Annotated in this window: 53 protein-coding genes, 1 tRNA gene and 2 pseudogenes (1 of these 56 only partly in view); 25 read left to right on the plus strand and 31 right to left on the minus strand. The window is 74.2% G+C overall.

The features are described from left to right. The 3 genes and pseudogenes from C8D89_RS15985 to C8D89_RS15995 form a co-directional block, all read left to right on the plus strand. Positions 1 to 128, plus strand: a pseudogene (locus tag C8D89_RS15985) (IS630 family transposase); the annotation flags it as partial. 32 nt (positions 129 to 160) lie between these two features. Beyond that, complete coding sequence (locus tag C8D89_RS29305; protein WP_165825741.1) at positions 161 to 379, plus strand: hypothetical protein; 219 nt, start codon at positions 161 to 163, stop codon at positions 377 to 379. Next, positions 376 to 1,635, plus strand: coding sequence for a cytochrome P450 (locus C8D89_RS15995; protein ID WP_243418149.1), 1,260 nt, complete (start codon positions 376 to 378; stop codon positions 1,633 to 1,635). The genes C8D89_RS29305 and C8D89_RS15995 overlap by 4 nt, the downstream gene beginning before the upstream one ends. A 10-nt stretch (positions 1,636 to 1,645) precedes the next feature. Here the strand turns inward: C8D89_RS15995 and C8D89_RS16000 are convergent, their stop codons facing one another. The 4 genes from C8D89_RS16000 to fdxA form a co-directional block, all read right to left on the minus strand. Continuing rightward, entirely contained in the window at positions 1,646 to 2,086 is a 441-nt protein-coding gene (locus C8D89_RS16000) for an ANTAR domain-containing protein (RefSeq protein WP_116709139.1), read from the minus strand. Between the two features lie 440 nt (positions 2,087 to 2,526). Then, positions 2,527 to 4,188 (minus strand): acetolactate synthase large subunit, encoded by a 1,662-nt coding sequence (locus C8D89_RS16010; protein ID WP_116709141.1) that lies wholly within the window; start codon positions 4,186 to 4,188, stop codon positions 2,527 to 2,529. A gap of 113 nt (positions 4,189 to 4,301) precedes the next feature. Continuing rightward, on the minus strand, positions 4,302 to 4,994 hold the full coding sequence (locus C8D89_RS16015) for a helix-turn-helix transcriptional regulator (protein WP_116709142.1): 693 nt from the start codon (positions 4,992 to 4,994) through the stop codon (positions 4,302 to 4,304). A gap of 3 nt (positions 4,995 to 4,997) precedes the next feature. Beyond that, positions 4,998 to 5,342, minus strand: a complete 345-nt coding sequence (gene fdxA, locus C8D89_RS16020) for a ferredoxin (RefSeq protein ID WP_116709143.1) — start codon at positions 5,340 to 5,342, stop codon at positions 4,998 to 5,000. A gap of 92 nt (positions 5,343 to 5,434) precedes the next feature. Here fdxA and C8D89_RS16025 point away from each other — a divergent pair, with 92 nt between their 5' ends. From C8D89_RS16025 to C8D89_RS16055, 7 genes are all read left to right on the plus strand, one after another. Then, complete coding sequence (locus C8D89_RS16025) at positions 5,435 to 5,932, plus strand: pyridoxamine 5'-phosphate oxidase family protein (RefSeq protein WP_116709144.1); 498 nt, start codon at positions 5,435 to 5,437, stop codon at positions 5,930 to 5,932. A 108-nt stretch (positions 5,933 to 6,040) separates the two neighbouring features. Continuing rightward, the gene (locus tag C8D89_RS16030; RefSeq protein WP_116709145.1) at positions 6,041 to 9,766 is read left to right on the plus strand and encodes a nitrate reductase subunit alpha; all 3,726 of its coding nucleotides are present in this window, start codon (positions 6,041 to 6,043) and stop codon (positions 9,764 to 9,766) included. A gap of 14 nt (positions 9,767 to 9,780) precedes the next feature. Further along, positions 9,781 to 11,526, plus strand: a complete 1,746-nt coding sequence (gene narH, locus C8D89_RS16035; RefSeq protein ID WP_116709146.1) for a nitrate reductase subunit beta — start codon at positions 9,781 to 9,783, stop codon at positions 11,524 to 11,526. Between the two features lie 26 nt (positions 11,527 to 11,552). Then, entirely contained in the window at positions 11,553 to 12,239 is a 687-nt protein-coding gene (gene narJ / locus C8D89_RS16040; RefSeq protein ID WP_116709147.1) for a nitrate reductase molybdenum cofactor assembly chaperone, read from the plus strand. Then, positions 12,236 to 12,979 (plus strand): respiratory nitrate reductase subunit gamma, encoded by a 744-nt coding sequence (narI, locus tag C8D89_RS16045; protein ID WP_116709148.1) that lies wholly within the window; start codon positions 12,236 to 12,238, stop codon positions 12,977 to 12,979. Before narJ ends, narI begins: the two co-directional genes overlap by 4 nt. Beyond that, positions 12,976 to 14,217, plus strand: coding sequence for an MFS transporter (locus C8D89_RS16050; RefSeq protein WP_243418150.1), 1,242 nt, complete (start codon positions 12,976 to 12,978; stop codon positions 14,215 to 14,217). The genes narI and C8D89_RS16050 overlap by 4 nt, the downstream gene beginning before the upstream one ends. A gap of 49 nt (positions 14,218 to 14,266) precedes the next feature. Further along, positions 14,267 to 14,608: a cupin domain-containing protein gene (locus tag C8D89_RS16055; RefSeq protein ID WP_243418184.1), complete on the plus strand. Its 342-nt coding sequence runs from the start codon at positions 14,267 to 14,269 to the stop codon at positions 14,606 to 14,608. 3 nt (positions 14,609 to 14,611) lie between these two features. Here C8D89_RS16055 and C8D89_RS16060 read toward each other — a convergent pair whose 3' ends face one another. Beyond that, entirely contained in the window at positions 14,612 to 17,089 is a 2,478-nt protein-coding gene (locus C8D89_RS16060) for a heparin lyase I family protein (protein ID WP_116709151.1), read from the minus strand. Positions 17,090 to 17,257: 168 nt separating this feature from the next. Continuing rightward, positions 17,258 to 19,390, minus strand: a complete 2,133-nt coding sequence (locus tag C8D89_RS16065) for a S9 family peptidase (RefSeq protein WP_116709152.1) — start codon at positions 19,388 to 19,390, stop codon at positions 17,258 to 17,260. A 71-nt stretch (positions 19,391 to 19,461) separates the two neighbouring features. Here C8D89_RS16065 and C8D89_RS16070 point away from each other — a divergent pair, with 71 nt between their 5' ends. Then, a complete protein-coding gene (locus C8D89_RS16070; RefSeq protein ID WP_116709153.1) occupies positions 19,462 to 20,490 on the plus strand; it encodes a tryptophan--tRNA ligase in 1,029 nt (342 codons plus the stop codon). Positions 20,491 to 20,503: 13 nt separating this feature from the next. Here C8D89_RS16070 and C8D89_RS16075 read toward each other — a convergent pair whose 3' ends face one another. Both C8D89_RS16075 and C8D89_RS16080 read right to left on the minus strand, forming a co-directional pair. Then, positions 20,504 to 20,812 carry a hypothetical protein gene (locus C8D89_RS16075; RefSeq protein WP_133251929.1) on the minus strand — a complete coding sequence of 103 codons (309 nt, stop codon included), beginning with the start codon at positions 20,810 to 20,812 and terminating at the stop codon, positions 20,504 to 20,506. Between the two features lie 181 nt (positions 20,813 to 20,993). Further along, positions 20,994 to 21,473, minus strand: a complete 480-nt coding sequence (locus C8D89_RS16080; protein ID WP_116709155.1) for an HIT family protein — start codon at positions 21,471 to 21,473, stop codon at positions 20,994 to 20,996. A gap of 66 nt (positions 21,474 to 21,539) precedes the next feature. Between C8D89_RS16080 and C8D89_RS16085 the strand changes: the two genes are divergently transcribed. Beyond that, positions 21,540 to 22,274 (plus strand): type 1 glutamine amidotransferase, encoded by a 735-nt coding sequence (locus tag C8D89_RS16085; RefSeq protein WP_165825742.1) that lies wholly within the window; start codon positions 21,540 to 21,542, stop codon positions 22,272 to 22,274. 11 nt (positions 22,275 to 22,285) lie between these two features. Continuing rightward, positions 22,286 to 23,206: pseudogene (locus C8D89_RS30315) on the plus strand (TIGR03854 family LLM class F420-dependent oxidoreductase); the annotation flags it as partial. Positions 23,207 to 23,242: 36 nt separating this feature from the next. Here the strand turns inward: C8D89_RS30315 and C8D89_RS16095 are convergent. Together C8D89_RS16095 and C8D89_RS16100 are read right to left on the minus strand one after the other, a co-directional pair. Continuing rightward, a complete protein-coding gene (locus tag C8D89_RS16095; RefSeq protein ID WP_116709326.1) occupies positions 23,243 to 23,653 on the minus strand; it encodes a pyridoxamine 5'-phosphate oxidase family protein in 411 nt (136 codons plus the stop codon). A 35-nt stretch (positions 23,654 to 23,688) separates the two neighbouring features. After that, positions 23,689 to 25,569, minus strand: a complete 1,881-nt coding sequence (locus C8D89_RS16100) for a hypothetical protein (protein ID WP_116709157.1) — start codon at positions 25,567 to 25,569, stop codon at positions 23,689 to 23,691. A gap of 132 nt (positions 25,570 to 25,701) precedes the next feature. On the opposite strand from C8D89_RS16100, the gene C8D89_RS16105 reads away from it, so the two are divergent. The 3 genes from C8D89_RS16105 (at position 25,702) to C8D89_RS16115 (ending at position 29,968) form a co-directional block, all read left to right on the plus strand. Continuing rightward, the gene (locus C8D89_RS16105) at positions 25,702 to 26,910 is read left to right on the plus strand and encodes a type III PLP-dependent enzyme (protein WP_116709158.1); all 1,209 of its coding nucleotides are present in this window, start codon (positions 25,702 to 25,704) and stop codon (positions 26,908 to 26,910) included. Beyond that, positions 26,888 to 28,153 carry an adenosylmethionine decarboxylase gene (gene speD, locus C8D89_RS16110; RefSeq protein ID WP_165825743.1) on the plus strand — a complete coding sequence of 422 codons (1,266 nt, stop codon included), beginning with the start codon at positions 26,888 to 26,890 and terminating at the stop codon, positions 28,151 to 28,153. Before C8D89_RS16105 ends, speD begins: the two co-directional genes overlap by 23 nt. A gap of 156 nt (positions 28,154 to 28,309) precedes the next feature. Beyond that, positions 28,310 to 29,968, plus strand: coding sequence for an Acg family FMN-binding oxidoreductase (locus C8D89_RS16115; RefSeq protein WP_116709160.1), 1,659 nt, complete (start codon positions 28,310 to 28,312; stop codon positions 29,966 to 29,968). A gap of 37 nt (positions 29,969 to 30,005) precedes the next feature. Here the strand turns inward: C8D89_RS16115 and C8D89_RS16120 are convergent, their stop codons facing one another. From C8D89_RS16120 to C8D89_RS16130, 3 genes are all read right to left on the minus strand, one after another. Continuing rightward, complete coding sequence (locus C8D89_RS16120) at positions 30,006 to 30,410, minus strand: acyl-CoA thioesterase (protein ID WP_207787256.1); 405 nt, start codon at positions 30,408 to 30,410, stop codon at positions 30,006 to 30,008. Then, the gene (locus C8D89_RS16125; protein ID WP_207787274.1) at positions 30,403 to 32,058 is read right to left on the minus strand and encodes an AMP-binding protein; all 1,656 of its coding nucleotides are present in this window, start codon (positions 32,056 to 32,058) and stop codon (positions 30,403 to 30,405) included. Before C8D89_RS16125 ends, C8D89_RS16120 begins: the two co-directional genes overlap by 8 nt. A 164-nt stretch (positions 32,059 to 32,222) precedes the next feature. Next, positions 32,223 to 32,444 (minus strand): DUF3618 domain-containing protein, encoded by a 222-nt coding sequence (locus tag C8D89_RS16130; protein WP_116709163.1) that lies wholly within the window; start codon positions 32,442 to 32,444, stop codon positions 32,223 to 32,225. Between the two features lie 82 nt (positions 32,445 to 32,526). On the opposite strand from C8D89_RS16130, the gene bcp reads away from it, so the two are divergent. After that, positions 32,527 to 33,000 (plus strand): thioredoxin-dependent thiol peroxidase, encoded by a 474-nt coding sequence (gene bcp, locus C8D89_RS16135; protein ID WP_243418152.1) that lies wholly within the window; start codon positions 32,527 to 32,529, stop codon positions 32,998 to 33,000. 4 nt (positions 33,001 to 33,004) lie between these two features. Here the strand turns inward: bcp and C8D89_RS16140 are convergent. The 5 genes from C8D89_RS16140 to rph all read right to left on the minus strand — a co-directional run bounded on the left by C8D89_RS16140 (position 33,005) and on the right by rph (position 36,003). Next, positions 33,005 to 33,078: transfer RNA gene (locus C8D89_RS16140), tRNA-Leu, on the minus strand. 150 nt (positions 33,079 to 33,228) lie between these two features. Further along, the gene (locus C8D89_RS16145) at positions 33,229 to 34,068 is read right to left on the minus strand and encodes an alpha/beta fold hydrolase (RefSeq protein WP_243418153.1); all 840 of its coding nucleotides are present in this window, start codon (positions 34,066 to 34,068) and stop codon (positions 33,229 to 33,231) included. After that, on the minus strand, positions 34,065 to 34,664 hold the full coding sequence (locus C8D89_RS16150; RefSeq protein WP_116709165.1) for a class I SAM-dependent methyltransferase: 600 nt from the start codon (positions 34,662 to 34,664) through the stop codon (positions 34,065 to 34,067). Before C8D89_RS16150 ends, C8D89_RS16145 begins: the two co-directional genes overlap by 4 nt. After that, complete coding sequence (gene rdgB, locus C8D89_RS16155; protein ID WP_116709166.1) at positions 34,661 to 35,263, minus strand: RdgB/HAM1 family non-canonical purine NTP pyrophosphatase; 603 nt, start codon at positions 35,261 to 35,263, stop codon at positions 34,661 to 34,663. Before rdgB ends, C8D89_RS16150 begins: the two co-directional genes overlap by 4 nt. Continuing rightward, entirely contained in the window at positions 35,260 to 36,003 is a 744-nt protein-coding gene (rph, locus tag C8D89_RS16160; RefSeq protein WP_116709167.1) for a ribonuclease PH, read from the minus strand. The genes rdgB and rph overlap by 4 nt, the downstream gene beginning before the upstream one ends. 60 nt (positions 36,004 to 36,063) lie before the next feature. Between rph and C8D89_RS16165 the strand changes: the two genes are divergently transcribed. Further along, positions 36,064 to 37,482: a DHA2 family efflux MFS transporter permease subunit gene (locus tag C8D89_RS16165; RefSeq protein ID WP_243418154.1), complete on the plus strand. Its 1,419-nt coding sequence runs from the start codon at positions 36,064 to 36,066 to the stop codon at positions 37,480 to 37,482. 6 nt (positions 37,483 to 37,488) lie between these two features. On the opposite strand, the gene C8D89_RS16170 is transcribed toward C8D89_RS16165, so the two are convergent. The 7 genes from C8D89_RS16170 to clpS form a co-directional block, all read right to left on the minus strand. Continuing rightward, complete coding sequence (locus C8D89_RS16170; RefSeq protein WP_116709168.1) at positions 37,489 to 38,247, minus strand: MBL fold metallo-hydrolase; 759 nt, start codon at positions 38,245 to 38,247, stop codon at positions 37,489 to 37,491. Between the two features lie 95 nt (positions 38,248 to 38,342). Beyond that, the gene (locus tag C8D89_RS16175) at positions 38,343 to 38,984 is read right to left on the minus strand and encodes a rhomboid family intramembrane serine protease (protein WP_243418155.1); all 642 of its coding nucleotides are present in this window, start codon (positions 38,982 to 38,984) and stop codon (positions 38,343 to 38,345) included. A gap of 67 nt (positions 38,985 to 39,051) precedes the next feature. Then, positions 39,052 to 40,002, minus strand: coding sequence for a PLP-dependent cysteine synthase family protein (locus C8D89_RS16180; RefSeq protein ID WP_116709169.1), 951 nt, complete (start codon positions 40,000 to 40,002; stop codon positions 39,052 to 39,054). Positions 40,003 to 40,037: 35 nt separating this feature from the next. Continuing rightward, positions 40,038 to 40,316 carry a MoaD/ThiS family protein gene (locus C8D89_RS16185; RefSeq protein WP_116709170.1) on the minus strand — a complete coding sequence of 93 codons (279 nt, stop codon included), beginning with the start codon at positions 40,314 to 40,316 and terminating at the stop codon, positions 40,038 to 40,040. Between the two features lie 118 nt (positions 40,317 to 40,434). After that, positions 40,435 to 40,914, minus strand: coding sequence for a M67 family metallopeptidase (locus C8D89_RS16190; protein ID WP_116709171.1), 480 nt, complete (start codon positions 40,912 to 40,914; stop codon positions 40,435 to 40,437). Positions 40,915 to 40,960: 46 nt separating this feature from the next. After that, positions 40,961 to 41,518 (minus strand): DUF2017 domain-containing protein, encoded by a 558-nt coding sequence (locus C8D89_RS16195; RefSeq protein WP_116709172.1) that lies wholly within the window; start codon positions 41,516 to 41,518, stop codon positions 40,961 to 40,963. A gap of 5 nt (positions 41,519 to 41,523) precedes the next feature. Continuing rightward, positions 41,524 to 41,883 (minus strand): ATP-dependent Clp protease adapter ClpS, encoded by a 360-nt coding sequence (gene clpS / locus C8D89_RS16200; RefSeq protein ID WP_116709173.1) that lies wholly within the window; start codon positions 41,881 to 41,883, stop codon positions 41,524 to 41,526. A 158-nt stretch (positions 41,884 to 42,041) separates the two neighbouring features. Here clpS and C8D89_RS16205 point away from each other — a divergent pair, with 158 nt between their 5' ends. Then, positions 42,042 to 43,277 carry a nicotinate phosphoribosyltransferase gene (locus tag C8D89_RS16205; RefSeq protein ID WP_116709174.1) on the plus strand — a complete coding sequence of 412 codons (1,236 nt, stop codon included), beginning with the start codon at positions 42,042 to 42,044 and terminating at the stop codon, positions 43,275 to 43,277. 155 nt (positions 43,278 to 43,432) lie between these two features. Continuing rightward, positions 43,433 to 45,493, plus strand: coding sequence for an ATP-dependent DNA helicase (locus C8D89_RS16210; RefSeq protein WP_207787257.1), 2,061 nt, complete (start codon positions 43,433 to 43,435; stop codon positions 45,491 to 45,493). On the opposite strand, the gene C8D89_RS16215 is transcribed toward C8D89_RS16210, so the two are convergent. After that, complete coding sequence (locus tag C8D89_RS16215) at positions 45,480 to 46,280, minus strand: MerR family transcriptional regulator (protein WP_116709176.1); 801 nt, start codon at positions 46,278 to 46,280, stop codon at positions 45,480 to 45,482. The genes C8D89_RS16210 and C8D89_RS16215 overlap by 14 nt on opposite strands. A 91-nt stretch (positions 46,281 to 46,371) precedes the next feature. On the opposite strand from C8D89_RS16215, the gene C8D89_RS16220 reads away from it, so the two are divergent. The 3 genes from C8D89_RS16220 (at position 46,372) to C8D89_RS29795 (ending at position 49,900) form a co-directional block, all read left to right on the plus strand. Beyond that, the gene (locus C8D89_RS16220) at positions 46,372 to 46,692 is read left to right on the plus strand and encodes a DUF4440 domain-containing protein (protein ID WP_207787258.1); all 321 of its coding nucleotides are present in this window, start codon (positions 46,372 to 46,374) and stop codon (positions 46,690 to 46,692) included. A gap of 206 nt (positions 46,693 to 46,898) precedes the next feature. Further along, a complete protein-coding gene (locus tag C8D89_RS16225; protein ID WP_207787259.1) occupies positions 46,899 to 49,382 on the plus strand; it encodes an AfsR/SARP family transcriptional regulator in 2,484 nt (827 codons plus the stop codon). Continuing rightward, entirely contained in the window at positions 49,316 to 49,900 is a 585-nt protein-coding gene (locus tag C8D89_RS29795; RefSeq protein WP_207787260.1) for a hypothetical protein, read from the plus strand. The genes C8D89_RS16225 and C8D89_RS29795 overlap by 67 nt, the downstream gene beginning before the upstream one ends. On the opposite strand, the gene C8D89_RS16230 is transcribed toward C8D89_RS29795, so the two are convergent. Next, entirely contained in the window at positions 49,875 to 50,879 is a 1,005-nt protein-coding gene (locus tag C8D89_RS16230) for a class I SAM-dependent methyltransferase (protein ID WP_165825744.1), read from the minus strand. The genes C8D89_RS29795 and C8D89_RS16230 overlap by 26 nt on opposite strands. A 483-nt stretch (positions 50,880 to 51,362) precedes the next feature. Here C8D89_RS16230 and C8D89_RS29310 point away from each other — a divergent pair, with 483 nt between their 5' ends. Then, positions 51,363 to 51,509: a hypothetical protein gene (locus C8D89_RS29310; RefSeq protein WP_165825745.1), complete on the plus strand. Its 147-nt coding sequence runs from the start codon at positions 51,363 to 51,365 to the stop codon at positions 51,507 to 51,509. Between the two features lie 89 nt (positions 51,510 to 51,598). Further along, positions 51,599 to 52,444: a class I SAM-dependent methyltransferase gene (locus C8D89_RS16235; RefSeq protein WP_116709179.1), complete on the plus strand. Its 846-nt coding sequence runs from the start codon at positions 51,599 to 51,601 to the stop codon at positions 52,442 to 52,444. Positions 52,445 to 52,447: 3 nt separating this feature from the next. On the opposite strand, the gene C8D89_RS16240 is transcribed toward C8D89_RS16235, so the two are convergent. From C8D89_RS16240 to ctaD, 4 genes are all read right to left on the minus strand, one after another. Then, positions 52,448 to 53,287 (minus strand): ATP-grasp domain-containing protein, encoded by an 840-nt coding sequence (locus C8D89_RS16240; protein ID WP_116709180.1) that lies wholly within the window; start codon positions 53,285 to 53,287, stop codon positions 52,448 to 52,450. After that, complete coding sequence (locus C8D89_RS16245) at positions 53,284 to 54,072, minus strand: aminoacyl-tRNA hydrolase (RefSeq protein ID WP_116709181.1); 789 nt, start codon at positions 54,070 to 54,072, stop codon at positions 53,284 to 53,286. Before C8D89_RS16245 ends, C8D89_RS16240 begins: the two co-directional genes overlap by 4 nt. A 25-nt stretch (positions 54,073 to 54,097) precedes the next feature. Then, the gene (serB, locus tag C8D89_RS16250; RefSeq protein ID WP_423717114.1) at positions 54,098 to 55,342 is read right to left on the minus strand and encodes a phosphoserine phosphatase SerB; all 1,245 of its coding nucleotides are present in this window, start codon (positions 55,340 to 55,342) and stop codon (positions 54,098 to 54,100) included. A gap of 80 nt (positions 55,343 to 55,422) precedes the next feature. Beyond that, positions 55,423 to 56,955: the 3' portion of an aa3-type cytochrome oxidase subunit I gene (ctaD, locus tag C8D89_RS16255; protein ID WP_116709331.1), read on the minus strand. 225 nt of this gene lie beyond the right edge of the window; 1,533 of the gene's 1,758 nt are visible here — the last part of the coding sequence; its start codon lies off the right edge, out of view; its stop codon occupies positions 55,423 to 55,425.

Genomic DNA, 56,955 nt, shown 5'->3' on the forward strand with positions numbered 1-56,955 from the left:
TCATCGAGAAGATCCGCACCTTCATCGACGGCTGGAACGACCGCTGCCACCCCTTCACGTGGACCAAGACCGCCGAAGAGATCCTGCCCCACGCCACGCGTCAACGAACTTCAGACGCGCGACACTAGGTCACGCTGACCTGCTCGACGCCCGGGGCCGCGTGCTGCGCGAGCGCCGTGCCCGCGTCGCGGGACTGGCCGAGGCGGCGGCCCCGGGGGGCGGCGACGGGGACGATCCCGACGCCGGCGACCCGTGGGCCGTGCTGGTGCTCGACGAGGTGCTGCGCCGCATCCACGACGAGCAGGCCTGGCTCGACCGCCTCGCCGCCCGCATCGACGGCACCGGCCCCACCGACGACCGCTCCGAGGAGAGCCCGTGACCACCACCGCCAGCTCGATCGCGCACGACGACACCGCCGATCTGCCCCAGCTGCCCTTCCCGCGCGAGGACGTCCTGCGGATCTCGCCGCTCTACGAGCGCCTGCGCGCGGCGGGGCCGGTCACCCGCGTGCGCACGCCGGCCGGGGACGTCGCGTGGCTGGTCTCGCGCTACGAGGAGGCCAAGGCGCTGTTCGCCGACCGGCGCCTCGGGCGCTCGCACCCCCGCCCCGCCGAGGCCGCGCGCGTGTCCGACGCGGGCGTGATGGCCGGGCCGACCGGCGACCACGAGCACGAGGACGCCGACCACGCCAGCATGCGCCGCCTGCTCACACCCGCGTTCTCGGCCAAGCGGATGCGGCTGCTGCACGACCGGGTCGCCGAGCTCGCCGAGGCCCTCGTCGACGACCTCGTGGCCGCCCACGAGCGCGGTGAGGACCCGGTCGACCTGCACGCCGGCTTCTCGGTGCCCCTGCCGATCTTCGTCATCTGCGAGCTGCTCGGGGTGCCGGTGGAGGACCGGGCGTACTTCAAGGACCTCTCCGAGCGTCTGGCCACCCTGACCGGCGACGACCCGGCGGTGGCGCGCGACGAGCTCCAGCGCTACACGGCGACGCTCGCCGAGACCAAGCGCGCCGAGCCCGGTGAGGACGTCATCTCCGACCTCGTCGCCGCGCAGGCGCAGGACCCGCGGCTGACCGACGAGCGGGTCGCCGAACTGACCGCCGGGCTCCTGTTCGCGGGGCACGAGACGACCGTCAATCGGCTCTCGCTCGGCGTGCTCCTGCTGCTGGTCAACCCCGAGGCGCGTGACCGGCTCGTCGCCGACCCCGCCGGCGAGGTCGACGGGATCGTCGAGGAGGTGCTGCGCCTCGCCGAGCCCGGCGGGATGGGGCTGCTGCGCTACGCCCACGAGGACGTGGTCGTCGGCGAGGGGGACGAGCAGGTCACGATCCCGGCCGGCGACGCCGTGGTGATCGTGACCAGCGCGGCCAACCGCGACCGGGGCGCGTTCGACGACGCCGACACGTTCGACCCCGACCGCGCACCCAACCCGCACCTGTCGTTCGGACACGGCCCGCACTTCTGCATCGGCGCGAGCCTCGCGCGCACCGAGCTGCGCGTCGGGCTGTCGACGCTGTTCACGCGCCTGCCCGGGCTGCACACGGCGGTCGATCCGTCGGAGCTCTCCCTGCACACCGAGCGCCTCACCGGCGGCCTCGACGCGCTGCCGGTGACGTGCGCTCCGCGCCCGTGAGCGCGCACCCTCAGAGCTCGTCGCGGCGGGTCACGAGGGTCACGGCGACCTCGCGGAGCTTGACGTTGAGGTCCTGCGACGTGCGGCGCAGCACGTCGAAGGCCTCGTCGGAGGACAGGCCACGCCGCTCCATGAGCACGCCCTTGGCCTGACCGATGACGTCGCGGCTCTCCAGGGCCTCGAGCAGCTGGGTCTCGCGCAGCTCGGCGGCGGTACGGGCCTGCACCGCCGAGATCGCGGTGGCCGCGTGGGCGGCCAGCACGAGGGCGAGGTCGCGGTCCGCCCGGTCGAGACCGTCGGCGGACCGGGACCAGAAGTTCACGGCGCCGAAGCGGGGCGGCTCCCCGCCGGGGAACATGCCGGTGCTCAGCACGGCCCTCAGCCCCAGCTCCTCGGCGGCGCGGGTGCCGAACGTCGGCCAGGGCGTGTCGGGGCCGGCGGTGCGGGCCATGCAGGCGCCCACCCCCGTCCTGGTGCATCGCCTCGTGGCTGGGGCCCTCGCCCACCTCGTCCTGCAACGCGTCGGCCTCCTGGCCCACCGGGTGGCTCGACGCGACGGTGTCCAGCTGCCCGTCGGGGCCGCGCAGCACCACCGAGACCACGTCGGCGCCCGGCACCACCGCCCGCGCGGCCTCGATCACCCGCTCGACGACGCCGAGCACCCCCGCGTCCCGCGGCACCCGCAGCAACGCGTCGGCCAGCGCGATGAAGGGTTGCGCGAGCCCGCTGTCGATCTCGCCGGTGTCCGACGGGCGGTGGAGGGGCATCGCGGGGCACCTTCGAGCGGTCGGGAACGGTCGCGGACCAGCAAAGTATCCGCGACGCACGCGAAGGTGTGACGTGCAGGTCGGAGGCCGACCCCCTGGAGTCGTGCGAGGGCGGCCCGCGGGGTCACCGGGCGATCAACTGGCCGAGGCGCTTGGTCAGCTTGACGTTCTCCGAGTAGTCCACCGGCACCACGATCACCGACGGCTTGTCGCGCTGGTCGAACGCCTCCTTGAGGGCGGGCCGCAGCTCGTCGGCGCTGCCGAGCCGCCGCGCGTGGCAGCCGAGGCCCTCGGAGATCTTGACGAGGTCGGGGGTCTTGAACTCCGTGCCGAAGTGGCGCCCGAACTCGATCTCCTGCTTCCAGGAGATCAGTCCGTAGTCGTTGTCCTCCCAGACCAGGTTGACCGGGGCGACGCCCAGCCGGGTGGCCGTGGCCAGCTCCGGGCCGTGCATGAGGAAGCCGCCGTCGCCGGAGATGGCGACCACGCGGCGGTCCCCGGCCACCAGCGACGCCGAGACGCTGCCCGGGACGGCGATGCCCATCGAGCAGAAGCCGTTGGAGATGATGCAGGTGTTCGGCGCGTACGTCGGGTAGTGCCGCGCGATCCACATCTTGTGGGCGCCGACGTCGCTGATGAGGATGTCCTCGTCGTCCATCTCGGCGCGCAGGTCGGCGAGGACGCGCTGCGGCTTCATCGGGAAGTCGCCGGTCTCCCGCTCGGCGCTCGCCCCGGCCTCGGTGATCTCCTCGGTGAGATTGCGGCGGGCGCGCGCGTGGCCCTCGAAGTCGGGGAACCGGTGCGCGTCGGTGAGGCCCTCGTTGATCGCCCAGAGTGTGGCCGCGACGTCGCCGACGATCTCGACGGTCGGCCGGTACGACATGTCGACCTCGGCGGGGTCGAAGTCGATGTGCAGCAGGCGCTTGGTGCGGCCGATGTTCCAGTGCGACGGGGGCCACTCGACCATGTCGTAGCCGACCGCGATGACGAGGTCCGAGGCCTCGAACACCTCGGTGACGTAGTCCCGCGAGCCCAGGCCGACGGCGTAGAGGCTGCGCTCGTGACGGTCGGAGAGCGCGCCCTTGCCCATGAACGTCATGCCGGCGTAGATGCCGGTGGCCTCGACGAAGCGCTGGAGCTGGCGGCTCACCCGGGTGCGCACGCAGCCCTGGCCGACCAGCAGCACCGGACGCTCGGCCCGGGCGATCAGGTCCAGCGCGGCGCTGATCGACTTGTCGTCGGGCACGGGCCGGCGGACCTTCTCCGGCGGCACGATCGGCGCGGACTCGACCTCGTGCTTGGCGATGTCCTCGGGGAGCTCGACGTGCGTGGCGCCGGGCTTCTCGGCGACGGCGAGCTTGAACGCCTTGCGGACGACCTCGGGGATGGTGCTCTCGTCGCGCAGCGACGTCGTCCACTTGGTGAGCGGCGCGAACATCTCGTTCACGTTCATCGCCTGGTGCGATTCCTTGTGCAGGCGCGTCGTGGCGCCCTGCCCGGTGATCGCCACGACCGGCGCGTTGTCCATGTTCGCGTTGGCCACACCCGTCACGAGGTTGGCCGCACCGGGCCCGAGCGTCGACAGGCAGACGCCCGCCTGCCCCGTGAGACGGCCGTAGACGTCGGCCATGAAGGCCCCGCCCGTCTCGTGATGGGTGGGCACGAAGCGCACCGACGACTCACGCATGGACATGAGTAGGTCGGCGTTCTCCTCGCCCGGCACCCCGAAGACGTACTCGACGCCCTCGGCCTCGAGGCATCGCATGAACAGGTCGCTGGCCCTCATCGGTCAGTCCCACTCCCCGGCGTGTCGGCGCGCGTCGGACCACGGTCAGGTGCCCATGACGCGGGCTCGGCACACCCCTCGGGGGCGACACCCGCCGTGGATCCGGAGATCCGTCAGCCGGCGGGGGCCAGATGGGCGACGCAGAGCTCGGGTTCGACGAAGGGCAGCAGCTCCACCGTCGTGGGCGGCGTGCCGAGGCGGGCGAGCGCACCGCGCAACAGCCCGAGGTGCATCGAGCAGACGACCTCGGGGTGCTCCCGGGCGACCGCGCGGAAGGGGCAGGCCCGCAGGGCGATCCGCCGGAGATCCCCCGTGGTGGTGAGCTCGGGATCGAAGCCGAGGTCCTCGAACACGTCGTGCACGTGACGGGTCGCGGTCTCGACGCTCGTGGCCGAACTCGCGTCCGACGTGCCGGCGGCCGGCAAGAGCTGGGTGGCCCAGGTGGCTCCGGCCCGCTCCGCCCGTGCGGTGCGACCGGCCACGGTCTCGTCGAGGTGGGCCGCGAGCAGTCTGGCCAACTGCTCGTAGGGCGAGGTGCTGCGCTCGGCGTCGGACCGCCCGACCGGTGCGTAGACGGTGCGGGGGCGACCGGAGCTGCCGCGTGGTTGCGGACGACTGCGGACCAGACCCGCCTTCTCGAGGACCTGCAGGTGGAACCGGACGGTGGTGACGTGCAGACCTACCGAGGCCGCGAGCTGGTGCGCGTCCTGGGCCGACTCGCTCTCCCGCAACAGGCGCAGCAGTCGGCGTCGGGACGGGGATGCCTGGGCGGCGTGCAGGTCACCGGTGCCGGGCTGGTCGTCCACCCTTCAATCTTTCCGTGTCACGTACCCGGCGACCAACGGCGTGTCCGCGCCGACACGTCCCACCTTGGCCGCACCGCCGGGTGAACCCAGCGCCTCCCCGGCGCCCGGCAGCGGCTCGGTGAAGAACCGGACGTTGTCCTCGATGAAGGGCGACCACTGCTCGGGCACGTCGTCCTCGTAGTAGATGGCCTCCACCGGGCAGACCGGCTCACACGCACCGCAGTCCACGCACTCGTCAGGGTGGATGTAGAGAGCGCGGGCTCCCTCGTAGATGCAGTCGACCGGGCACTCCTCGATGCACGAACGATCCAGGACGTCGATGCACGGCTCGGCGATCACGTAGGTCACAAGGCCCCTCCCGACGTGGGTGCTGGTTTAGCGGATGATTATCCGCCATACTCGCCCACCACCGACGCGATGAACACCACGGGAGGGTCACGATGCAGGAGCGCACGGACCTCGTGGAGATGGATCGGGCAGAGTGTTTCCGCCTCCTCGGAGGGCTCCGGGTCGGCCGCATGGTGTTTACCGACCGCACCGTGCCGATGGTGCATCCGGTGAACTTCTCCCTGGCCGGGGAGGACGTGATCCTGCGGACGAGCGGCGGCGGCAAGCTGGCCGCGGCCATGAGCCATGGCACCGTTGCGTTCGAGGCCGACGACTTCGACGCGGACACCCACGCCGGCTGGAGCGTGGTCATCGTCGGTCACGCGGAGATCGTCAACGACATCGACGAGTTGGTCGCGCTGGCTGACCCGGCGCGGCGGCCGTGGGCACCGGGCCGTACCGCGCACGTCATCCGCATCCGGTCCGAGCAGGTCACGGGACGTCGGCTGGGAGCCGCCTCCCCCTCGACCGATCCGGCTCCAGAAGCGACGCCGAGCGTCGACCCTGGTTCGGAGGAAGACCGTCCGCCATACTGCACCGACTCCGCTTAGCCCGACCCCTCAGAGATCGAGCAGGAGGACCGCGTGGCTCGCAGGCGCACCGGCAATGGCGGCGACACCCGACGTCGCCGCCCCGGCGCGGGGGGCGGCGACGCCGGGATGGACGGCCCGGCCACCGACGCGGTCCTGCGCATGGGCCGGTTCTTTCGTGCGGGCGAGATCTCGGCCGACACCCGGGCGCTCTACCGGGCCGGCGGACGCGACGCGGACAGCTTCTACCGGGACCGCTGGTCGCACGACAAGGTCGTGCGCTCGACCCACGGGGTGAACTGCACCGGGTCGTGCTCGTGGAAGGTCTACGTCAAGGACGGGATCATCACGTGGGAGGCCCAGCAGACCGACTACCCCTCGGTCGGACCCGATCGCCCGCAGTACGAGCCGCGCGGCTGCCCCCGCGGAGCCGCATTCTCCTGGTACACCTACTCGCCCACGCGCGTCCGCTACCCCTACGTGCGCGGGGTGCTCCTCGAGATGTTCCGGGAGGCGCGGCGGCGGCTGGGCGACCCGGTGGACGCGTGGGCGGAGATCACCGGTGACCCCGAGCGGCGCCGCCGCTACACGGCGGCTCGCGGCAAGGGCGGGCTCGTGCGGGCCGGCTGGGACGAGGCGGTCGAGATGGTGGCCGCCGCACACGTGCACACCGTCAAGGCCTACGGGCCGGACCGGATCGCCGGGTTCTCGCCGATCCCCGCGATGAGCATGGTCAGCCATGCGGTCGGGGCGCGGTTCTTCTCGCTGCTCGGTGCGCCTATGCTCTCGTTCTACGACTGGTACGCCGATCTGCCGGTCGCCTCCCCGCAGGTCTTCGGCGACCAGACCGACGTGCCCGAGTCCGCGGACTGGTGGGACGCCGCGTACCTGATCATGTGGGGATCGAACCTCCCCGTGACCCGCACCCCGGACGCGCACTACATGGCCGAGGCGCGCTACCGCGGCCAGAAGGTGGTGGCGGTCTCCCCGGACTACGCGGACAACGTCAAGTTCGCTGACGAGTGGCTCCCCGCCCAGCCCGGCACGGACGGGGCGCTGGCGATGGCCATGGGCCACGTGGTGCTCAAGGAGTTCTTCGTCGACCGGAGCACGCCGCGCTTCACCGAGTACGCCCAGCGCTTCACCGACCTGCCGTTCCTCGTCACGCTGCGCGAGCACGGCGCGCAGGGGGACGGGAGCGCCCCGGTGTACGTCCCGGACCGCTTCCTGACCGCGGACGCGCTCGCCGACGAGCACGAGGCCGGTGGGGGTGAGGGGGCGGCGTTCAAGACGGTGCTCCTCGACGCCGCCACCGGGGCGCCGGCGGTGCCCAACGGGTCGTTGGGGTTCCGCTTCACCGACTCCGGGGTCGGCCGGTGGAACCTCGATCTCGGCGACGTGGACCCGCTGCTCACGCTCCACGGCTCGGGGACCGGCGACACCGCGACCCTGCTGCTGCCGCGCTTCGACCCGCAGCCCGGCACCGGCGGGGCCGCCGGGGTGCTGCGCCGCGGGGTGCCGGTGCGCCGGGTCGCCGGGCGGCTGGTGACCACGGTGTTCGACCTGCTGTGCGCCCAGTACGGCGTGGCCCGGCCAGGGCTGCCGGGAGTGTGGCCGACCGGCTACGACGACGCGACCCAGCCCTACACCCCGGCGTGGCAGGAGGAGATCACCTCGGTGCCCGCCGCGGCCGCCGCCCGTATCGGCCGCGAGTTCGCCGCCAGCGCCGAGGAGTCCGGCGGCCGGTCGATGATCGTCATGGGCGCGGGGACGAACCACTGGTTCCACTCCGACACCGTCTACCGCGCGTTCCTCACCCTGACCACGCTGACCGGCTGCCAGGGCGTCAACGGCGGGGGCTGGGCGCACTACGTGGGGCAGGAGAAGGTCCGTCCGGTGACCGGGCACGCCCAGCTGGCCAACGCGCTGGACTGGTCGCGACCGGCCCGGCAGATGATCGGCACCGGGTTCTTCTACCTGCACACCGACCAGTGGCGCTACGACGCCTTCGGCGCCGACGTGCTGTCCTCCCCGCTGGGCTCCGGCCGGTTCGCGGGCAGGGCCACCGCCGACGTGCTGGCGCAGTCCGCGCGGATGGGCTGGATGCCCTCGTACCCCACCTTCGACCGCAACCCCCTCGATCTGGCCGACGAGGCCGAGGCGAGCGGAGACGCCGCCGCCCACGTCGTCGGCGAGCTGCAGGCCGGACGGCTGCACTTCGCCGGGGAGGACCCGGACGCGCCGGCGAACTGGCCGCGGGTGATGACCGTCTGGCGCTCCAACCTGCTGGGATCGTCGGCCAAGGGCAACGAGTACTTCCTCAAGCACCTGCTCGGCACCGACGAGGCCGTGCGCGCCGAGCAGACCCCACCCGGGCGGCGGCCGGCCGAGGTGCGCTGGCGCGAGGACGCCGACGGCGAGGCGCCCCGGGGCAAGCTCGACCTGCTGCTGAGCCTCGACTTCCGGATGACCAGCACCACCGTGTTCTCCGACGTGGTGCTGCCCGCGGCGACCTGGTACGAGAAGCACGACCTCTCCTCGACCGACATGCACCCGTTCGTGCACGCGTTCAGCCCCGCGATCTCCCCGCCCTGGCAGGCCCGCACGGACTTCGACGCCTTCCACGCCATCGCCGGCGCGTTCAGTCACCTGGCCACCCGCCACCTCGGGGTCCGCCGCGACCTGGTCGCCACCCCGCTGCTCCACGACACCCCGGACGAGACCGCCACCCCCGGCGGGGCGGTCCGCGACTGGGCCGCCGGCGAGGTCGCACCGGTGCCCGGGGTGACGATGCCCCGCCTGACCGTCGTCGAGCGCGACTATCCACACGTCGCGGCGAAGCTGGCGTCGGTGGGCCCACTGCTGGACCGCCTCGGGGCGACCACCAAGGGCGTCACCTTCGACGTGTCCGGGGCGGTGGACTACCTGAAGTCGAAGAACGGGGTGGTCCGCGCCCCGGGCAACCCGGCCGACGGGCGCCCCCTGCTGACCCGTGACACCCACGCCTGCGAGGCCGTCCTGGCGCTGTCGGGCACCACCAACGGGCACCTGGCGGTGCAGGGCTTCCACGCGCTCGAGCGCCGTACCGGCACGCGGCTGGCCGACCTGGCCGCCGAGCACGAGGGCACCCAGGTCACGTTCGCCGACACCCAGGTCCGCCCGGTGCCGGTGATCACCTCCCCGGAGTGGTCGGGCTCGGAGACCGGCGGGCGGCGCTACTCCCCGTTCACGCAGAACGTGGAGCGGAGCGTGCCGTGGCACACCCTGACGGGACGCCAGCACTTCTTCCTCGACCACGACTGGATGGCCGAGTTCGGCGAGCAGCTACCGGTCTACCGGCCGCCGCTGAACATGACCCAGCTGTTCGACGAGCCCCGGGTCGGCGAGCAGTCCGAGCTCGGGATCACGGTGCGGTACCTGACCCCGCACAACAAGTGGTCGATCCACTCGGAGTACCAGGACAACCTGTTCATGCTGTCGCTCTCCCGCGGCGGGCCCACGGTGTGGATGAGCCCCGGTGACGCGGCCCGGGTGGGGATCGGCGACAACGACTGGGTCGAGGCCGTCAACCGCAACGGCGTGGTGGTGGCCCGCGCGGTCGTGTCCCACCGGATGCCCGAGGGCACGGTCTACATGCACCACGCCCAGGACCGGCTGATCGACGTCCCGCTCGCTGAGACCACCGGGCGCCGCGGCGGCATCCACAACTCCCTGACCCGGCTCCTGATCAAACCCACCCATCTGATCGGCGGCTACGCCCAGCTGTCGTTCGCGTTCAACTACCTCGGCCCCACCGGCAACCAGCGCGACGAGGTCACGGTGATCCGGCGCCGCAGCCAGGACGTCGAGTACTGAGAGGGGGTTTCCCGGTGCGCGTGATGGCCCAGATGGGCATGGTCATGAACCTGGACAAGTGCATCGGCTGCCACACCTGCTCCGTGACGTGCAAGCAGGCGTGGACCAACCGCAGCGGTGTCGAGTACGTCTGGTTCAACAACGTCGAGACCCGCCCCGGCCAGGGGTATCCGCGCACCTACCAGGACCAGGAGCGGTGGCTCGGCGGGTGGACGCTCAACCGCCGGGGGCGGCTGGCCCTCAAGGCCGGCGGGCGGCTCAAGAAGCTGCTGACCATCTTCGCCAGCCCGAAGCAACCGCAGCTCGAGGACTACTACGAGCCCTGGACGTACGACTACGACAACCTCGTCCAGGCCCCGCCGGGTGAGCACGTCCCGGTCGCCCGCCCGAAGTCGCTGATCTCCGGCGAGGACACGCAGGTCCGCTGGAGCGCCAACTGGGACGACGACCTCGGCGGCGGACCCGAGCTCACGCGCTCGGACCCGGTGCTGGCCGCGATGGCACGAGCGAACGAGCAGGTCCGCCTCGAGTTCGAGAAGACCTTCATGTTCTACCTGCCGCGCATCTGCGAGCACTGCCTCAACCCGTCATGCGTCGCCTCGTGCCCGTCGGGAGCGCTGTACAAGCGCAGCGAGGACGGGATCGTGCTGGTCGACCAGGACCGCTGCCGCGGCTGGCGGATGTGCGTGACCGGCTGCCCGTACAAGAAGGTGTACTTCAACCACCGCACCGGCAAGGCCGAGAAGTGCACGTTCTGCTTCCCGCGGGTCGAGGTCGGGCTGCCGACGGTCTGCTCCGAGACCTGCGTCGGGCGGCTTCGCTACATCGGGGTGATGCTCTACGACGCCGACCGCGTCGCCGAGGCCGCCTCCGCCCCCGAGGAGCACGACCTCTACGAGGCCCAGCGCCGGGTGTTCCTCGATCCGAACGACCCGGTGGTGGCCCGCGAGGCCGAGCGGGCCGGGATCCCCCGGGACTGGGTGCAGGCGGCACAGCGCTCACCGATCTGGGCGCTGATCAACACCTACCGGGTGGCGCTGCCGTTGCACCCGGAGTACCGCACGATGCCGATGGTCTGGTACATCCCGCCGCTCTCGCCGGTCGTCGACGTGGTCCGCGAGACCGGGGTGGACGGGGAGGACGCCGGCAACCTGTTCGGCGCGATCGACGCGCTGCGCATCCCGATCGGCTACCTCGCCGAGCTGTTCACCGCCGGCGATCCCGCGCCCGTGACCGCGGTGCTCCGGCGTCTCGCGGCGATGCGCTCCTTCATGCGCGAGGTCAACCTCGGCCGGCCCACCGACGAGTCGATCGCCGCGGCGGTGGGCATGACCGGCGACGAGGTGCAGGACATGTACCGGCTGCTGGCCCTCGCGCCCTACGACGAGCGCTACGTCATCCCCACCGCGCACACCGAGCTGGGCGACCCGTCGACGCTGGCCCACGCGCTGGAGGAGAGCGCCACCGAGTGCGCCCTGGACTACGAGGGCGGGCCGGGCATGGTGGGCGGCGGCCCGTTCGGGGAGGGCTCGGGCGGCCCGGCCCCCATCGCGGTCGAGAACTTCCACATGCTCAAGGACCGCCAGACCGCGGACGCCCCCGCCGACCCGACCGACCGGGTGCACCGGGTGAACCTGCTCAACTGGGACGGCAAGGGCCGCCCCGAGGGGCTGTTCCCCACCCCGCCGGCCGAGCGTCCGGCCGCGCCGCAGTTGATGGAGGGCACCGACCCGCACGGCGATGTGGAGCCCCGGCCGTGACCCCGCCGACGACCGGAGCCCCCCGGGTGACGTTGTCCGACCGACAGCGGGCCGTGGCCTACCAGGCCGCATCGCTGCTGCTGGGCTACCCCGACGCCGGGCTGCTCGGGACGCTGCCGGTGCTGCGCCGCGCGCTCGAGGGGCTCCCCGTCGAGGTGGGTGAGCCGCTGCAGCGCCTGTGCGACCACCTGGCGGCGGGGTCGCCGACGGCGCTGGCCGCGGACTACGTCGCCACCTTCGACCTCCAACGGCGCTGCTGCCCGTACCTGACGTACTACGTGTACGGCGACACCCGCAAGCGCGGGATGGCGCTGCTGGCGTTCAAGCGCGCCTACCGGGGTGCCGGGCTCGAGCTGGCCGACGACGAGCTGCCCGATCACCTCGCGGTGCTGCTCGAGTTCGCCGCGGCCGGTGACCCGCCCGGCGCGCACCTCGCGGCCGCCGACGCGCTGCTGCGGGAGCACCGCACGGGGCTGGAGCTGCTGCGCCTGGCACTGGCCGACGCCGGGTCGGTCTACCACCACGCGGTCGACGCGGTGTGCCGCACGCTGCCGGCGCTGCCCGCCGGCGACCGCGAGACGGTGCTCGCCCTCGCCCGCGAGGGCCCACCGGCCGAGGACGTCGGTCTCGATCCCTACCGGGAGGCGTTCGCCCCGCCCGAGTACATGGGTGGGCGTCCCGCGGGTGCCCAACACGCCGGAGGTGCGCGGTGACCGGTCCCGACTCGACCGTCGACATCCTGCTGTGGCTGGTCTTCCCCTACGTCTGCCTCGTGATCCTCGTCGGCGGGCTGGTGTGGCGGTACCGCTACGACAAGTTCGGCTGGACCACCCGTTCCTCCCAGCTCTACGAGCGCCGCCTCCTGCGCTGGGGCAGCCCGCTGTTCCACTTCGGGATCCTCGTCGTGCTGCTCGGGCACGTGATGGGGCTGCTCATCCCGGCGAGCTGGACGGACGCGGTGGGGATCTCCCAGCACGCCTACCACGTCATGGCGGTGGCGCTGGGCACCGTGGCCGGGTTCTGCACCCTGGCCGGCATCGCGATCCTGATCTACCGGCGGCGCACCGTCGGACCGGTGTTCTCGGCCACCACGAAGATGGACAAGGTCATGTACGCCGTGCTGACCACCGTCATCGTGCTCGGGCTGGCCAACACCGCCGTCGCGAACATCCTCGGCAGCGAGTACGACTACCGCACCGGGTTGTCGGTGTGGTTCCGGGGGATCTTCTACTTCCAGCCCGACCCCGCGCTCATGGCGGCAGCCCCGATCGGGTTCCAGCTGCACGCCGTCGCGGCGTTCGCGCTGTTCGCCCTGTGGCCCTTCACCCGGCTGGTCCACGCCTTCACCGCGCCGGTCGGCTACCTGACCCGCCCCTACATCGTCTACCGCAGCCGCGACGCTCACCTGGGCAGCCGCGCGCCGCGTCGCGGATGGGAACGGACGGGATCGTGAACGAGCCCGCCGACACCCGGACCCCGGCGGCGGGAACGGCCGCGGGCCGTTCGGCCGAGGAGTCGGGGGCGCCGGGGCGGTACCGCGCGCTGGTGCTGGCGACGCTCGGGATGACGGTCAACTTCTGGGCCTGGTCGCTTCTCAACCCGCTCGGTCCCCAGTACCGGGAGCTGCTCGGACTCTCGCCCTTCGCCCTCTCGGTCGCGGTCGCCGTGCCGGTGCTCGTCGGCTCGCTGGGGCGGATCCCGCTCGGTGCCGCCACCGACCGCTTCGGCGGACGGATCGTGTTCGCCGCCCTGAGCGCCGTGGCCATCCTCCCGGTGCTGTTCCTCGCCCTGTTCGACAGTTACCCGGCCCTGCTCGCCGGCGGCCTGGTCCTCGGGCTCGCGGGCGCCTCGTTCGCGGTGGGGATCCCGTTCGTGAACGCCTGGTTCCCCCCGCATCAGCGGGGGTTCGCGCTCGGCGTCTACGGCGTCGGCAACGCCGGGACCGCGCTGTCCAACTTCTTCACCCCCCGCATCTGGGCCGCCCAGGGTCCGGTCGCGCCCTTCCTGCTGGTCGCCGCCCTGCTCGCCCTCACCGCCGTGGCGTTCATCGCGGTCGGACGCAACGCGCCGGGCTGGCAACCGGCCACCGCCCCGTTCTGGCCCCGGTTCCGCCAGGCCATCGGGCTGCGCCTGAGCATCGATCTCGCCGCCCTCTACGCGATCACGTTCGGTGGGTTCGTCGCCTTCGGCGTGTACCTCCCCACGTACCTCCGGGACACCTACGAGCTCGAGGTGGCCGACGCCGCCGCCCGCGCCGCCGGCTTCGTCGTGCTCGCCACCCTGACCCGGCCACTCGGCGGGTGGTTGGCCGACCGCCGCCCACCCCACCACCTCATCGTCGGCGCGCTCGCCGTGGTCGCCGTCGGCGCCGTGGTCGCGGCCTTCGGCCCCCACATCGCGCTGGCCACCGTGGCGTTCCTCGCCATCGCCGCCGCGCTGGGCCTCGCTAACGGCGCCATCTTCGCCCTGGTCGGCCAGCGGGTCCCTGCCTCCCAGGTCGGCTCCGTCACCGGTGTGGTCGGCGCCGCCGGGGGACTCGGCGGCTTCCTGCCACCGATCGTCATGGGCGCGGTGTACCAGGCGACCGACGACTACGCGATCGGGCTCATGCTGCTCTCCGACGTCGCCCTGGCCGGCCTCGTCTACGCGGCGTGGCGCTTTGGGAGCCGCACCGCGTCGGTTGCGGCATGACCGCACTGAACCACCCCTGAATTCAGGAGACGTCTGAACCGTGCAGAAGATGTCGTTGGTCGCCCTCGCCCGCCAGCAGCTCGAACGAGCCGCCGCCGCCGCCAGCGGTCGCAGCGCACGGACCGTCTACGGCGGCCATGAGCACGTCCTGCGCCAGACGGTGATCGCGCTGACGGCGGGGGCGCGACTGGCCGAGCACGAGAACCCCGGCGAGGCGACCCTGCAGGTCCTCACCGGGAGGGTCCGCCTCGCCGCCGGCGACGACACCTGGGACGGACGGACGGGGGACCACATCGTCATTCCCCAGGCGCGGCACAGCCTCGAGGCGCTCGAGGACGCCGCGGTGCTGCTGACGATCGGTGGGCACACCCGCAACGGGTCTCACGCGTGAGGGTCACCGTGCGCCCTGGACGAGGGGAGCCACGGGTGTCCCCTCCACTCCGGCGAGCCCGGACACGGACTCCAGCGTCTCGCCGATCTTGAGGTCGTTGAGGAAGATCGTCGCGGGCTCGGCCTCGGCGCTCGCGTCGCGGTAGATGCCGGTCTTGAGGAAGTCGAGCTCGTCGATCATCGTGCCGCGCGGGGGCCGGAAGCCCTGCAGCACCGGCTGCCCGCCGCGGTACACCGACACCTCGCCACCGCCGATCGCGAACCGGACGTCGAGCTGCACGTCGAGGTTCTCCCCCGGCCGGACCGGGCCGAGGTCGCGGACGCGCTCGCCCACGTTCGACAGCCACAACCGGTTCTCCTGGATCTCCAGGGCCACCGGCGGCGAGGTGTTCGTCCCGCCGTCGTGCAGCTGCCAGATGACCTGCCAGCTGCGGGTGTCGGTGGGGAAGTCGGCCGGCAGGAACGCGCTGTAACCGAAGAACAGGTGCTCGCCCTCGCGGATGTCCTGGGCCTCCTCGGGGCGGACCTCCGAGCGCTTCGCGCCCTCGGGCACCTCGAGCTTGACCACCCGCCGGCCGGGCACGTTCGGGCTCTCGACCTCCTCCGGCACCAGGCCGCCGCCCTCGACGTTTCCGCCGTTCGAGTCCTGGAACCCGGCCAGGCCCGACGTGAGCGCCCACAGCGCACCGGTGTCCGCGCCGGCGCCGTCCCGGCCCGTGGCGCCGGTGTCGTCCTCCGTCCCGGCGCCGGTCCCGGCGCCGGCCCCGCCGGTCTCGGTGTCCGGTCTCGCCGTGGTCGTCGGCGCAGCGGTGTCCGAGCCGGTGCCCGGTGGCGTGGGGGTCGTCGGCGCGGCGGTGCCGGAGGCGTCGCCGCCGTCGGGGTGGGCCGACGACCCGTCCCCGCCCTCCGGGTAGGCCTGCGGCCCCGAACCATCGGGGTAGACCTCCGTGTCCTGGGGATACGCCTCGCCGTCCGGTGCAGGCTCTCGGGTGGTGACGGGCGCCGACGTCTCCGCTGTCGACGTCTCCGGTGCCGACGTCTCCGGTGCCGGCGTCTCCGGTGCCGACGGGGTGGTCGTGGGTGCAGACGTCCCGGTGGCCCTCGTCCCGGTGGCCCTCGTCCCGGTGGCCGTCGTCCCGGAGGCCGTGGTGGCGCCCGGCTCTCCCGTGCCGCCGGATGCATCGCTGTCGTCGGGGTAGGCCGGCGCCCCGGCACGGCTGTCGGGGTAGGCCTCCGATTCCTCGGGAGACGCCGCGTCCCCCGGGCCGGACTCTCCGGTGGAGCCCGGCGCCGTCGTGCCCGGCGCCGTCGTGCCCGGCGCCGCGCTCGTCGGGGCGCCCTCGGCGGCCTCACCCGCAGGGAGCGAGGTGATCAGCCGGCTGAGGGAGTCCGAGGCCCAGCGCGGGGCCGGGGTGTCGGGCGCGACCGCGAGGTCCGCGTAGCCGGTGTGCGCCCCGGCGGCGACCGCCTGCTCGAGCGGCGGCGCGGGTGAGCCCGCGGGCGTGGCGCAGACCGGGTCCTCGGGCGCGCAGACCTGGATGGTGCGTCCCGCAAGGGCCCCGAACCCGCCCTCGCGGGCCGGCAGAACGCCGTGGCCGGTGGCGCCGTCGGGGACCGTGCGGGCCTCGGGGTCGCGCGCCGGGTCGCCGAACAGCCCGATCGCGAGCACCTTCTCGGCGGGGACCCGTGGCTCCTGCCCCGCGCCGACGCGGGCGGCCAGGTCGCCGGCCACGTGCGCGCCCTGCGAGTAGCCGAACAGCATCGTCCGGCTCGCGGGGCAGGCCTCGAGCTGCGCGACCACCTGGTCGGCGAGCGCGGTGACCGCCTGCTGCTGGTCGACCTCGTACGACGCGCCGACCTCGGGCCCGGCCAGCGAGACCACGGCCAGGCGGTCACCCACCTCCTGCACCAGCGGATCCGTGACGGCCGCGAGCGTCTCGCCCCCGGACGCCCCCGCCCCGTTGACCGCGAAGAGGGTGACGTCCCGGCACGCGGCGGGCGCCGCGGCCGCGACCGTCGCCACGCCCGTGCCCGCCGTGCCGACCACCGTGCCGACGAGCACCACCGACACGAGCGCGGCCGCGGCCGCCAGGACGCCGACGGGGTGGCGCCGCGGCCGCGCGGTGAGACCTCCGAGCACCGGTGCCGTGCGCCGCCGACCCGACCACGCCCTGCCCGACGCGGGACGCGGGCGCCCGCCCCGCCCGTCGTCGACCGCGCCGTCGGGGTGCACCACGAGGGGCCAGCAGCTCCAGGGACCCGCCATCTCGACACGCACCGGCCGGCCGAGCTCCCGGGCCCGGCGGGCGGCGGCGGCCAGCCCGGCGCGGTGGGGGTCGGCGCCGCGGGCGAGCGGGACCGCCACGCCGTCGACCCGCAGCGGCACGCGCCCGGCCGGGCGGTCGACGCGCAGGCGCACCACCGGCTCGGCGGGCACCGGGCGACCGAACCGGTCGACGAGCAGGCGCTCCCCCGCACTCACGCGCCACCGCCCCGCACCGACCGCCGCATCCCTGCCCGCCCTCCACCCGGCGGCGGCCCGGCCGGGATGCCGGGGCCGCCTCGCCGGACAGCATCGGCGGGCCCGGCGAGGCGTGGGTGCGGTTCCGCGCAGTCCGTCGAAGTGTTCGCGATCGCAAACGCGCGCCGGCTACCCCAGCGCGTCGCGGAGGAAGGCGACCTGGAGCAGGAGCAGGTTCTCGGCCACGACCTCCTGCGGGGTCATGTGCGTGACGCCGGACAGCGGCAGGACCGTGTGCGGATGGCCCGCGGCCAGCAGCGCCGACGACAGCCTCAGGGTGTGGGCGGCGACGACGTTGTCGTCCGCGAGCCCGTGCACGAGCATCAGCGGCCGCGCCGGCGCCCGCGTCCCGGGGTCGTCGACGATCGAGGACCGGGCGTAGGCCTCGGGGTGCTCGTCGGGGTGCCCGAGGTAGCGCTCGGTGTAGTGCGTGTCGTAGAGCCGCCAGTCCGTCACCGGCGCGCCGGCGACCGCGGCGTGGAAGACGTCGGGGCGGCGCAGCACCGCGAGCGCGGCGAGGTAGCCGCCGAAGGACCAGCCGCGGACGGCCACGCGGTCGAGGTCGAGGTCGCCGACCTGCTCGGCCGCCGCGTGCAGGGCCGCGACCTGGTCGTCGAGCACCGGCGTCGCGAGGTCGCCGTGCACGGCGCGCTCGTACGCCGGCCCCCGCCCGGGCGTGCCGCGCCCGTCGGCGACGACGACCGCGAAGCCCTGGTCGGCGAACCACTGGCTGGTCAGGAAGGCCCCGCGCGCGGCCAGGACCCGCTGCGAGTGCGGCCCGCCGTAGGGGTCGAGCAGCACGGGCAGGCGGCGCGCACCCGGCACGTGGTCGCGCGGCAGCAGCACCGCCACCGACGGCCCGCCCTCGGCCGTCGCGACGCGGCGCACCGCGGGCTCCAGGCCGGGCGACTCGGCGTAGGAAGCCACCGGCACCGCCGACCCGTCGGCGCGCAGGACGCTGGTGCGGGTGCCGTCGGTGTCGAGGTCGCCGCCGGCGAGCACGGTCGTCCCCCCGGCGCGGCGCCCGGACCAGACGCCGTGCTGCGGGCTCACGCGCGCCGCACCGCCCGCCCGCGACCACGCCCACAGCGTCACGTCCTCGGGACGCTCGGCGGCGGTGAACAGCACGGTGTCGCCGTCGACGTCGGCCACGCCCCGCACCTGGAGTCCGGGCGGGGTGACGGGCTCGTCGTCGACGACCAGGCACCGCGTGTCGTCGCGGTCGGCACATCGCACCAGCGCGCCGTCGGACAGGTGCGCGGGCACGCCGACCACGAGGTCCACCCACACGTCGTCGGTGTCGCTCGCCAGCACCGTCGCGGCGCCGGTGTCGGGGTCGACGCGGCGGGTGTCGACGCGGCGCTGGTCGCGGGTGGACACGGTGACCAGCAGGTCGTGGACGTCCCAGGTGACGCCCGCGAGGTACTCGGTGTCCTCGCCCGCGTCGACGTCGACGCGGGTGCCGTCGAGGTCGACCACGGCCAGCGACACGAGCGCGTTCGCCGTGCCGGCTGCGGGGTACGCGGTCTCGGTCGGGGTGCGGTCGGGACGTGCCGGGTCGGCGATCCACCAGCGGGCCACGGGGGCGTCGTCGACGCGGGCCACGGCGAGCTGCGAGCCGTCGGGCGACCACCAGTAGCCGCGGTAGCGGTGCATCTCCTCCGCGGCCACGAACTCGGCGAGCCCCCACGTCACCGTCGGGCCGTCCTCGTCGGCGTCGCCGCCCGGACCCGCCCCGACGAGGAGGTGCGTGGTGCCGGTGGCGCGCTCGTGGACGTACAGCGCGCCCCCGCGCACGAACGCGATCCGGGCGCCGGTGGGGTCCGGCCGCGGGTCGACGACCGGGCCCTCGACGGGGACCGTCTCCGGGCGGGCGCCCGGGACGAGGTCCACGGTGAACGCGCGCCCGGCGAGCACGAAGACGGCGAGACGTCCGGACGCGTCGAGGGCGTACTCGACCACGCCGCCCGACTGCTCGCGCACCCGCTCGCGGCGGGCCCGCTCCTCGGGCGGCAGATCGTCCTCCCCGGGCACGTCGAGCTCACGCGGGTCGACGAGCAGGTGCTCCTCCCCCGCCGCCACGTCGAGCAGCCACAGGCAGGTGACCGGGTCGTCGCCGCCCTTGCTCCGCAGCAGCACGACCCGCGCGCCGTCGGGCGAGACGGTGGGGCGGCGGGGGGCGCCGAGCGTGAACCGCCGGGTGGCGGCCTGGCGGCGCGGGAAGCTGGCCGGAGGATCTGGTGCGGCGGGCTCGGCGGTCACGTCTGCAGTGTGCCGCGTCCCCCGGCGACGACGCCGGAACCCGTTCGCGGGCAGCCGATAGGCTCGCGGGCGTGGCGGAGACGGAACGGCGCAGGATCGCCCTGACCGGGATCAAGCCCAGCGGCGAGCCGCACCTGGGCAACTACGTGGGCGCGATCCGGCCCGCACTCGAGCTCGCCCGTACCGCCGACTTCGACTCGCGGTACTTCATCGCCGACCACCACGCCCTCACCGGCACCCCGGCCGCGGGCGACATCGCCGCGTGGACCCGCTCGGTGGCCGCCACGTGGATCGCCGCGGGCCTCGACCCCGAGCGCACCGTCTTCTACAAGCAGTCCGACGTGCCCGAGACCTTCGAGCTGACGTGGATCCTCTCCTGCGTGACCGGCAAGGGGCTGATGAACCGGGCGCACGCCTACAAGGCGGCGCGCGACCGCAACGTCGCCGCCGGGGAGGACCCGGACGCCGGCATCAACCTGGGTCTCTACGACTACCCGGTGCTCATGGCCGCGGACATCCTGATCATGGAGTCCGACCTGGTGCCGGTCGGACGCGACCAGCTCCAGCACGTCGAGATCGCCGCCGACGTCGCCGGCAGCTTCAACCACCGTTACGGCGAGGGCTTCCGGCTGCGCATCCCCGAGGCCGTCGTGCCGCCGGAGACCACCGGCCACACGCTGCCGGGCCTCGACGGCCGCAAGATGAGCAAGTCCTACGACAACTACATCCCGCTCTTCCTGCCCGCGTCGAAGCTCAAGAAGCTGGTGCGTCGTATCCCGACCGACTCCACGCCGGTCGAGGCGCCCAAGGACCCGGACTCGTCGGCAGTGTTCCAGATCCTCGCCCAGTTCGCCGAGCCCGAGGTCGTCGCCGACACCCGCAAGCGGCTCGAGGCCGGCGGCGTGGGGTGGGGCGAGCTGAAGAACCAGCTGGCCGACGTGCTCGAGGACGAGCTGGGGCCCCTGCGGGCGCGCTACGAGGAGCTGGTGGCCCCCGACAGCGAGCTGGACGCGATCCTCGCCCGCGGCGGGGAGATCGCCCGCGAGCAGGCGTCGCGCGTGCTGCGCGGGGTGCGCCGGGCCGTGGGCGTCGAGGTCTGAGACCGGCTCCCGCTCAGCCGATCGGCGCCGCGCCCCCACGCAGGACGTCGCCGGTCGACTCGGCGTGACGCCGCGGGGCCGGCAGGCCGGCGACGAGCCCGTCCCAGCCGCCGCGCCGCCCCATCTCCTCGGGGGTCTCCGGCACGTCGGGCAGTTCACCCAACCAGAGGCGCAGCGGGCCGGTGTCGAGCGGGCGCAGCGCCCCCTCGGGGTCGGTGGCCTCCGCGCGCCGTCGCAGCCAGGTACCGAGGGCGAGCGCCGTCACGACGGACGCGACGCACCACCCGACCACCAGGACCGCGACCCACATGAGGACCGGCACGGACACCTCCGACGTCGGGGAGCGGACCGCGGTGACCGAGCGTGCTCGATGGTGCACCGCGTGCGTTCTCCTCGAGGATGGCAGCTCGGGCCGATCGACGGGTAGCGCCTCACTCGATCGGAGGTCCGAGGATCGACCGTCGGGCGCCGTCCACTGACCGTCGAGCGGCAGCGATGACCGTTCACCGCCCTGCGTCGGCCGTTCGTCCTGTCGATCGGTCCTCGTCCTCAACGTTCTCAGGTTTCGCGTCCAGAGCAGCTGCGATACGCCGAGCGACGTCGGCCGACTCGTCCGGGGAGGCGTACGGGTGGCGGGGTCCGAGGAAGAACCGCAGTCCGTCCTTCGGCCGCCGCGGGATCACGTGCAGGTGCAGGTGCGGGACCGACTGGCTGATCACGTTGTTGACGAGCACCAGCGAGCCCGGCGCGTCCATCGCGGTCTCGACGGCCCGTTCCAGCCGCTGCGCGAGCGCGGCGAAGGCGGGCAGCTCGTCGGCGGGCAGGTCGGCGAGGGTGGTGACGTGGGTCCGCGGGACGAGCAGGACGTGACCGTGAAACACCGGCTTGGTGTCGAGGAAGGCCAGGGTCGACGGACCGGCGTGGACGACGTCGGCGGGCGCGTCGCCGGCGACCACGGCGCAGAACGCGCAGGGCTTGCTCACACCGCGCAGCGTCGCAGGCGTGCCCGGCGGCGGATGGATCGGCCCGCCCCGAGCGTTGGGACGGGCATGGAGGCGCCCACCCTGCTCGTCATCGGCCACGAGACCGATCCGGACGTCGTGCCCGTCCAGGCCGGCACGCTGACGTCGTGGGCGGCGGAGCGCGACGTGCGCGTCGTACCCGTCGCGATGAGAGGCACCGGCTCCACCGGCCCGTTGCCCGACCCGGCGGCCGTCGACGCGATCGCCGTCCTCGGCTCGGTGCAGGGGGCGTGGGACGACGCGGTGCCCTGGCTGGGCGCGGAGATCGCCTACCTGCGGACCGCCATCGCGGCCGGGATCCCGGTGCTCGGCATCTGCTTCGGTGGCCAGCTCCTGGCGCGCGTCCTCGGGGGGCGCGCCGAGCCGGCGTCCGAGCGGCGCGAGAACGGCTGGCAGGAGGTCACCACCCACGCGCCCGAGGTGGTCGTGCCCGGACCGTGGATGGAGTTCCACTTCGACACGTTCACCCCGCCGGCATCGTCGGAGGTGCTCGCCGTCTCCGAGCGCTGCACCCAGGCGTTCCGCCAGGGCGCGCACCTCGGGGTGCAGTTCCATCCCGAGATCACCCCGGCGGAGTTCGACCTCTGGGTGGACCGCTGGACCGGCACCCCGTTGGAGGAGCGGCTGCCCGACCTCGGCATCGACCCCGTGGCGCTGCGCGCCGAGACCGTCGCGCGCGCCGAGGAGTCACGGGCCGCGAGCCGGGTGCTCTTCGACGCCTTCGCCGCGCGCGCCGGGCTCCGCAGCGAGTCGGCCGCGTGAGCGCGGCGGGGATGAAGGTCCGGCTCGGGATCGGGACGGGGTCGTCACGCGCGACGCCGGCGGAGGCCACGGCGTCCCATGTCCTCGAGTCCGACGTCCGCGAGTCCGACGTCGGCGAGTCCGACGTCCGCGAGCTCGTCGACGGCAGCGAGGCCCGTGGCATCGACTCGGTGTGGTTCCCCGACCGCATCGCCGCGCCGAGCCTCGAGCCGCTGGTGGCGCTCGGCTGGGCGGCCGGGCGGACCCGCTCGCTCAAGCTGGGCACCGGCGTCGTCGTCCTGCCCGGGCGCAACCCGGCGGTGGTCGCCGCGCAGCTGGCCTCGCTCGCCGCGCTGGCGCCGCGGCGCATCCCGCCCGTGTTCGGCCTGCGCTCCGCCACCGCCGCGGAGCGCACCGCCTACCCCGTCACCGGTCCGCGCGCCGAGGTCTTCGAGGAGTCCCTCACAGCGGTGCGGCGCCTGCTCAGCGAGGAGTCGGTGACCTTCCGCGGCCGCCACGTGGTGCTGGAGGACGCGACGGTCGGGCCCCGACCCGCCCGGCCCCTGGACCTCTGGCTCGGGGGTCTCGTGCCGGCCGCCCTGCGACGCGTCGGGCACCTCGGTGACGGGTGGGTGGCCTCGTTCGTCACCCCGGCCGAGGCCGGCGCCGCCCGGGCGACGATCGCGGCCGCCGCCCGGGAGGCGGGCCGGGAGGTCGAGGACGACCACTACGGCACGAACCTGCTCGTCCTGCCGCCCGGCGCGGCCGACGACCAGGCCGACCGGGCGCGGGCCGCGGCCGCCCACCGGCGTCCCGAGGTCGACCCGCGCGAGCTGGTCGCCGACGGCTGGGACGCGGCGCGGCGGCAGGTCGAGCGCTTCGTCGACGAGGGCATCACCAAGTTCGTCGTCCGCCCCGGTGTGGCCCCCGGGTCGTGGTCGGAGTTCCTCGACGGGTTCGTCGAGCACTCGTCCCGCTCGAGACGACGCTCAGCGGCTCCCCAGCACCCGGGTGATCGCGATCTCCAGCACCACGCGGCGCGGGTTCTCCCGCGGCGTGCGGTAGCGCTGCGCGTAGCGGCGTTCGGCGTCGGCGACGCTGTCGGGGTCGTCGCGGACCACCGCCCTCCCCTCGAGCGTCGACCACCGCGCGCGGTCGACCTGGCTGACCGCCACCCGTGCGCCGTCCTCCCCTGCCGCGCGCACGTGGCGGGCCTTCGCGCTGGTGCCCGAGGTGATGACGCGGGCGGTCGCGGTGTCCAGGTCGAGCGTGACGCCCACGGGCACGACGTGCGGCGACCCGTCGCGGCGCAGGGTCGTCAGCGTGCACAGGTGGTACTCGGACCAGAACTGCGCGAACTCCTCGCCCCGGGCGTGCAGGTCGGCCGGTGTGACGGTCATGGACACGATCGTGCCCGGCTCCGGCGCGCGGGTGATCACCCGCCCTGTGGCGGCGCCGCCTGGGTCCGCTGCACCGTGTCGGCCAGCCACACCCAGAACCGCGGGTCGAGCGGCGAGGTGGTGGGGATCGCGGCCTGGGGCTCGACGGCGTACGTCTCGCCGATCACGTAGCCGTCCCCCCCGGACGACGCGGTCTCGCCGCCGACGGTGGTGCGCCGCGAGGTCGGCTCCGAGGACCCCGACGACGGATCGCCGTCCGCGGTGGCCCGCACGGTGGTCTCGTCGGCGGTCGATTCCTCGGTCGATTCCTCGGGCGATTCCTCGGTGGATTCCTCGGTGGATTCCTCGGTCGCTCGCTCCGTGGTGGTGGCCCGCGCGCTCGGGTCGGACGAGGAGCCCGACGACGACTCGGTGGGCTCGGCACTGGTGCGGGTGGTGGTGCGGGTGGAGGTGCGCTCCGCCGATTCGCTCGTCGGCTCGGTGCTACGCGCCGTGGTGCGGTCGGTGGTGGCCTCGGTGGTCCGGGACGAGGTCGAGGTCGGCTCGTCGAGGCCGGGCAGCAGGGACCCGTCGTCGCCCACGTCGGGGCTGCTGCGCGTGGTCAGCGAGGCGCCGGTGGTGGGGTCGACGGTGGTGGTCGTGCCCGTCGTCGGGTCGGTCGTCCTCGTGACGCCGGTGGACGGATCGGTGGTCGTGGTGGGGGCCGTGCTGGGAGCCGTGCTGGGAGCCGTGGTCGTCAGGTCGCTCGCGTCGGTGAGGTCGGTGGGCAGCGGCCAGCCCTCGGGGGTCGTGCGCGGCGCCGGACGCTCCGCCGCGCCTCCGCCGGACGTGGTGGTCGGCGCGGTCGTGCCCGACGTCGCCGGGGTGGCATCCGTGGGCAGCGGCCAGCCCTCGGGCGTGGTGCGGGGCAGGGACCTCTCCGCGGTCTCGGGTGTCGTGGCGTGAGGAGTGGTGTCCGGGATGGTCGTGTCGTCCGTGGCCGCCGGCCCGCCGGTGGGCAGCTCGAGCGTCGGCCGCCCGTCCGGCGTCGTCGACGGGGCGCCGGTCGACGGCTCCGGACGCGCCGAGGTCGTGTCCGCGGGCGCGTCGGGCAGGAGGTCGGGCAGCAGGCGCCCGCCGGGCTCCCCGTCGTCGCCGCGGTCATCGCCGTCACCGCGGCCGTCGCCCCTCCCCTCACCGCGGCCGGCGCCACCTCCCCCGCCGTTGTCCCCGCCGTTGTCCCCGCCGTTGCCGCCGCCCCGGCCGTCGGGCGAACCGGTGGGCTCGTCGCGGGTGGGGTCGGGCATGAGGGGCAGGTCGAGGATGGGGCCGGGGTCGTCGGCGGCGGTCGGCGTCTCTCGCGGGCCGGGGTCGCGAGGGGTGTCGCGCGGTGCGATGGGCTCGGGGACGTCGACGGCCACGGGCGGCTCGAGGGGCTCGACGGGGTCGGGCGAGCTCTCCGCGCCGGGCAGCGGCAGCGGGTCGAGGCTCGGCCCGAGCTGGTCGAACCCCGGCGGTGGCGTGACGGGCTGCTCGGCGCCCGGCAGTGCGGGCTCGCCCGGCGAGGTCGACGGCGGGCCGAGCGGACGTGAGCCGGGGAGCGGGATCGGCGTCAGCGGCGGGGCGACGTCGTCCGGGAGGGCGGTGTCGGGGAGCGCCCGGGCGTCGGCGGGCGGCGCGGGCTCGGGCTCGTCCGCGTCCCCGGACCCCTCACCGCCGTCGAGTGTCTCGGACGTGGTGGGCACGTCGGTGGCGCCGCCGGTGAGCCCGGTGGCGTCGTCGCGGGGGCCGGGGACCACCGTGCTGCCGACCCCGACCAGGGCGGCGACGAGCGCGACGGTGAAGAGCGTGGTGACCACGATGTTGCGCGGCGTGCGGAACGGCCACGGTCGCGGACGCGGTGCCGGGTTCCAGCCTCGGGACGAGGTGGACGGCATGCAACCCCCTTCGAAACCAGCCCGCCCCCGACAGCGGCCAGGACCGCTCGGCCCCGGAGATCCGTACGGTACGCCGCCCGGGTGTCCCGGGTCAGCCGTTCCGCGGGGAACCCGGGACACCCGTCGGGCACGATGGAGGGCGTGGGTGCCCTTCCCGGGACGAGCGACGTCGCGCGTCCCCCGATCCCGGACGCGCCGACCCCCCGACTCGACCTGGACCTGGCCGCCGTGCGCCGCGCCTATCGCGCGATGCGCATCGCCCTGCCCGAGGTCGAGCTCTGCTACGCGGTGAAGGCCAACCCGCATCCCGACGTCCTCGCCCTGCTGGTCGCCGAGGGCGCCTCGTTCGACCTCGCAAGCCCGGGTGAGCTCGATCTCTGCCTGCTCGCCGGCGCCCGCCCCGCCGGCCTGTCGTGGGGCAACCCCGTGAAGAAGGTCACCGACGTCCGCGCGGGCCGCGCGGCGGGGGTCGCCCGGTTCACCACCGACGCCCCCGCCGACGTCGACCTGCTCGCCAGGGAGGCGCCGGGCGCCACGGTGGGGGTGCGGCTGGCGGTGGGCGACGACGGCGCGGCCACGCCCTTCGCGGGCAAGTTCGGCGCGACCGAGGACGAGGCCGTCGCACTCCTGCGCCGTGCCCGGTCGGCGGGCCTGGACGCGGCGGGCATCGGGTTCCACGTCGGCTCCCAGCAGCGCGACGCGGCGGCGTGGGCGCGCGGGATCGACGCCGCCGCCCGCGTGGCCGCCCGCCTCGGCGACCACGCGCCGACGGAGCTGAACCTCGGTGGCGGCTTCCCCACCCCGCACGCCGACGGACCGACCCCCGACGTCACCGCGTGCGCCACCGCGATCCGCGGCGCCCTCGCCGTCCACGCCTCGTGGTGGCGGCCACGGCTGATGGCCGAGCCGGGGCGGGCGCTGGTGGCCGAGGCCGGTGTGCTGCGCGCCGAGGTCGTGCTCGTCGCCGAGCGGGCGGGACGACGGTGGGTCTACCTCGACGTCGGGCGATACCAGGGCCTCGCCGAGACCGAGGACGAGATGATCGTGTACCGCCTGCGTACACCCGGCCGGTGCGGGGAAACCGAGCGAGCCGTCCTGGCCGGGCCGACCTGCGACGGTGACGACGTCCTCTACCGGGACACCGACGTGCGCCTGCCCGTCGACCTCGCGCCCGGCGACGTCGTCGAGTTCCTCGGCGCCGGCGCCTACACCGCCAGCTACGCCTCGATCGGCTTCAACGGGCTGCCCCCGCTGCCCGTGCACACCCACGAGAACCCGGAGGAAGGTGGAATTGACGACCACGTCCACGACCCCGACCATGCGCCCGGCCCCGACCGGTGACCCCGCGTCGTTCGCGGGCCGCCACGTCCTCGCCGAGCTGCGCGGCGTCGACGCCGCCGTCCTCGGCGACGAGCAGCGGGTCACCGAGGCCCTGCGCCGCGCGCTCGACGCCGGCGGCGCGACGGTCCTCGACGTCGTCGCGCACCGGTTCGAACCGCAGGGCACCACGGTGATGGCGCTGCTCGCGGAGTCGCACGCCTCGGTGCACGCCTATCCCGAGGCCTCCGCGGCGTTCGTGGACGTGTTCACCTGTGGCGTGCAGGCCGACCCGGAGACGGTGGTGGACGCACTGGGCCACGAGCTCGGCGCCACCGAGGTGCGCGCCCAGGTGGTGGCCCGCGGGGCGGGGCTCGCGCCCGCCGCGGGCGGCCGCGAGGTCGACGAGCCGCTGGCGCCGGGAATGCGGCGGCGCTGGCGTCTCGACGAGGTGCTCTGGCGGGGGCGTACGGAGTGGCAGGACATGGTGGTCGCCCGCACCGCGCAGGGGGTGTCCCTGTTCTGCGACGGCGAGCGCCAGTCCACCGAGGCCACCCAGCTCGTCTACCACGAGGCCCTGGCCGTGCCCCCGATGCTGCTGGCCGACGAGCTGCGCTCGGTGCTGGTGATCGGCTCGTCCGAGGGTGTCGTGTCCCAGCTCGCGGTGAACGCCGGCGCCACCCGCGTCGACCACGTCGACATCGACACCGAGTGCGTGCGGCGGTGCGCCGAGCTGCTGCCCTACGGTTACACGCCCGCCGAGCTGGCGGCGGCCGAGGCCGGCGAGGGGCCGGTGCGGATGCACTACGCGGACGGCTGGCAGTTCCTCGCCGACGCCGCCGCCCGGGGCGAGCGCTGGGACGTCGTGATCGTCGACCTACCCGACGAGCCCGTGGAGGTCACCGACCCCGCCCAGCACGCCCGCCTCTACGGCAGCGCGTTCCTGCGCCGGTGCCTCGAGGTCCTCACCCCCGGCGGGGTCGTGTGCTCGCAGGCCGGCTGCCCGACGGTGTGGCGCCACGACACCCTCCAGCGCATGACCCGGCGCTTCGACGAGGTGTTCACCACGGTGCTGCCGTACTGCTCCGACGAGCACGAGTGGGCCTACCTCACCGGCCGCGCCGACGCGGTCGACGACCCAGTGGCGCTTGCCGCCTCCCGGCTCGACCGCTTCCCGTCGCTGACCTCGATCGACGCCGACGCCCTGCGTCGCGGCGCCGTCCTGCCGTTCGCGCTCCGCGCTGGTGAGCGCTCGCCCGTCGCCTGACGCGGGTACGGCCCATCGTCCGGGTCCGGCTGCGATCGACGAACCGCAGCCGGAAGGGACGTTCGGCCACTCGGGTCAGGTCGCCCGGGCCGTGAGCGTGGTGGGCGGCGTCCCTACGGTCGGCACGACGGATCGAGGTTCGGGGACGGAGGTGGCATGCCGGCACGCACCCGGGTGGCCACCGTCCGCGAGCTTCTCGTCGGTGGGGCGCTGATCGGGGCGACGCTCGTCGGAGCGCCGCTGCTGCGCTCCCGGTACAACCGTTGGGGCGCCACCGACGACGAGGTCGCCCGTCCTCTGCCCGGTGACGAGCTCGTCGAGCGACCGAAGCTGGGCTACACGCGAGCCGTGACCATCGACGCGCCGCCCGAGGAGGTGTGGTCGTGGCTCGTGCAGTTCGGGCAGGACCGCGGCGGTTTCTACAGCTATGACGCGCTCGAGAACCTCGTCGGCTGCGACATCCACAGCACCGACCGGGTCCTGCAGACCCACCAGCACCTCGTCCCGGGTGAGGTGATCCGCTCGGGGGGCAGGGATCGCTTCCCGTGCTGGGTCGTCATGGAGGTGGACCCACCGCACAGCCTGGTCCTCCAGGGCGCGGGCACTCCCGCCGACGTCGTCGTCCCCGAGATCGTCCACGGCGAGCCCCCGGGTGGGTACGTGGCCTCCACCTGGCAGTGGCACCTCGAGCCGGTCGACGGAGGTGGACGCACCCGACTGCTCGTGCGGCAACGGTGCACCTACGGCCACGGGCAAGCCGTCCTGTGGCACCTCGTCGAACCACTGAACTTCGTCATGGAACGCCGGATGCTCCTGGGCCTCAGGGAGCGGGCCGAGGCCGGGAGGCGACCGGTGCAGGGGACCGGACGGCACGAGCTCGTCCGGGTGGCGACGACGGCGCCCTCGTCGCACAACACACAACCGTGGCGTTTCGTGATCGGCGACGATCAGGTGCTCGTCGGGGCCGACCGAACGCGGCGCCTCCCGGTCAACGACCCCGATGACCGAGAGCTGATCATCAGCTGCGGAGCGGCGGCCTTCACCTTCGAGGTGGCCGCCCGGCACGCCGGTCTGGTCCCGATCGTGGAACGGCTCCCCGACGGCGAGAAGCCCGATCTGCTGTACCGCCTGTCGCTGTCCGGTGGCGCGGTCTCCGACACCGGGAGCGACATCGAGACCCTGTACCGCGCCGTCCACGCGCGCCGCACCACGCGAGGCGGGTTCACCGACGACCAGCCGGCTCCGGAACTCCTCGAAAAGCTCGCCGGAATCGTTGCCGGCCACGGCGCCTGGCTCGAGCTCGTCGACGAACGCCGGCGCGCGCCGGTCGCCGCGCTGATCGCCGAGGGCGACCGGACGCAGTTCGCGGACCCGCGGTGGCGCCATGAGCTCGCCTCCTGGTTGTGCGCGCGCCGCGCGGACGACGGACTCGCCGTGCCGTCGCTCGTCGTCCCGGTCGCGCGCGGTGTCGTTCGCCATCTCGACCTCGGACGGTCGGCGGCGCGCCGCGACCACCACCTGGCCGTCGCGGCCCCGGTCCTCGCGGTGCTGGGGACCACCGAGGACCGTGTCCGGGATCGGCTCGTTGCGGGTGAGGCCCTCCAGCACGTCCTGCTGGCGTCGGCGGCCCACGGTGTCCACGCCGGCTACCTGAACCAGCCGTGCCAGGTCCCCGAGCTCCGCCCCCGACTCCGTGAGGTCCTCGACCGCCCCGGCCACCCACAGGTCGTCCTGCGACTCGGCCGCCCGACGAATCCCCCGGCGCCGGCGCCCCGCCGGCCGGTCGAGGCCGTCGTCGACCTCGTCGGGACGTGACGGCGGGGACCGGCCCCGTGGTCCGGCCGCGCCCTCGTCACCTCCCGCCGAGCGCGGCGGCCAGCGGCTCGGGGATCGGCGTCTTCGTCCAGGTGTCCGTGGCCAGGACGACGTAGACGTTGCGCCCGGTGACGGCGACCTCCTCGGCCGAGCGGTACACCGCGAAGCCGAGGGTGAAGCTCGTCGTCCCCTGCCGCTCGCACGTCACCTCGACGCGCGCGTCGTCCCGCCAGCGGACCGAGCCGCCGTAGTCGAGCTCGGAGTGCACGACCATCACGTCGTAGCCGGCCGCGATCAGCTGCGGGTAGGGCAGCCCGACGTGGTCGAGGAAGCCGGTGAACGCCTCGTCGAACCACGTCAGGTAGTGGCCGTTGAACACCACGCCCTGCTGGTCGATCTCCGCGTAGCGCGGGACGACGGGGAACGCGAACGCCTCAGGCACGGAGCTCCGGGAAGTCCTCGTCGCGGTACTCGCCCTCGGGCGCGCTGCCCCCCGCGGGGTCCGAGCGCAGGTCGGTCTCGCGCGTGCGCAGCTCGACGCGTCGGATCTTCCCGGAGATCGTCTTGGGCAGCTCCGCAAACTCCAGGCGTCGCACCCGCTTGTAGGCGGGCAGGTGCTCGCGGGCATGGCGCAGGATCTCCAGCGCCGTGTCCCGCGTGGGCTCGTAGCGCGACGAGAGCACGACGTAGGCCTTCGGCACGGCCAGGCGCAGCGGGTCCGGCGACGGGACGACGGCCGCCTCCGCGACCGCGTCGTGCTCGATGAGCACGCTCTCCAGCTCGAACGGGCTGATCCGGTAGTCCGACGCCTTGAACACGTCGTCGGACCGGCCGATGTAGGTGATGTAGCCGTCCTCGTCGCGGGAGCCGACGTCGCCGGTGTGGTAGACGCCGTCGCGCATCACCTCGTCGTTGCGCTCCGGGTCGTCCTTGTAACCGACCATCAGCCCCACCGGACGCGCCGCGAGGTCGATGCAGATCTCGCCCTCGTCGCCGCGCTCGCCGGTGACCGGGTCGACGAGCACGATCGAGAAGCCCGGCACGGCCCGTCCCATCGAGCCGTCCTTGACGGGCTGGCCCGGTGTGTTGCCGATCTGCAGCGACGTCTCGGTCTGCCCGAACCCGTCGCGGATCGTCATGCCCCACGCCTCGCGGACCTGCTCGATCACCTCGGGGTTCAGCGGCTCCCCCGCGCCCACGAGCTCGCGCACGGGCACCTGCACGCGGGAGAGGTCGGCCTGGATGAGCATCCGCCACACCGTGGGCGGTGCGCAGAACGTGGCCACGCCCTTCTCCACCATCACGTCGAGCAGGCGGTCGGCGTCGAACTTCGTGTAGTTGTAGATGAAGATCGTCGCCTCGGCGCACCACGGCGCGAAGACGTTCGACCACGCGTGCTTGGCCCAGCCGGGCGAGGCGACGTTGAGGTGCACGTCGCCGGGCTGCAGGCCGATCCAGTACATCGTCGTGAGGTGGCCGACGGGGTAGCTCGTGTGCGTGTGCTCGACGAGCTTGGGCTTGGCCGTGGTGCCGCTCGTGAAGTACAGCAGCAGCGTGTCGTCGCCCCTGGTGACGCCGTCGGGCGTGAACTCCGCGGGCGCGTCGTAGGCGGCGGCGTGGTCGAGCCAGGGCTCGGTGATGCGGGCTTCCGTCCCCGAGCCCACGGCGATCCTCGTGTACTCGCCGGGCACGTCGTCGAACTTGTCGACGTCGACGTCGCGCACCACGACGTGGCGGGCGTGCCCGCGGTCGATGCGGTCGCGCAGGTCGGAGGGGCCGAGCATCGGCGTCGACGGGATGAGGATCGCGCCGAGCTTCATCGCCGCGAGGATCGTGTCCCACAGCTCGACCTGGTTGGCGAGCATCAGGATGATCCGGTCGCCGCGGGCGACACCCTGCGCGCGCAGCCAGTTCGCGACCCGGTTCGACCGCTCGCTCATGTCCGCGAAGCTGTAGATCGCCTCGCGGCCGTCCTCCTCGAGGATCCACAGCGCGGGCCGCTGGGACGTGCCGGGGTCGGCGCCGATGGCGTCGAAGTGCTCCAGCGCCCAGTTGAACTCGTCGAGGTGCGGCCACGCGAAGTCGCGCATGGCCGCGTCGTAGTCCTCGCGCCGCTCGAGCAGCAGATCCCGCGCCCGGCGGAACTCGCTCGCGGCCTTGCTCAGCTCGGGCACTGCGGGACCTCCTCGACTCTCCGACCCTGGCAGCCGGTGGCGAGGCGGTTCTACCACCTCGCCCACGGCGCCGGACCCGCCTACTTGAACAGCTTGCGCAGGATCAGGAGTCCCACGAGCGCGCCGGCGGCGTAGACGGCGTACTTGACCCGCGGGTCGGCCCACTTCTGGGCGGCCATCTCCTTGCCCTGCTCCGAGAGTCGCTGCGGGTTGGCCCGCTCGGAGAGCTCGTCGAGGGCACCGGCCAGCGCCTCGCGCGCCTGCTGGATGTCCTTCTCGATGGCGTCCGTGTCCCGTGCCACGGCACCTCCTGTGTGGTCGTCGGTCGCGCTGACCGTCGCTCGTTCGCGACCGGCCGGTGGTCGGCGGCTATCCTGCCCGCCCGTGCCCGCCGATACCCGTCTGACCCCCGGTCAACCCGCGCCCGACTTCTCCCTGACCTCCGATCGGGGCGAGACGGTGTCGCTCGCGGACTTCCGCGGCCACCGCGTCCTCGTCTACTTCTACCCGGCCGCCGGCACCCCGGGGTGCACCAAGGAGGCCTGCGACTTCCGCGACAACCTCGCGACGTTCGACGACGCCGACGTGACCGTCCTGGGGATCTCGCCGGACAAGCCCGAGAAGCTCGCGAAGTTCCGCGACAAGGAGGGCCTGACCTTCCCGCTGCTCTCCGACCCGGACCGGTCGGTCATGCAGGCCTGGGGCGCGTGGGGCGAGAAGACGATGTACGGGAAGACGACCACGGGCGTCATCCGCTCGACGTTCCTCGTCGACGCCGACGGGAACGTCGAGGAGGCCCAGTACGGGGTCAAGGCCACCGGCCACGTGGGCCGGCTGCTGCGCGACCTGAAGCTGTAGGGAGTGCCGGCGGCGGGATTCGAACCCGCACTGTACGGCATCTAAAGCCGTCCGCTCTGCCGATTGGCGTACGCCGGCCCGCCGTTCGGACGAGTTGCCCGGCCGGTGGCTGCTGAGTCGACGATACGAGGCCGATCGTTGACGACGCGAGCAGGGCGGCGATGATCGCTCCAGGTGCTCCGTCGACCCGATGTGACGAGGTCGGAGGAGCACCGGGGGCGATCTTGCCTACAGAAGCGCCCGGACGGCCGCCGCGACCTCGTTCGCGGCCTCCAGGGGCACGAAGTGGCCGACGTCCTCGAGGTGGTGGACGCCGCGGAGGTCGGTGAACGCCTGCTCCAGGCCCTCGGCGAGGCGGGGCGGGAAGAGCGGGTCGCGGTCGCCCCAGAGCACCGTCGTCGGCACGGTAACCGGCGGTGCCGGGTCGGCGCCGCGCGCCGCGAGGGCGATCGCCACGGTCGCCGAGCCCGAGCGGTACCAGTTCAGCGACGCCGTGAAGGCGCCCGGCCGCGCATAGGCCGCCACGAGGTCGTCGGTGACCCCGTCCTCCGCGGCGATCCCGCGATGCCCCCAGCGCGACCAGAAGTGCTCGAGGTAGGTCCGCACGGCGTCCGCCGACCCGTCGATCAAGCTCGACGCCAGGGCCAGCTGGTGGAAGTCCTGGTACCAGAACTCGGCGCGGTGGTCGTCGTCGAGCGCCGCCCCCGCCGACCCCGGGTGCACCGCGTTGCCCAGCACCAGCGCCCGCACACGCTCCGGTCGGGTGCGGGCGAGGTGGGACGCCGTCGTCGAGCCCACGTCGTAGCCCACCAGCACCGCGTCGTCGAACCCGAGGTGGTCCATCAGCTCGAGCACCGCGGCGCCCTGGGCGTCGCGCCCGAAGTCCGACGGCGGCCGCTGCTCGTCGCCCGCCGAGAACGACGCCCCGAAGCCGCGCAGGTCCGGCACGACGACCTGCGCGTCGCGTTCCAGCAGCGGCAGCAGCGCGCGGTAGTCCGAGGCGGCGCCGGGCCAGCCGTGCAGGCAGACGACGGGCACGCCGTGGCCCTCGTGGGCGTACGCGATCACGTGACGCTCTCCGATCTGTCCACGGCGAGAACGCGGAAACCCGCGTGCGACGACAACCGCGACGTCGGGTGGCCCTGCTCGCCCAGCCAGCGGGCGAGCGAGTCCGAGCCGAGGTTCTTGCTCACCACCAGGTACGACGTCCCGTCGACGCGGGGCAGCCAGCGGAGCAGCAGCTCGTGCAGCGCGGCCTTGCCCGAGCGGATCGGCGGGTTCGACCACATCTGCGCGAAGCGCACGTCCGCGGGCACCTCGTCGGGGCGGCACGCGCGGACGTTCCCCACCCGCGCGGCCGCCGCGTTGGCGCGCACCAGCTCCAGGGCGCGGTCGTTGACGTCGACCGCCCACACCGTCGACGCCGGGCGCCGGACGGCGAGCCACAGCGCGATCGGCCCGTAGCCGCAGCCGAGGTCGAGCAGGTCGCCCTCGGCGGGCTCGGGGGCGTTCTGGAGCAGCACGCGGGTGCCCTTGTCGAGCCGGCCGCGGGAGAAGACGCCGGCGTCGGTGGTGAGGTCGAGCGCGACGTCGCCGATCTCGAGCCGGAACGAGACCGGGTCGGAGGCCGACGTGGGCTGCTCGCTGAAGTACTGGTCGGTCACGACAACTCGTGCAACCTCGGCATCAGGGACCGCAGCGCCTGCGCGCGGTGGGAGACGGCATCCTTCTCCTCCGGCGCCATCTCCGCCGAGGTGCGGGACTCGCCCTCCGGCACGAACGCCGGGTCGTAGCCGAAGCCGTTGGTGCCCCGCGGCAGGCGGATCAACGTGCCCGGCCAGCGCTCCACGACCACGACCTCGCGGCCGTCGGGGTGGGCGGCCGCCGCGGCGCAGACGAACGCCGCGCCGCGGCGCTCCTCGGGGACGTCGGCCATCTGGTCGAGGACCAGCGCGAGGTTCGCCGCATCGCGCTCCGCCCGCGCGCCGCTACGTCCCGACCACCGCGCCGAGAGCACCCCGGGCATCCCGTTCAGCGCGTCGACGGTGAGTCCGGAGTCGTCGGCGACGGCCACGAGCCCGGTCGCCGCGGCGGCGTCACGGGCTTTGGCCAGCGCGTTCTCCTCGAACGTCGCGCCGGTCTCGGGCGCCTCCGGGAAGGCGGGAACGTCGTCGAGGCCGACGATCTCGATGTCCTGGGACGTGGTCAGACGACGCAGCTCCGCGAGCTTGGCGTCGTTGCGGGTCGCCAGCAGCACCCTCATCGCAGCTCCCCCGGGTACGGCTCGGCGAGCGCGGCGGTCTGCAGCTCGGTGAGCCGCGCGCAGCCCACCAGCGCCGAGTCGAGCATCGCGTCGAGCGTGGCGCGCGTGTAGGTCGCGCCCTCGCCGGTGCCCTGCACCTCGACGAGCGTGCCGGTGTCGGTGGCGACGACGTTCATGTCGACCTCGGCGCGCGAGTCCTCCTCGTAGGGCAGGTCGAGGCGCACGCGACCGTCGACGACCCCGACCGACACGGCGGCGATCGAGCACGACAGCGGCTGCGGGTCGGCGAGACGCTTGTGGGCGCGCAGCCAGGTCACGGCGTCGGCGAGGGCGACGTAGGCGCCGGTGATGGCGGCGGTGCGCGTGCCGCCGTCGGCCTGGAGGACGTCGCAGTCGACCTGGATGGTGTTCTCGCCGAGCGCGCGCAGGTCGATCGCGGCGCGCAGCGCCCGCCCGACCAGCCGGCTGATCTCGTGGGTGCGCCCGCCGACGCGGCCCTTGACCGACTCGCGGTCGCTGCGGGTGTGCGTGGCCGAGGGCAGCATCGCGTACTCGGCGGTGAGCCAGCCGAGCCCGCTGCCCTGGCGCCAGCGCGGGACGCCCTCGGTGACGCTGGCCGCGCACAGCACCGTCGTCTGCCCGAACGAGACGAGCACCGATCCTGCCGGGTGCTGCTGGAACCCGCGTCGGATGCTGATCTCGCGGAGCTCGTCGTCCGCCCTGCCGTCGCTGCGTGCCACGGGCGACCACCCTAGGAGCCGTCCGGCGCCCACCTGGTCGTCGGGCTAACTTGGGCGGTCGTGCGTACCGAGGGCCGGACGGGGCTCGTCCTGCTGGCGAGCTGCCTCGCGCAGTTCATGGTGGTGCTCGACGTCTCGATCGTGAACGTCGCCCTGCCCGCCATGCGCACGGCGCTCGGGTTCGACGCCGAGGGCCTGGCGTGGGTGGTCAACGCCTACACGCTGGCGTTCGCCGGATTCCTGCTGCTCGGCGGGCGGGCCGCGGACCTGTTCGGGCGCCGCCGCGTGTTCCTCGTCGGGCTCGGGCTGTTCGGCCTGGCGAGCCTCATCGGCGGGCTGGCGAACGATCCCGCCCTGCTGCTCGCGGCACGCGCGGTCCAGGGTCTGGGCGGCGCGGTGCTCTCCCCCGCGTCGCTGGCCATCCTGCAGACGACCTACCCCGAGGGGGCGTCGCGGTCACGGGCGTTCGGCTGGTGGTCGGCGGTCGGGGGCATCGGCGGGGCGACGGGCGGCCTGGCCGGCGGCGTGCTCGTCGGGCTGCTCAGCTGGCGCTGGATCTTCCTGGTCAACGTGCCCGTGGTGGTCCTGACCGCGGTGCTGACCGTCGCCGTGGTCCGCGAGTCCCGTGCCGCCGGACGGCCCGGCCTCGACGTCACCGGCGCCGTGCTCGTCACGGCCGGACTCGTCGCCCTGGTCTACGGCGTGGTGTCCACCGAGACCGAGCCGTGGACGTCCGTGCCGGTGCTCGGGAGCCTGGTCGCGGCCGCCGTGCTGCTCACCGCGTTCGTGCTGGTGCAGCGCCGCGTGCGCGACCCGCTGGTGCCGCTGTCGGTGTTCCGCATCCGCTCGGTGACGACGGCCAACGTCGTGATCCTGCTCGTGTCGTCGGCCATGTTCTCGATGTGGTTCTTCGTCTCCCTGCACATGCAGGGTGTGCTGGGCTTCGACGCCCTCACCGCCGGTCTGGCGTTCCTGCCGCAGTCGGGGTCGGTGGTGATCGGCTCGCAGATCTCGTCCCGCCTGCTCCCCCGCGTCGGTGCCCGCGCCCTGCTCGTCGGCGGAGCCGCGCTGACCGCTGCGGGCTTCGCCTGGTTCGCGTTCCTCACCCCGACCACGAGCTGGGTCGCCGGCGTCCTCGGGCCGGGCATCGCGGTGTCGCTGGGCATGGGCCTGGTCTTCCCCGCGGTGACGACGGCGGCCACGAGCGGGGTCGACGGTGGCCTCGCCGGCCTGGTCAGCGGCCTGGTGACGACGTCGCGCCAGATCGGTGGGGCGATCGGGCTCTCGGTGCTGTCGACCCTCGCGGTCGCCCGCGCGACGTCGGTCGGGGCCTCCGGAGCGCCGGCGCCGGCCGCGTCCACGGCGGGCACGACGGCGGCGTTCACGGTGGCGGCCGTCGTCGTGGGGGTCGCGGCACTGGTCGCGCTGCTGGTCCCGGCGCCGGCACGCAGGGGCAGCCCCGAGCCCGCCCGCGTCTAGCCCGTCCTAGATCGAGTACTTCCCGTCGGGCACGACCAGTTCGCTGGGCCCCGAGAACTCCTCGCGCGCCTCGGCCAGCAGCGCGGTGCCGTCGGCCCACGCCGGCACGTGGGTCAGCAGGAGCCGCCCGACGCCCGCCTCGCGGGCCGCACGGCCGGCCTGGCGCCCGGACAGGTGGACGCCCATCGGGCGCTCGGGCGAGTCGGTCCAGGTCGCCTCGCACAGCAGCACGTCCGCGCCGCGGGCGAGGTCGACCAGCTCGCGGCACGGACCGGTGTCCCCGGAGTAGACGAGGGTGCGGCCCTCGTGCTCGAGGCGCACCCCGTAGGCCTCGCAGGGGTGGTCGACCGGCGAGGTCGAGAGGGCGATCTGCCCGACCGCTCCCGGCCCGAGGGCGAACGGCCGGTGCACGAAGACGTCGGAGAGGTCGGTGGCCACCCGCTCGTCGGACGAGGGCGCGTAGGCGACGGCCAGGCGCACCTCGGACTCGGTGGGCCCGTGGAGCGGGAGGATCTTGCCCGGCCCGTCGGGATGGTAGCGCCGGTGCACGATCAGCCCCGAGACGTCCGCGCAGTGGTCGGGGTGGAGGTGGGACAGGACGACGGCGTCGAGGTCGAACGGGTCGATGTGCCGCTGGAGCACCCCGAACGCCCCGTTGCCGAGGTCGAGCACGAGGGTCGTGTCGTCCGCACGGACCAGGTAGCCGGAGGCCGCGGAGTGCGGCCCGGCACCGCTGCCGGAGCACCCCAGGACGATCAGTTCCACGGGCGCACCCTACGGGCCCGACCTACCCGATCGCACAGGGCAATCGCGCCGGTCAGGTCACGGATCGGAGACGGGTGTCACAGGGATCGGCTCGATCATGCCGCGGCGGGTCCGACGCGGCGACGGCGGTCGGCCGCCACGGTGAAGCGAGCGGCGAGGATGCCGCCGATCGCGCCGCACAGGTGGGCCTGCCACGAGATGCCCGGGGTGCTGGGCAGCACCCCGAACAGCAGGCCGCCGTAGATCAGGAAGAGGACGACCGCGAGCACGATCTGGCCCACCGAGCGGGCGAAGAAGCCGCGGACCAGCAGGAACGCGAACCAGCCGAAGATGATGCCGGACGCGCCGATGGTGGAGCCGGGGCTGCCGATCAGCCACGTGCCCACGCCGCTGACGATCCAGATCGTCGCGGTGACCGCGAGGAACTGCCCGATGCCACCGGCGAGCACGAGGAAGCCGAAGACGAGCAGGGGGACCGTGTTGCTCGCGAGGTGGTCGAAACCGCCGTGCAGCAGCGGCGACCAGAGGATGCCCCCGAGGCCGTCGACGGTGCGGGGCACGATGCCGTCGTCGTCGAGGCCCTGCGGCGGGTCGAGCGAGACGAACACGGTGCGGTCGGCCAGCTCGACGAGCCAGAGCAGGGCGACCACGCCGAGCATGAACAGCGCGGCGCGCAGGGGCTGGGCGGGCCACACCCGTGGCGCGGGGCGGGCCGGGACACCGGACGGGCTGGTCACGCCCTCGACACTACGGGCGCCGGCGCGGGATCCGCGTGGGTCGCGACCCTGGGTTTCCTCGGGGTCCTCACGCCCAGAGCTGGCCCTCGAGGGCCTCGGCGGCCTCCTCGAGCGTGCCGGTGTACGCGCCGGTGGACAGGTACTTCCACCCGCCGTCGCAGACGACCATGACGATGTCCGCCTCGTCGCCCCCGCCCGCGGCCTTCTCGGCCTGGCCCAGCGCGGCGTGCAGGATCGCGCCGGAGCTGATGCCCGCGAAGATGCCCTCCTGCTCGACGAGCTGGCGGGTGCGCCGCAGCGCGTCGTAGGCGCCGACCGAGTAGCGGCCGGTGAGCACGTCGGGGTCGTAGAGCTCGGGCACGAATCCCTCGGCGATGTTGCGCAGGCCGTAGACGAGCTCGCCGTAGCGGGGCTCGGCGGCGATGATCTGGCAGTCGGGCTTGTGCTCCCGCAGGTAGCGGCCGGTGCCCACGAGCGTGCCGGTGGTGCCCAGGCCGGCGACGAAGTGGGTGATCGTCGGCATGTCCCGCAGGATCTCCGGGCCGGTGCCCTCGTAGTGCGCGAGCGCGTTCCCCGGGTTCCCGTACTGGTAGAGCATGACCCAGTCCGGGTGCTGCGCGGCGATCTCCTTGGCCGTCGCGACGGCCTGGTTGGAGCCGCCGGCGGCCGGCGAGAAGATGATCCGCGCGCCGTACATCTCGAGCAGCTGGCGCCGCTCCGCGGAGGTGTTCTCGGGCATGACGCACACCAGCTCGTAGCCCTTGAGCTTGGCCGCCATCGCCAGCGAGATGCCGGTGTTGCCCGAGGTCGGCTCGAGGATCGTGCAGCCCGGCGTGAGCCGGCCCTCGGCCTCGGCCTGCTGGATCATCCGCAGCGCCGGCCGGTCCTTGATCGAACCCGTGGGGTTGCGGTCCTCGAGCTTCGCCCACAGCCGCACGTGCGGCGCGGGCGAGAAGGACGGCAGGCCCACGAGGGGCGTGTCACCCAGGGCGTCGATCAGGGACTCGTACCGGGCCATGGCTCCTGGCTCTCCTCAGCGCGTCACGGCGCTGGTCAGCGGGCACCGCCCGCCACCGCGGGCAGGATCGTCACGGTGCCGCCGTCGGGCACCTGCGCGTCCAGACCGCCGGCGAAGCGGACGTCCTCGTCGTTGACGTAGACGTTGACGAACCGGTGCAGCGACCCGTCGGTCACGAGCCGGTCCTTGATGCCGGGGTGGTTGGCCTCGAGGTCGGTGATGACCTCCTGCAGCGTCGAGCCCTCGGCCTTGACCTGCTTCTCGCCGCCGGTGTGGGTGCGCAGGATGGTCGGGATCGAGACGGTGGCGGACACGGAATCCCTCCGAGGAGTGGGTGGACGGCACGTACTGCGTCGGTACCAGGTGGACAGCGTCGCACGGGGCCGCGACATTCCGCTGACCTCGCGGTGTGGCCCGGGCGGGCCCGCCGCGTCAGGCGCGCGGGTCCGGGACGTCGGCCTTGTCGGGGACGTCGGGGGTGCCGGTGTGGGCGAACATGTAGCTCTCCACCACCTGCACCTCCTCCTCGGTGACCTCGCCGTCGACGATCCGGTAGGACCGCAGCTCGTGCTGCTCGGGATCCCGGGTGCCCACGAGCACGTAGTGGGCGAACGGCTCGCTCGCCAGCCTGATGTCGGTGCGCGACGGGTAGGGCTCGGTCGCCGTGTGCGAGTGGTACACGACGACCGGGATCTCGTCGTTGCGGTCCATCTCCTGGTAGACGCGCAGCTGCTCCATGGAGTCGAACCGGTAGAACGTCGGCGAGCGCTCGGCGTTCTCCATCGGCACGAACCGCTGCGGCCGGTCGGAGCCGTCGTCGGGGCCGGCGAGGATGCCGCACGCCTCGTCCGGGTGGTCCCGGCGCGCGTGCGCGACCATCTGCTCCACGAGGTCGGCGCGGATCACCAGCACACCGCCGAGTCTACGGACCCCGGCGGAGCTCAGCCCGTCAGCGTCGTCACCCGGCCAGGGTCGTGACGAGCGAGTCCTGCAGCCAGGTCAACCAGTGGTAGACGGGCAGGTGGTCGGCGCGGGGATCGTCGGCCGGCAGCTGCTCGGGCATGTCGTCGGTCACCTCGAGGGCGACGCCCAGCGCGAGCCGCACGTCGTTGACCGCGGCGAGCCACTCCTCGGCCTGCGACGGCGCGAGCTCCACCCGCCCGCCCCCGGCCGGGCAGGTGGTCAGCACGGTGGCGATGGCGGCCCGCTTGGCCTCGATGAGCTCGGGCTCGCGCACCGAGCGCAGCGCCGCCGAGACCTGGTCGGCGTCCCGCTCGCTCGAGGACGCGAAGTCGGGCAGCAACCGCGCCAGCACCGGGTCGTCCGGCGGGGTGGAGGGGCCGGTGCGGATGCCGGTGAGGGCGGCGAGCTCGTCGTCGGGGGCGGCGGCGCCCCGCCCGGTGAGCATCTGGTCGACCTGACCCACGAGGCCGCGCAGCACCTGCGCCTCGGGGCGCTCGAGCACCGCGACGTAGCGCACGCGGTCGCCGCGGCCCTGCCTCTTCCATGCCTTCACACGAGTCAGCTCGCCCGCTGCATGGTCGCCCACAGGCCGGCCGCGTGCAGGCGCGCGACGTCGCCCTCGACCTTCTCCCGGCTGCCCGACGACACCGTGGCCCGGCCCTTGTGGTGCACGTCGAGCATGAGCGCGGTCGCCTTCGCCTTGTCGTAGCCGAAGAGCTTCTGGAACACGTAGGTCACGTAGGACATGAGGTTGACCGGGTCGTTCCAGACGATGGTCTGCCAGGGCGTGTCGGCGAGGGTCGCCTCGTCGACGGCCTCCTCGGCACGCTCGTCGACATCCGGCTCGGCCGGTGCGGAGAGGCGGACCCACGGCACCGAGCGCGGCGGAGCCGGCGCGCCGAGGACCGAGGACTGCATGTGTCCATCGTGGCACCCCGGCGGGCTGTGCCGCACGGGGGCGCACCACTCCCGCCTAGGCTGGAACGGTGACCCGGCCGAGCACCGTGCCCAGTACTGCGCTGCCCAGTACCGGGCTGCCCAGTACCGGGCTGCTGACCGACCAGTACGAGCTGACCATGCTCGACGCCGCGCTCGCCGACGGCACGGCCTCGCGGCGGTGCACGTTCGAGGTCTTCGCGCGCAGCCTGCCCCACGGGCGCCGCTACGGGGTCGTCGCCGGGATCCCGCGGCTGCTCGACGCGCTGGCGCGGTTCACCTTCGGCGACGAGGAGATCCGCGTGCTGTGCGACGCGGGCGTGCGCGACCGCGTGGCCGAGTACCTCTCCGGGCACCGCTTCGGCGGCGACATCACCGGCTACCAGGAGGGCGAGCTGTACTTCCCCGGTTCGCCGGTGCTCTCGGTGAGCGGGACCTTCGCCGAGTGCGTGCTGCTCGAGACCCTCGTGCTCTCGGTGCTCAACCACGACTGCGCGATCGCCTCCGCCGCCGCCCGGATGGCCACCGCGGCCAACGGGCGCCCCCTGATCGAGATGGGCTCGCGGCGCACGCACGAGGAGGCGGCGGTGGCCTCGGCCCGCGCGGCCTACCTCGCGGGGTTCGCGGCGACGTCGAACCTCGAGGCCCACCGGCGCTTCGGGGTCCCCACCACCGGCACCAGCGCGCACGCGTTCACGCTGCTCCACGACTCGGAGGCCGACGCGTTCCGCGCGCAGGTCGAGGCGCTCGGGGTCTCGACGACGCTGCTGGTCGACACCTACGACATCACCCAGGGCATCGCGACCGCGGTCGAGATCGCGGGCACCGGGCTCGGCGCGGTACGCATCGACTCCGGCGACGTCGGCGTCCTCGCCCAGCAGGCCCGCGCCCAGCTCGACGCGCTCGGCGCCACGGGGACGCGCGTGGTCATCTCCGGCGACCTCGACGAGCACGCCATCGCCGCGCTGCGCGCCGAGCCGGTCGACGCCTACGGGGTGGGCACGGCCGTCGTCACCGGATCGGGCGCGCCGGCCGCGGGCATGGTCTACAAGCTCGTCGAGGTCGACGGGCGGCCCGTGGCCAAGCGCAGCTCGTCGAAGGAGTCGCGGGGCGGGGCGAAGTCGGCGGTGCGCCGCCACCGCCCGACCGGCACGGCCGTCGAGGAGGTCGTGCACCGCGTCGACGCCGAGGTGGAGGTCGGCGAGCACGACCGCGTCGTCCCCGTCCCCCTGCTCGTCAAGGGCGAGCCGGCGGGCGAGCTGCCGACCCTCGACGAGTCCCGCGAGCACCTGCGCCGCGGCCTCGTCGCCGTCCCGTGGGAGGGGCTCAAGCTCTCCCGCGGCGAACCGGCGATCCCGACCACGTTCATCACGTAACCGGGGGACGGGGGACGCACCTGGCGGTGCGAGCAGTGCGGCTTTGCTGGCGTTCAACGCCAGCAACGCCGCATCGATCACGCGCGGCCGCGGCTCCCCGACGCAGATGCGAGGCGTCAGGGAACCGATCGGGCCGCCTCGTAGTCTGAACCCTCGTGGGAGCGAGCACGGACACGGTGACCGGGCCGCCTCCGGTGTCCGAGCTGCTCGCAGCGGCGGTGTCGGCGCTGGGCGGCAGCGAGCGCGAGGGCCAGCAGAAGATGGCCGCGGCGGTCGAGCGCGCGCTGCGCACCGGCGAGCACCTCGCCGTGCAGGCGGGTACGGGCACGGGCAAGTCGCTGGCCTACCTCGTACCGGCGATCCGCCACGCCCTCGCCGGCGAACAGGCGGTGATCGTCGCCACGGCCACGATCGCGCTGCAGAACCAGCTCGTCGACCGCGACCTCCCGCGCCTGACCAAGGCCCTCGAGCCGGTGCTCGGCCGCGAGCCGACGTTCGCGATCCTCAAGGGCCGCGCCAACTACCTGTGCCGGCACAAGATCGAGACCAGCGCCCAGGCCGAGGACCCCGTCGACGAGCAGCTCTTCGACCCGTTCCAGGTCTCCGCGCTGGGCCGCCAGGTCACCCGCCTGCACGAGTGGGCCGAGAAGACCACCACCGGCGACCGCGACGAGCTCGTCCCGGGCGTCACCGACCGCGCCTGGCGCCAGGTGTCGGTCAGCGCGCGCGAGTGCCTCGGCGCCGCCCGCTGCCCCGTCGCCGAGGACTGCTTCTCGGAGCACGCCAAACGCGTCGCCGCCGGCGCCGACGTCGTCGTCACCAACCACGCGATGCTCGCCATCGACGCCATCGAGGGCCGCGCGGTGCTGCCCGACCACGACGTGGTGGTCGTCGACGAGGCGCACAACCTCGTCGACCGGGTCACGTCCGTGGCCACCGGCGAGCTCACGGGCGCGACGGTCACGGCGGCCGCGCGCCGCTGCGGCAAGCTCGTCGACCAGGCGCTGCCGGACGCGCTGCTCGACGCCGGTGAGGGCCTGGACACGGTGCTCTCCGACGCCGCGCCCGGGCGCTGGGAGCGGATGCCCGAGGGCGTCGGGCGGATGCTCTCAGCGATCCGGGACGCCGCCTGGTCGTGCCGCCAGGCGCTGGGGCCCGACCGCGACAAGGGCCGCGACGACGACGCGACGGCGCGGAAGTTCGCGCTGGCGCTGGTCGAGGAGGTCCACGACGTCGCCGGGCGCCTGCTCACCGCCTTCGACCGCGAGGACCCGGCCACGCGCCCCGACGTCGTGTGGTGCAGCGATCGCGAGGTGGGCTCGAAGACGGTGCGGGCGCTGCACGTCGCGCCCCTGTCGGTCGCCGGGCTGCTGGCCAGTCGGCTGTTCGGACGCTCGACGGTCGTGCTGACCTCCGCGACGCTCGCGCTGGGCGGGTCGTTCCACGCGCTGGCCCGGCAGTGGGGGCTGCCCGCGGGCGGCTCGCGCGAGACCACCGAACCCATCCCCGACGACGGCGGCGGGCACGCCAACGACCCGGCGACCAACCTCGTCTGGCACGGCCTCGACGTCGGCTCGCCGTTCGCGCACGGCAAGGCCGGCATCCTCTACGTGGCCCGCCACCTGCCACCGCCCGGGCGCGACGGCCTCTCCCCCGCGTGCCTCGACGAGATCGAGCGCCTCGTGCGCGCCGCGGGCGGGCGGGCACTGGGCCTGTTCTCGTCGATGCGCGCGGCGAAGCAGGCCGCCGAGGACCTGCGGGGGCGCTGGGACGGCGCGGTGCTCTGCCAGGGCGACGACGCGACGGGCACGCTGGTCACGAAGTTCGCCGCCGACGTGGAGAGCGTCCTGTTCGGGACGCTGTCGCTGTGGCAGGGCGTCGACGTGCCCGGCGAGTCCCTGCAGCTGGTGATGATCGACCGCATCCCGTTCCCCCGGCCCGACGACCCGCTGGTCTCAGCCCGTCAGCGTGCGGTGGACGCCCGCGGCGGGAACGGCTTCCTCACCGTCTCGGCCACCCACGCGGCGCTGCTGCTCGCCCAGGGCGCGGGGCGGCTGCTACGCGGAACGGGCGACCGCGGCGTCGTCGCCCTGCTCGACTCGCGCGTGGCTACCAAGCAGTACGGGGGCTTCCTGCGCGGCTCCCTGCCGCCGTTCTGGACGACGCAGGACCCCGCCGTCGTGCGGGGGGCGCTGGAGCGGCTCAGCCGGTCGTGAGCACGGGACGGGCGAGCTCCGTGCGCCACACGGCGACGTCGTCGGTGTCCCGCGGCCCGACCAGGTAGGTCTCCTGCACCGGGCCGTCCACCGCGAGCCCCTGCCCCACGAGCCACGTCCCCAACGCGCCGTAGGTGACGTCGACGTCGTGGTGCGGGCCGGGGTGGACGGCCACGGCCAGCGCGCGGGCGGGCAGCTCGAAGGGGCGCACGCGCCCGCGGGTCGGCGGTGCGGCGGTGGGCACGTACACGACGGCGCAGCCGCGGCCGCCGGTGAACAGGGCGTCGTCGTAGAGCCCGCCGGGCGGCCCGTCCGGCACGGCGCCGTGCGCGGCGAGGGCGTCGTCGAGCTCGGCCATGGCCTCGCCGTACCAGGTCTCCGCCTGCGGACCGTCGACCTCGGCGACGACGGCGGCGACGGTCCTCGCGGGAGCGGCGCGCCGCGTGACGTGGACGCGCTCGCGGGTGGGGTCCAGCAGGCGGTGCAGGGCGGCGACGGCCTCGCGCGTGGTCTCGAGCTGCACCTCCAGGCGGCGCAGGTGCGCGGCGAGCAGGGCGTGGCGCGCGTCGTCGTCGCCCGTCGCGACGAGCTGCGCGACCTCGGCCACCGGCATCCCGAGCGCGCGGAAGCGGCGGATCGCCTGCGCGGTGCCGACCTGCGCGGTCGCGTAGTACCGGTAGCCGGTGTGCGGGTCGACGTGCTCGGGCGCCAGCAGCCCCGCCTCGTGGTAGCGGCGCAGGGTGCGCACGCTGAGCTGGGTCACCCTCGCGAACTCGCCGATCGTCATGCGTCCGGGCACCTGCCCAGACTGGACCCTCTCCCCGGGGGAGGGTCGAGCCTGGGTCGCGTCCCCACCGAGACGACCTGGGAGCGCACCCGTGACCACCACCGAACTCGTCGAGCGGTACTTCGCCACGGCCGTGGACGATGACGTCGAGCGCTACGTCGCGCTGTTCGCCGACGACGCGGTCGTCGTCGACGACGGCGGCCGCCGCGACGACCTCCGCGCGTGGCGCCGCGACGTGCCCGCCGTGACCTACGATGTCGAGGCGATCGAGCCCGGCGAGGGCGTGGCGCACGCGGACGCCGTCGTGGCCGGCGACTTCCCCGGCAGCCCGGTACGCCTGGACTTCGCGTTCGCGTTCGACGCCGACGGGCGCATCACCGCGTTGACCATCCGCCCGCGCGCCGCGACCTGACGCCCCGGCGTGTCGCCGCCGCGAGAATGTGGCGATCCTGGCGTTGAGTGCCAGCAAAGCCGCATTGCTCGCACACCCCGTGTGCGGTCGGCACTCCCGCGTGCGGGTACGGGGCGGTCCTGGGACGCCCTGGTCAGGGTCACGCAGGAGGAGTAGGAACGGGTGCTCGAGGCCCGACCGGGTCCCGGCGCTCGGAGGTAGGCGCGATGGCCGTCGAGTTCCGGCTGCTGGGCGAGATCGACGTCCGGCTCGGCGGCCACGAGCTCGACATCGGTCACGCCCGGCAGCGCTGCGTCCTCGCGGCCCTGCTCGTCGACGTCGACCGTGCCGTCCCGGTCGACCAACTGATCGACCGCGTGTGGGCGGACCGGCCCCCGCACCGGGCGCGCAACGCCCTCTCGGCCTACGTATCGCGCCTGCGCCACCTCCTGGCCGGCGTCCCCGGTGTGCGCATCACCCGGGGCCCCGGGGGCTACGCCCTCGGGACCGACCCGCTGGCGGTGGACCTGCACCGCTTCCGGCGCCTGGTCGCCGAGGCCCGCGCGGCGCACCGTCCCGCCGACGCCCTCGCGCTCCACGACCGGGCGCTGGGCCTCTGGCGCGGGGAGCCGTTCGCCACGATCGACACCCCCTGGTTCGACGGCCTCCGCACGTCCCTGGTCGCCGAACGCCTCGCGGCCACCCTCGACCGCAACGACGCCGCGCTGCGCGCCGGGCGGCACGCCGACCTGCTCGCCGAGATCGCCGCCGCCCTGCGCGATCACCCGCTCGACGAGCGCCTCGCCGGCCAGCTCATGCTCGCCCAGGTCCGCAGCGGCCGGCAGGCCGACGCCCTGGACACCTACCAGCAGATGCGCCGCCGGCTCCGCGACGAGCTGGGCGCGGATCCGGGAGCCGCGCTCCGCGAGGTCCACGAGCAGGTCCTGGCCGGCGACGCCGGCGCCCCCGTGCCCGTCGGGGTCGCGCCGGTGGCCGACCCCGCGCCGGGGGGCCCGGCGCGACCGCCACCCGGGCCGGCCGGGCCCGCGGGCAACCTGCCCCGCAGGGTGACCAGCTTCGTCGGACGGGAGGCCGACGCGGCCCGCGTCGTCGCCGCGCTGCGCGACGGACCGCTCGTCACGTTGACCGGGGTCGGCGGGGTGGGCAAGTCGCGGCTGGCCGTCGAGTGCGCCGTGCGCGAGCAGTCCCGCTTCCCCGACGGCGCGTGGCTCTGCGAGCTGGCGGCGCTCGACGACGACGGGCCGGTCAGCGACGCGGTGGCGGTCGCGTTGCGGGTGCGACAACGCCAGGGCCTCACGATCGAGCAGACCGTGATCGAGTACCTGCGCGGCCGGGAGCTGCTGCTCGTGCTGGACAACTGCGAGCACGTCCTCGAGGCCACCGCCCGGCTGGTCGACCAGGTGGTGCAGCACGCTCCGGGGGTGGTCGTCATCGCCACGAGCCGGGAGGCCCTCGCGGTCGAGGGCGAGCGCCTCCTGCCGCTGGTTCCCCTGTCGGCCGGGGACGGTGCGGCATTGTTCGCGGAACGCGCCCGCACCGCGCGCCCGGACCTGCGCCTCGACGGCGAGCACGCCGCGGTGGTCTCGGAGGTGTGCCGCCGGCTCGACGGTCTCCCCCTGGCGATCGAGCTGGCCGCCGCCCGGGTGCGCGTCATGAGCCCCGCCGAGGTGGCCGGGCGCCTCGACCGCGGACGGCTCCTCCGCCTCGGCACGCGGGGGTCCCTCCCCCACCACCAGAGCCTCAAGGCCACCATCGACTGGTCCTACCGCCTGCTCTCCGAGCCCGAGAAGACGCTGTTCGCGCGGCTGTCGGTCTTCACGGGCGGGTTCGACCTGGCCGGGGCCCACGGTGTGTGCGGCGACCCCGGCGCCGTCGAGGACGACACGCTGGACCTGCTCGCCGGGCTGGTCGAGAAGTCCCTGGTGACGGTGCGCACCGCGTCGGAGCGGTCCCGGTACGGCGTCCTGGAGACCCTGCGGGCGTTCGGTCGCGAGCGCCTGCGCGAGGCCGGGGCGGAGGCCGAGATCGGGCAGGCGCACGCCCGGTACTTCGCGACGCTGGGCGGGGAGGTCGCCCGCGCCCTGCACGGACGCGACGAGCGGGCATGGGTCGAGCGCACCCTGCCCGACTACGACAACCTGCGGACGGCGTTCGAGCGGGCCGTCGCCGACCGGGACGTCGACACCGCCCTGGTGCTGGTCACGTCGGTGTCCGAGCTGGTGCACCTGCGGGTCGGGTACGAGTGGGCCGGCTGGGCGGAGCGCACGCTCGAGCTCGTGCACGGCGACCATTCCCTGCGGGTCGCGGCCGTGGGCGCCGCCGCCCCGGGGCCTGGAACCGCGGCGAGTTCGCCGCGGCGCGCGCACTGGCCGAGCGGGCCGGCGGGGCCGTGCCCGGGCGGGGCACCGCACGCATCGCCTACCCGGGGGACGTCCTCGCCGACGTCGCGCTCTACGAGGGCGACGCCGTCACCGCGCTGCACCACTACGAGGGCGAGGTGCGACGCGCACGTGCCGACGGCGACCCGGTCCGGCTGGTGTGGACCCTGTACTACGTCGCGGTCTGCCGCGCGGTGCTGCGCACGCCCGAGCAGGGCATGTCCGCGGCCCGGGAGTCGGTCGAGGTGGCCGGGACCACCGGCAACCCGACGGCGCTGTCGATGGCGCGCTACGCCCTGGGCCTCGTGCTGAAGAAGTCCGACCCGGAGCGGGCGCTGGCGCAGTTCGACGAGGCCGCGGAGCTCGCCGCCTCCGTGCGCAACTTCTGGTGGTACGGCATCGCACTGATGGAGGCGGCGGCCACGCGGGCCGTGCACGCCGACCCCGCCACGGGCGTGGCGGCGCTCGCCGTGGTCCTCGACCACTGGGACCGTGTCGGCGACTGGACCCAGCAGTGGTTGAACCTCCGCTACGTCGTGCGGCTGCTCGTCCGGGTCGGCGCCGACGAGGACGCCGTCGTCCTCCACCACGCCCTCGTCGCGGCGGGCAAGCCGTCGCCCCTCGACGCCCGGCGGCTCGACCACGCCGCGGCCGCCCTCGGCGACGAGGGGTTCGCCGCCGCCGCCCGACGGGGATCGGCCCTCACCGGTTCCGGTGCCGTCGCCCTCGCCCGGGCCCGCCTCGCCGCCCGGTGCCGGTCGCCGGGTCGACCCGGCCGTGCCTCGAGCTCCGTCGTCGGGGTGGTCACGTCGGCACCACCGTCGAGCTGAGCACCACCTTGGTGATCTCCGGGATGAGGACGTCGGCGCTCCGGGGCTCGAACCCGTGGCCCCGCAGCCGCGTGGCCAGGGCGGCGCCCGAGAACGACACGGCGTCGGGGCGGCACGCGACGTACTGGAGGAACCACAGGGCCGCCGGGGCCGGGCCGGGCTCGTCGTCGTGGAGCATGAAGTCGTGCACGACGAGCAGCCCGCCGGGCCGTAGGCAGGCGTGGGCCTTGGCGAGCACCACGTCGATCTCGCCGTCGCCGAGCGCGCTGAGCAGGTACGACATCAGCACCACGTCCTGTCGGTCCGGCCACGGGTCGCGCACCGCGTCGGCGGCGAGCAGCGCGACGCGGTCGGTGAGGCCGGCCGCGTCCCGGTACTCCCGCGCGACGTCCACGACCGCCGGGAGGTCGAGGACGGTCGACCGGACATCGGGGTCCCGCTCGCAGAACGCGATCGAGAACGCCCCGCTGCCGCCGCCGACGTCCAGCACCGTGCAGGGCCCGGCGAGCGCGAGCCGGTCCGCGAGCCTCCGGGCGGCGCCGAGCGAACCGGCGTGCTGGGCCTCGGTGAAGGTGCGCGCCTCGCGCGGGTCGGCGAGGAGGCCGGCCCACGTGTCGAAGGCCGCGCCCGTCCCGGCCAGCCCCGCGTCCAGGTGCACCAGCGCGGGGTAGACCTGCTGGGAGACCTGCAGCCGGAAGTAGGGCCCGAGATCGCCCGGCACCCCGCGCACCAGGTGTCGCTCGGCGGCGGGCGCGTTGACGTACCCGTCCGGGTGGGCGACGACCAGCCCGATGCCGGCGAGCGCGTGCAGCAGCGTCTCCAGGCGGTTGGCGGCGACCCCGGTGGAGGCGGACAGCGCCGCGACCGTGCGGTGTCCGTCGGACAACCGGCTGAACAGGTCGATCCCGAGCGCGGCGAACAGCGCCTTCGAGGCCATGAAGCCGTACGCGAGACGCGACAGCTCCGTGCGGTCGACCACGGGTCCGACCGTGAGCCGACGGCCGTCCGTCGGTGGCGCCTGTCCCATCTCGTCCTCCCCGGTGCGGCCGCGCATCGGTGACGAGGGTGCGCCGCGCACGGTCGGCACCGCTTCGACGAGCATGAAACGTCCTGGTCAGGAGGGGTGTGACGGCGGGGCCGTGGCGTGCGCGCTTCACGCGTCCCCAGACCTTCCCGGGCCCGGGCGGCGCACCGTGCGGGAACCGGACCCCGCTCGTGGCGGTCCCGCACCCGAGAGGGACGACCATGACCACGACCGTCCCGCAGCCCGGCGCCCGGCCCACCGGCGAGCAGGGGACCCGGCGTCCCGCCGTGCTCCGGAAGCGCCCGCCGCCGGGACGCGCCCGTCCCCCGTCGGAGGGCGGCCGGCCCCGCCTGGCACGGCCGCGGTGTGGGCACGGTCCTGCTGCGCGCGCTGCGCGAGCGCGCCGTCGCGGCGGGGTAACGCGAGCTCACCGCCGAGGTGCTCGCGGAGAACGGCGCGGTCCTCGCGCTCCTGCGTGGGGTCTTCCCGATCTGCAGCCTCGCGCGCGACGGCGCCGTCCTCACCGTGACCCTGCCCCTGACCGAGGCCTGGTCCTGGGACGCGGCGGCCCTGCTCGGCCCCTGACCAGCGCATTTCACCGCCGTCCAACCATCCCGGAGCACGACCTCGCCATCATCGGCACGCGGGACCGACCCACCAGGAAGGACACGATCATGACCACGACCACCACCACGACCACCGACGCCGACCGCGCGCTCAAGGCCAAGCACCGTGCGCTCTGGGCGTCGGGCGACTACCCCGCGGTCGCGGCCGAGCTGATCCCGCAGCTCGGTCCCGAGCTCGTGCGGGCCTGTGACGTGCGTGCCGGCCAGCGGGTGCTCGACGTCGGCGCCGGTTCGGGGAACGCGGCGATCCCGGCCGCGGTGCGTGGCGCCGCCGTCACCGCGTCCGACCTCACTCCCGAGCTGTTCGACGCGGGACGGGCGGTCGCCGCCCGGCGAGGCGTCGAGATCGAGTGGGTGGAGGCGGACGCCGAGGCCCTGCCGTTCGCGGACGCCACGTTCGACGTGGTGACCTCCTGCGTGGGCGCGATGTTCGCTCCACGCCACCAGCTCGTCGCCGACGAGCTGGTGCGGGTGTGCCGTCCCGGCGGCACCATCGGCATGATCAACTGGACGCCCGAGGGCTTCATCGGTCACCTGTTCAAGACGATGGGGCCGTACGCGCCGCCACCCCCGCCCGGCGCCACCCCGCCGCCCCGCTGGGGCGACGAGGGCCACGTCGCGGAACTGTTCGGCGACCGCGTGACCGACCTGGAGACCGTGCGGCAGCGGATCGTGATGGACCACGCCCCCGACCCGCTGGCGTTCCGCGAGTACTGGAAGCGCAACTACGGTCCGACGATCGCGGTCTACCGCTACCAGTCCGGCGACCCGGAGCGCGTCGCCGAGCTCGACGAGGCGTTCCTGCAGTTCCTCACCGCGTGGAACGGCTCGGACACCCCGGGCCGCACGGCCTACGAGGCCGAGTACCTGCTGGTCACCGCCCGACGGCGGTAGGGATCAGGGCAGGGTCGCGAGGAGGGCGTCGGCGAGGCGGCCGGGGGCGCCGGGAGCGCGGGGCAGGAAGAGCTCGGGCTCGACGAGCTCGAGCTCCATGACCACCGGCTCCCCCTCGAGGCGGACGAGGTCGACGCGGGCGGGGGCGACCGGGCCCGGCGCGGCGGCCAGGGCGGCCTCGGCGACCGCCACCTCGCGACTGGTCGGGGTGTGGTCCTCCAGGCGCCCGCCGTGCTTCTCGTGCACGAGGAACCCGCCGGCGGCGGGCAGCTTGCGCACCGCGTGCGACCACGCGTCACCGAGCCGGATCAGCGAGACCTCCCCGTCGCGTCCGATGCTCTCCACCGCGGGCTGGACGAGGACGTCGCCACCGGCCAGGAGCTCGGCGACGGTGTCCCGCAGGTCCTCGGCGGGCCCCAGCCGGGCGCCGCGCCCGCCCGCGGACACCGCGGGCTTGACCACCAGCGTGCCCTCGCCCAGCGACGCGGGTGCCGGCCCGCCGGCCTCCAGCAGCGTGGTCGGGACGACGGGCACACCGGCCGCCGCGAGCTCGACGAGGTAGCGCTTGTGGCTGTTCCAGGTCAGCACGGGCAGCGGGTTGAGCAGGCGGGTCGCGGCGTGGACGCGCCCGGCCCAGGCGAGGAAGGCGTCGCGGCGCGCGGTGTAGTCCCAGGTCGTGCGCACGGCGACGAGGTCGGCGCCCGCCCAGTCGACGGTGTCGTCGTCCCAGGCGGTCGCTAAGGCGTCGACGCCCCGCACGGCCAGCGCGTCGAGCAGCGGTCGGGTCTCGCGGTCGGCGCGCGCGTCGCATCCCCGCGAGCCGGCGACGAGGACCCGGGTCACGACGCCGGCCGTGCGCCCATGCAGGTCACCGTCCCGGGCGCGACCTCGGTGAACCCCGCGTCGCGCACCGGCGCCACGCCGTGCTCCTCCCACGCCGTGCGCCCCGACGGGTCGTCGGCCAGCGCGCGGCACCACCGCGCCCAGTCCTCGGACACCGCGGGACGCACGCCGGCCTCCAGCACCACCGCCGGGTCGGCACCCTCGGCGGCCAGGACGGTCGCGAGGATCATGCTGGCGTGCCCGACCTGCGCGGCGGCCTTGCCCAGCGTCTGCTCGACCTCCGGGTTCAGCCAGATCACGGCCGCGCCCGGCGGTGGCGGGCCGGGCTGGTCGGCGGGCAGCTCCGTCCCGCCGATCTGCAGCCGCCGCACCTCGTGGGGCACCTCGTCGACCGGGCCCGGCACGAGCGCGCGCACCTCGGCACCGTCGGGGCCGAGGGTCACGCCGTCGATCCCCTGCACCGCCCGCCAGTGCGCGGTGCGGGCCCGGCGGGTGAGCTTGCGGATCCGCCCGGCACCCGCCCACGCGTCGACCGCCTCGAACCACGGCCCGCCCGGGGCCGCGCGCTCGTCGAGGCAGAGCGCGAGCGCGGCGGCCGCCGCCGACTCGAGCACCGTGGTGCGCGCCGGCGCGTCCCGCTCGAGGCGCAGCACCAGCGTCATCGCGCGCGCGACCCCGTCCTCGGGCTCGTCCCACCCCGGCGCCGGCGTGTCCACCAGCCAGGGGCAGACCCGCGCGGCGAGCGGGGCCAGGGCGGGTGTGAGCGCTTCTCCGTGCCCTAACACGGGCAAGCACGCACAAGACCGGAGGTCAAAGGGGCACCCGGCGCAGGAGCCCCTCGGCCGCGTCGGCGAACTCGATCTCGTCGCGGGTGACGCCCAGGATGAACAGCACGGCGTCGAGGTACGGGTGGGACAGCGCGGTGTCGGCCGCCGCGGCCACCACGGGCTTGGCGTTGAACGCCACCCCGAGCCCGGCGGTGGCCAGCATGTCGAGGTCGTTGGCGCCGTCGCCGACCGCCACGGTCTGCTCCAGCGGCACCCCGGCCTCGGCCGCGAAGCGCTGCAGGGCCTCGGCCTTGCCGGCCCGGTCGATGACGGGGCCGACGACCCGGCCGGTGAGGCGCCCGTCGACCACCTCGAGGTCGTTGGCGGCGGCGAAGTCGAGGCCGAGGTCGTCGACGAGCCGGTCGATGATCGCGGTGAACCCGCCGGAGACGACCCCGCAGCGGTAGCCCAGGCGCTTGAGGGTGCGGACCGTGGTGCGCGCACCCGGGGTGAGCTCGAGCTCGTCGGCGACCTCGTCCAGGCAGCTCGCCGACAGCCCCGCCAGCGCCCCGACCCGGCGGTGCAGCGACTCGGCGAAGTCCATCTCGCCGCGCATCGCGGACTCGGTGATGGCCCGGATCTCGTCCTCGCACCCGGCGCGTGCGGCGAGCATCTCGATGACCTCGCCCTGCACCAGCGTCGAGTCGACGTCGAAGACGATCAGCCGCTTGGCGCGCTGGGCGAGCCCGACGCGCTGGACCGCCACGTCGCACCGCGCGCGCCGCCCCGCCGCCGCGAGCGCCTGGCTCAGCGCCGTGTCGCTGGGCGGGTCCTGGGCCGGCAGCGAGACCCGCAGCTCCAGCCCGGTCACCGGGTAGTCGGCGATCCGCCGGACGCGGTCGATGTTCACCCGCATCGCCGCCAGCCCGCGCGCGACCTCCGCGAAGTTCGCCGCGGTGATCGGGCGTCCCAGCACGAGCACGACGTGGGTCGAGAACGGGTGCACCGACGAGGCGTCCCCGCCGATCTCGACGGTGACGGAGAGCCCCAGCGACGGCATGGTGAGGTCCAGCGCCGCCTGCAGCTTCGCCGGGTCACCGGGCAGCGTGACCAGCGCGCTGAGCGTGATCCGCCGGTGGATCGTCGCCTGCTGCACGTCGAGCATCTCCGCGGAGTGCTCGGCCAGCACCGCGAACAGCGCGGCGTTGACCCCGGGGAAGTCCGGACCGGTGACGGTCACGAGGACCGGCACCGGCTCGGCACCCGCGCCCGCCGCGCCGGAGGGCACGGCGCGCACCGTGGACTCCGTCACGACGGGCAGCGCTCCCGGGATCTGCTCGTCGGGCTGGTCGTCGGGGACGGCCCGGGTCACTTGTTCCGGGGGTCGGAGCCCGGGATGTGCTCCTGGCCGGTGCGCCCGGCCGCGGCCTCGCCGATGCTCTCGTGGCCGCCACCGACGTGGGCCTCGAGGCGGATGCGCTCGGTGAGGTGCGGGTAGTGCAGCTCGAACGCGGGGCGTTCGGAGCGGATGCGCGGCAGCTCGGTGAAGTTGTGCCGCGGCGGGGGGCAGGACGTCGCCCACTCCAGCGAGTTGCCGTGGCCCCACGGGTCGTCCACCTCGACGGGACGCCCGTAGCGGTAGCTGTGGAACACGTTCCACAGGAACGGCAGGGTCGAGGCGCCGAGGATGAACGCGCCGATCGTGGAGATGGTGTTCAGCGTGGTGAAGCCGTCGGTGGCCGCGTAGTCGGCGTAACGGCGCGGCATGCCCTCGTTGCCCAGCCAGTGCTGCACCAGGAACGTCAGGTGGAAGCCGATGAACGTCGCCCAGAAGTGGAACTTGCCGATCCGCTCGTCCATCATCCGGCCGGTCATCTTCGGGAACCAGAAGTAGATGCCGGCGTAGGTCGCGAACACGATCGTGCCGAACAGCACGTAGTGGAAGTGCGCCACCACGAAGTACGAGTCCGACACGTGGAAGTCCAGCGGCGGGCTGGCCAGCAGGACGCCGGTGAGGCCGCCGAACAGGAAGGTGACCAGGAAGCCGACCGAGAACAGCATCGGCGTCTCGAACGTCAGCTGGCCCCGCCACATCGTGCCGATCCAGTTGAAGAACTTGATGCCGGTCGGCACGGCGATGAGGAACGTGGTGAACGCGAAGAACGGCAGCAGGATTCCGCCGGTGGCGTACATGTGGTGGGCCCAGACGGCCACCGACAGGGCCGCGATCGCCAGCGTCGCGTAGATCAGGGTCTTGTAGCCGAAGATCGGCTTGCGGCTGAACACCGGGAAGATCTCGGTGACGATGCCGAAGAAGGGCAGCGCCACGATGTAGACCTCGGGGTGCCCGAAGAACCAGAACAGGTGCTGCCAGAGGATCACGCCGCCCGCCTCGGGCGCGAAGATCTGGGCGCCGAGGTGCCGGTCGGCCAGCAGGCCGAAGAGGGCGGCGGTGAGGATCGGGAACGCCAGCAGGATGAGCACCGCGGTGACGAGGATGTTCCAGGTGAAGATCGGCATCCGGAACATCGTCATGCCCGGGGCGCGCATGCAGACGATGGTCGTCACGAAGTTGACGCCGCCGAGGATGGTGCCCAGACCGGAGACCGCCAGGCCGACGATCCAGAGGTCGGGGCCGACACCCGGCGAGTAGATGACGCTCGAGAGCGGGGTGTAGGCGAACCAGCCGAACGCGGCGGCGCCGTCCGGGGTGAAGAACCCGGAGACGACGATGGTGCCGCCGAAGAGGAACAGCCAGTACGAGAAGGCGTTCAGCCGCGGGAACGCGACATCGGGCGCCCCGATCTGCAGCGGCACGATGTAGTTCGCGAAGGCGAAGAGGATCGGCGTCGCGTAGAGCAGCAGCATGATCGTGCCGTGCATGGTGAACAGCTGGTTGTA

It is taken from the genome of Actinomycetospora cinnamomea (assembly GCF_003096675.1).
GTDB lineage: Bacteria > Actinomycetota > Actinomycetes > Mycobacteriales > Pseudonocardiaceae > Actinomycetospora > Actinomycetospora cinnamomea.

Coding starts and splice junctions, on each gene's coding strand:
- C8D89_RS16000 (WP_116709139.1), bottom strand. CDS start 2,086: ATGGCCCGCACCGCCGGCCCCGACACGCCCTGGCCGACGTTCGGCACC.
- C8D89_RS16010 (WP_116709141.1), bottom strand. CDS start 4,188: ATGAGGGCCAGCGACCTGTTCATGCGATGCCTCGAGGCCGAGGGCGTC.
- C8D89_RS16025 (WP_116709144.1), top strand. CDS start 5,435: ATGCAGGAGCGCACGGACCTCGTGGAGATGGATCGGGCAGAGTGTTTC.
- C8D89_RS16030 (WP_116709145.1), top strand. CDS start 6,041: ATGGACGGCCCGGCCACCGACGCGGTCCTGCGCATGGGCCGGTTCTTT.
- C8D89_RS16055 (WP_243418184.1), top strand. CDS start 14,267: ATGTCGTTGGTCGCCCTCGCCCGCCAGCAGCTCGAACGAGCCGCCGCC.
- C8D89_RS16085 (WP_165825742.1), top strand. CDS start 21,540: ATGGAGGCGCCCACCCTGCTCGTCATCGGCCACGAGACCGATCCGGAC.
- C8D89_RS16095 (WP_116709326.1), bottom strand. CDS start 23,653: ATGACCGTCACACCGGCCGACCTGCACGCCCGGGGCGAGGAGTTCGCG.
- C8D89_RS16100 (WP_116709157.1), bottom strand. CDS start 25,569: ATGCCGTCCACCTCGTCCCGAGGCTGGAACCCGGCACCGCGTCCGCGA.
- C8D89_RS16105 (WP_116709158.1), top strand. CDS start 25,702: ATGGAGGGCGTGGGTGCCCTTCCCGGGACGAGCGACGTCGCGCGTCCC.
- speD (WP_165825743.1), top strand. CDS start 26,888: ATGCGCCCGGCCCCGACCGGTGACCCCGCGTCGTTCGCGGGCCGCCAC.
- C8D89_RS16115 (WP_116709160.1), top strand. CDS start 28,310: ATGCCGGCACGCACCCGGGTGGCCACCGTCCGCGAGCTTCTCGTCGGT.
- C8D89_RS16125 (WP_207787274.1), bottom strand. CDS start 32,058: ATGCGCGACTTCGCGTGGCCGCACCTCGACGAGTTCAACTGGGCGCTG.
- rdgB (WP_116709166.1), bottom strand. CDS start 35,263: ATGAGGGTGCTGCTGGCGACCCGCAACGACGCCAAGCTCGCGGAGCTG.
- C8D89_RS16180 (WP_116709169.1), bottom strand. CDS start 40,002: ATGGCCCGGTACGAGTCCCTGATCGACGCCCTGGGTGACACGCCCCTC.
- clpS (WP_116709173.1), bottom strand. CDS start 41,883: ATGCAGTCCTCGGTCCTCGGCGCGCCGGCTCCGCCGCGCTCGGTGCCG.
- C8D89_RS16205 (WP_116709174.1), top strand. CDS start 42,042: ATGCTCGACGCCGCGCTCGCCGACGGCACGGCCTCGCGGCGGTGCACG.
- C8D89_RS16215 (WP_116709176.1), bottom strand. CDS start 46,280: ATGACGATCGGCGAGTTCGCGAGGGTGACCCAGCTCAGCGTGCGCACC.
- C8D89_RS16225 (WP_207787259.1), top strand. CDS start 46,899: ATGGCCGTCGAGTTCCGGCTGCTGGGCGAGATCGACGTCCGGCTCGGC.
- C8D89_RS16235 (WP_116709179.1), top strand. CDS start 51,599: ATGACCACGACCACCACCACGACCACCGACGCCGACCGCGCGCTCAAG.